We start from the raw sequence: 57,671 nt of genomic DNA on the forward strand, positions 1-57,671 counted from the left end.
ATTTTTTTATTCATTTCTGACATGTATTTATATACTGCTCTGCCTGTAATAGCTTCTATTCTTCTTACCCCAGCAGCTACACCTGACTCACTTATTATTTTAAATAAGCTTATTTCACTTGAATTTCTTACATGTGTACCACCGCAAAGTTCTCTACTAAATTCACCTATGCTAACTACTCTTACAACCTGTCCGTATTTTTCTCCAAATAATGCTGTTGCACCCATCTTCTTTGCATTATCTAAAGAAGTTTCAATAATATCTACTTTTATAGATTCAAATATCTTTTTATTAACAATTTTTTCGATTTCTTCAATTTCTTCGTTTGTAATACCTTGAAAATGAGTGAAATCAAATCTCAATCTATCAGGAGTAACTAATGAACCTGCCTGTTCAACATGTCCTCCAAGTACTTCTTTTAATGCTTTATGAAGTAAATGGGTTGCTGTATGATTTCTAGCAGTATCAATGCGTCTTTCTACATCAATAGAAGCTTTTACATTTTCGTTTATACATACTTTTCCTTCTACTACTTTACCTATATGAAATACTATATTATTCTTTCCTTTTTTGCAGTCATAAATCTCTATTTTGAAATTTTTACCATAGATTTTTCCTCTATCTCCTACCTGTCCTCCACCTTCAGGATAAAATGGAGTTTTATCAAGTATAATAGTAATTTCATCACCTTTTTCGGCATCATCTACTATTTCTTTATCTCTAATAATAGCTAATATCTTACTTTCCGTTTCATATTCATCATATCCAACAAACTTTGAATTTATTCCTTCTGATAAATCAAATAATTCATCAGATTCCCAACCAGCTTCGTTTAATTCTTCTCTGGCACTTCTAGCTCTTTCTCTCTGTTTTTCCATTTCCTCATTAAATGCCTTTTCATCAACTTTCATATTTTCTTCTTCTAAAATTTCCTTAGTTAAATCTAATGGAAAACCATATGTATCATACAACTTAAATGCATTTTCACCAGATAAAGTTTCCTCATTATTTTCTTTTAGTTTCTGGATAAATTCTCTTAATATTTCCATGCCCTGATCTATTGTCTGCTGGAATCTTTCTTCTTCTATAGCTATGACTTTCTTAATATAATCTCTTCTTTCTATAAGCTCTGGATAGGCTTCTCCTGAAACTTCTATAACTCTATCAACTAATTCGTTTAAAAAACTACTTTCAATTCCCAATAATTTACCGTGACGAGCAGCCCTTCTTAATAATCTTCTCAAAACATATCCTCTACCTTCATTGCTTGGAAGGATTCCATCTCCTACCATAAAAGTAACTGCTCTAATATGGTCAGTAATTATTCTAATTGATATGTCATCTTTTTCACTGATACCATATTTTTTATTTGCTATTTTTACAACGCCATTAAGTATATGTTTTATAGTATCTATTTCAAAAATTGAATCTACATTTTGTATTATACAAGCAACTCTTTCAAGTCCCATTCCCGTATCAATATTTGGTTTTGGAAGTGGATGACATATACCATTTTCATCTTTATCAAATTGAGTAAATACATGATTCCAAAATTCTACATATCTGTCACAGTCGCAACCCGGCTTACAATCTTCACTTCCACAGCCATATTCTTCTCCTCTGTCAAAATAAATTTCTGAACAAGGTCCACATGGACCAGTACCTATTTCCCAAAAATTATCTTCTTTCCCCAGCCTAACTATCTTTTCTTCAGGTACTCCTATCTTTTTATTCCAAATTTCAAATGCTTCATCATCTTCTTCATATATAGATACCCATAATTTTTCAACAGGCATCTTTAAATGCTCAGTACAAAATTCCCAACCCCATGTAATAGATTCTTCTTTAAAATAATCACCAAAAGAAAAGTTTCCAAGCATTTCAAAAAAAGTCGCATGTCTTGCAGTTTTACCTACATTCTCTATATCTCCTGTTCGTATACACTTTTGACATGTTGCCATTCTAGTGCTCGGTGGAGTTTCTATTCCCATAAAATACGGTTTTAATGGTGCCATACCTGCATTAATTAATAATAAACTCTTATCGTTTTGAGGTACAAGTGAATAACTAGATTTTACATAATGACCTTTACTCTTAAAAAAATCTAAAAACTTTTTTCTTATCTCATTTAAACTCATTTTTTCCACGAATACTACCTCCCTCATTCTTTTTCAAGTCCAATAAGTCTTAAAGCAATTTTTTATTTTAATTTATATATTAAAGTTCATTAAACATATATTTAAACTCAACTTCCTTAATATTTAAAAATTCTAAATTAATTTTTAAAATTTTATAATTCTAACTAATAATCATATTTGATACTATTATGTCTAAATAGTATAACTTTTTGTAAAAAAATTTTTAAATTCCTAAACAAAAATAAAAACTCCCGTTCCTATACTAAATATATAGGGACGAGAGCTATCCCGCGGTACCACCCTAATTATTACCAAAAGGTAATCGCTCATTTAAAGCACTTTAACGAGTGCCAATCGTTAACTTCTAATCTATTATAAAAATATTTCGAAGTTAAAGCTCTAGAGCTGCTTCAACCACCCTTGATGAGAAGACTTCCAGCCTAAGGTCTTCCTCTCTATGCATCAGGTTTAGTTTACTCCTCTCCTTCATAGCCTGTACATATTCTTTTTTGTCTAGATTATATAGGATATGTTTATATTTGTCAATCCTTATTAGCCATTTTTAGATTTTTATCAACATTTTTACAATATGCTTCATAATAACTTTTATGCTTGCAGCAAATGGCACTGCAAATAACAAACCTATTATACCAAACATTTCTCCCCCTACTAGCAAAACTAAAATTACAAATATAGGATGAAGTCCCACGCTATCTCCAACTATTTTAGGTGATAATACAGCACTTTCTATCTGCTGAATTGTAAAAAAAGCTAAGATAACCCATAGTGCTTTAATAGGCTCATCTAGCAAAGCAACTATCACAGCTGGAACTGTACCAATTATAGGACCAAAGTATGGAACAACATTCGAAATACCAGCTATTGTTCCAATTAAAAATGCAAATCTAACTTTAAGTATTAATAGAGCAAATATGCTTAATATACCAACTATTGCTGCTATTACTAATTGACCTCTTATAAATCTACTTAAAACTTTATTTATATCTTTAAAAATACTTATCATCTCTTCTCTAAATTTTGCTGGAATAGAAATTATAACTTTCTTTTTAAAATAATCTGTATCTTTCAAAAAATAAAACGCATATATAGGCACAAGAACAATTCCTACTAGATTTGAAAAAAAATTCAATCCTTTCTGAGTTATATGCCTAAAAAGGTCTATTATATGTACTTGAATATTGTTTAAATATTCTCTCAGTGCAACATCTATGCCTACAAATTCAGGTGGTAAACTATTCATACTGACCATATATTTATAATATAAATTATTAATAAAATTAAATGTTCTATTTGTATAAGACGGCAAAATTTCCGTAAAATTTTTTATTTCTTTTGTCATTCTAGGAGTTATGGTAAATGAAAATATAGCCATAATTAAAAATATTCCAAAATAGACAATAGTTACACTCCAAAATCTAGATAATCTGTATTCCATCAATTTACAAATCAGCGGATTTAAGAGATACGCAAAAATTACAGCCCATATTATTGGAATTAAATTTGATATAATAACATTTCTATATACATAAAAAATTATCATAAATATTATTGCAATTACTGTCAAAAATATTATTATGTAAATTTTTCTATTAAATTTAATTTTGTATTTATAATTAACATATCTATTTCCAATATGAACTAAATAATACAATGTAAATATTAATAATACAAATAGTAAGCTATTTATTAAAATCTTAATTCCCACATAAATTAAATTAATATTTTTAGTATTTGTCAATAATTGTATAAAAGCACCTTGACTATCCATTTTATCACCTTAAAAAATTCATTAAAAGCAGCTTAAATAAGCTGCTTTTTACTATCTAAATAAATTCAATGAAGAAACTGCACCCATAAACTTTGAAGCATCTCTTATAGCCCTAGTACCTTTCTTCATTATTCTTCTTCTCTGTCTAGGACTAGTTTTATATAAAGCATACATGCTAGCTGTTACTCCAAATAAGCTGCCTGCTATTATTCCCGACATAAATCTGCTTCTCATATTAACACTCCTTTTTTTAAATTAACTCTTTCATTTCATTAAATTATGTGCATAAATTGATTCTCTATAATTAGTTTGTGTATATTACATTACTCTAATTCTAGAAATTTTTTCAAACCGCCAATATTATTTAAAATCGTATTTTTCATCTTTTCAGATAATAATATTTTAGAACTAGATAAATCAATAGATTTATCTACAGGAATAATTTGTATCCCGCTAAATATATCATCTAAAAAACCATTTGTTAATACTAATCCCAATATCATTCCATCATTATTTTTAAATAATATATCTTGTACAAATCCTATCAAAGCTCCTTTTTCAGATACTACTTCTTTCCCAATAATTTCATCAACTTTTTTGTAAAAATCACGGCTACCCATAAATTTCTTTTTTGATATGAGATTTTTCTTATATTTTGCTTTTATAAACTTTTTTTCTATACAAAAAATATCATTAAATTGAATTATCTTTATTTTGTGCAAAATATTTCCACAATCAATTATAAGTGCTGATAGCTTTTTCGAGTTCAAATCTATCAAAACATCCTTAACTTCTCCCTCTTTTTTTCCTGTGTCGCTACATATAACAGGATACCCAATTATTTCACTTATTCTAAGCATAACTATCACCATTTTAATTTTTTATAATATTTATTTTTTCTTTTTTAAACAAAAAAATGCACAAAATAATGTGCATTTTTATTTAACAGCTTTTTCTATTATTCCTCCACCTACTAATATATCTCCATCATAAAATACAACTGCTTGTCCCGGTGTTATAGCCCTTTGAGGATTTTCAAACTCAACAATAACTTTGTCTTTTTCTAAAGGTTTTACTACAGCCTCTGCAGGTTTTGCACTGTATCTTATCTTTGCCTGTACTTTTAATGGTTTAGTTAATTTGTCAACAGATATAAAATTTACATCTTGAGCTATCAATTTAAATGAAAAGACATCTTTATTTTCTCCTATAACTACTTGATTTTTTTCAGGTATAATATTAATTACATAAGCAGGCTTCCCAAGAGATAATCCAAGTCCTTTTCTCTGTCCAATTGTATAATGTATAATACCTTTATGTTTTCCCAATACATTACCTTTTGTATCTACAAAATCACCGGGCTCAATTTTGTTTTCTATATTTTCTTCAATAAAATTTCCATAATCATTATCTGGAACAAAACATATCTCTTGACTATCAGGTTTATTTGCGACATCAAGTCCAATTTCTTCAGCTATTTTCCTTATTTCTTCCTTTGAAGTATACTCTCCTAAAGGCATAAGTATATGCTTTAACTGTTCCTGCTTTAAATTATAAAGAGTATAAGTTTGATCTTTCATTTCAGCTGAAGATTTTTTTATTAAATACCTTTTTTTCTCATCATCATAAATTATCCTTGCATAATGCCCGGTTGCCACATAATATGCCCCTAAAGAATGAGCTTTTTTAAGAAGTTCTTCAAATTTTATATATCTATTACATGCAATACATGGATTTGGAGTTCTTCCTTTAAGATATTCATCAATAAAGTAATTTATAACTTTTTCTTTAAAAACAGATTTAAAATTTACAACGTAAAATGGTATGCCTATCTTATTTGCTACTCTCCTCGCATCGTCTGCTGCTGAAAGCCCACAGCATCCGTCCTCGCTTTCAATATATTCTTCACTAGGCTCTTGCCAAATTTTCATCATTACACCAATTACTTCATATCCCTGCTTTTTTAAAAGATATGCAGCAACAGAACTATCAACTCCACCACTCATACCTACAACTACTTTATTTTTATCTAATGCAGTCATACTTTCACCTACTAACTTTAAATTATTTATCTACTAGCTTTTATAAATTTTAACCCCAAAAAATTAATATCAATTGTTTGTTAAAAATAGTTTATATCTCTATGTAAAAAATATTCAAAACTTCATACAATAAACAAACCCAGGTTAAAACCCGGGTATTTTTTTATTCTTCATCTTCATCATCTTCATCGTGATGTTCATGAACATCTTCAACTGGTTTAAAATCTTCTAGCCCTTTAATAGTTATATTGTTTTTCTGTGCATAATCATATAAAGCTGCTTTTACTGCTTGTTCAGCAAGAACTGAACAGTGTACTTTTTGAGCTGGAAGTCCTTCTAAAGCTTCTACAACAGCCTTATTTGTAAGTTTAACTGCTTCTTCTACAGTTTTTCCCTTTATCATTTCTGTTGCAATACTTGATGTCGCTATAGCCGAACCACATCCAAAAGTCTTAAATTTTACATCGACTATAACCCCATCTTCAATTTTTAGATACATCTTCATTATATCCCCACATTTTACATTCCCTACTTGTCCAACTCCATCTGCATTTTCTATCTCTCCAACATTTCTTGGATTCATAAAATGATCCATAACTTTCTCATTATACATTATTTTGTCCTCCCTTTACTTTCTCATACAATGGAGACATCTGTCTCAATCTATCAACTATCTTAACAAGCTGTTGTATAGTATAATCAATATCTTCTTCTGTTGTAAAATCTCCAACAGTAAGTCTCAAAGAGCCATGAGCAATTTCATGCGAAAGCCCTATTGCCATAAGCACATGAGATGGGTCTAGCGAACCTGATGTACAGGCTGAACCACTCGAACCAGCTATTCCAACCATATCGAGACTGAGAAGTAGTGATTCTCCTTCTATAAATTCAAAACAAAAATTAGCATTTCCCGGATGTCTATTTTCTGGATGTCCATTTAATCTCACATAATCAATATTTTTTAAAACACCATCTATAAGCCTGTCTCTTAATTTTCTCACATGTTCAATATGAGAGTCAAGATTTTCTACTGCTAATTCTACAGCCTTTGCAAATCCAACTATCCCAGGTATATTTTCAGTACCTGCTCTTTTCTTTCTCTCTTGTGCTCCACCATGAATATGAGGATGAATTTTTACGCCCTTTCTTATATAAAGAGCTCCAACACCTTTAGGCCCATAAATTTTATGAGCTGAAAAATTCATAAGGTCTACACCTAAATCATTTACATCAATTGGTACATTCCCTAAAGCTTGTACAGCATCTGTATGAAAATATACTCCTCTTTCTTTTGCTATTTTAGCTATTTCTTTTATAGGCTGAATAGTTCCTATCTCGTTATTTACAAACATTATTGAAATGAGTATCGTCTTATCTGTAATAGAATTTTTCAATTGCTCCAAATCTACTACTCCATATTCATCAACATCTAAATAAGTAACTTCAAATCCATGTTTTTCTAGATATTCGCACACATGAAGTACTGCATGATGTTCAATTTTTGATGTAATAATATGATTGCCCTTATCTCTATTTGCAAAAGCAACACCTTTAATAGCCCAGTTATCTGCTTCAGAACCCCCGCTAGTAAAAAAAATCTCCTTAAAATCCGCACCAATAGCTTTAGCTATTTTATCTCTAGCTATATCTAAAGCTTTTTTCGCTTCTCTACCAAAAGAATGTATGCTTGAAGCATTGCCAAACTTTTCACTAAAATACGGCATCATTTCTTCAAGAACTTCTTTTTTCATTGGAGTCGTAGCTGAGTAGTCAAGATATACTTTTCTATTCATAAAATCATCCCCTCAAGTTAATTCATCTAATTTATTTAAAAATTTATTAATTTAAATATAATACATATAAGAATTTGAATCGTTTATTTTTTTATAATCATCAACCATATTTTGAAGAGTTATACTATCAATTACTTCATCTATGCTGACTTTTATCTTTTCCCATATAATTCTAGTTACACAGTAATCTGCTTTTGAACAATCATTATTATCGTCTTCTATAACACATTCTGCTGGTGCTATAGGTCCTTCTAAAGTTCTTATTACATCTCCTACTGTTATATTTTCAGGTTTATCAGCCAACATATATCCTCCTTGAGCTCCTCTTACACTCTTTACTAATCCTGCCTTCCTCAAAGAAGCTATAAGTTGTTCTAAGTAATGAACTGAAAGATTTTGTCTTTCTGCTATACTATTTAATGCTATAGGACCTTCCCCATAATTAAGAGCAAGTTCCAACATAGCTTTAAGTCCATATCTTCCTTTAGTAGATAACTTCACTTTTTCACTCCCTTCAAATTCCAACTAATTTACTTGGAATTTAATTTTAAGTATATTATACCCAAGTAAATTTGTCAACATTCAGGTAATAACTATTTACTTAGTTTTAATTTATAATCTGCAAATCTAATTTCTTTATAATTCACTACCCTTTAACCTATTTATATAACTTTTTATCTTTTCTTCTAATTTATTTTTTCCAGGAATATAATATTTAACATCTTTAATATTATCTGGCAAATACTGCTGTTTTATATAATTATTGTCATAATCGTGAGGATATTTATATCCTATTCCTCTTCCTAATTTTGAAGCTCCAAAATAATGAGCATCTTTAAGGTATGCTGGTATATCTCCTATATCTTTTGTTTCTATATCATATAGTGCTGCATCTATAGCCTTTATAACTGAATTTGATTTAGGAGCTGTTGAAAGCAAAAGAGTTGCCTCCGCCAAAGGTATCCTAGCTTCTGGAAGTCCTACCTGCAGTGCAGTATCAACACAAGCTTTTACTATACTAATAGCATTTGGATAAGCAAGTCCTATATCTTCTGAAGCTGTAACAAGAAGTCTTCTACATATAGAAATCAAATCTCCAGCTTTAATTAAACGAGCCAAATAATGAATTGCTGCGTCTGGGTCACTACCTCTTATAGATTTTTGAAATGCACTTAAAATATCATAATAATTATCTCCAAATTTATCAAAATTTAGTATCTTTTTTTGAGTACAATCATATGCAGTATTTAAATCAATATGAATTATTCCTCTTTCATCTAAATTTGTAGAAAATATTGCTATTTCCAGTGCATTTAATGCCTTTCTCAAATCTCCATTACTGACATTAGCTATATATTCAAGAGCTTCTTCATCTATTTTTATGTTTTTATCTTTTAATTCACTTTCAACAATTTTAATAGCTCTTTTTAAGCCATCTATAATATTAGATTTATTCAATAATTTAAACTCAAATATTGTCGACCTGCTGAGAATAGCCTTATAAATATAATGATAAGGATTTTCAGTAGTGCTCGCTATTAAAGTTATTTTTCCCGTTTCTATAAACTCTAGTAAAGACTGCTGTTGTTTTTTATTAAAATTTTGTATCTCATCAAGATATAATAAAACTCCATCTACAGAAAACAATGTATCCAGTTCATCAATAATATTTTTTACATCTTTAACTGACGCATTTGTCGCATTAAGTTTATAAAATCTCTTATTCGTCATATTAGCAATTATATTTGCTACAGTAGTCTTACCTACTCCGGGTGGTCCATAAAATATCATGTTAGTTATCCTGCCCGATTTTAAAATTCTATTTAATATTCTGCCTCTACCTAAAATATGTTCTTGTCCAAAAACATCCTCTAATTTTTCAGGTCTTATTCTTTCTGCTAATGGTTTATTATTCATACAGTACCACCAGTCTTTCTAATATTTTAAAATATTCCCTATGATTATATCATTTTGTAAAAATATCTAAAAGCTATTTATTTTAAGTTTTATATCATTTTAAATGGGTATAAGCTAAAAATAGCAAATAGTCATCTTGAATTCTAAGATAGATTATTTGACAATCTTATAAAATTTCTAATATAATTTATTTGAAAAAATATTCTAAAAAATTCAGATGGAGGAGATGAGTTTGTCTTATTTTAATTCGATAAAAAAGAAAATATCTATAATTTTAATAATTACTTTTTTGCCATTTGTAGTAAACATGTTTATCCTATTTGATACTCTGTATAAATTAAACGATGACGGTAAATCTATAAACATATCTGGAAGTCAAAGAATGAGAACTATGCTGCTAGGTCTTTATACTTTTAAATATTTAGAAGAAAACGACAGCAAAGTAAAGTCAGATACAAAAAAAATACTTGAAAAGGAATTAGCAACATATAGAAAGTACATGCACGCTTTGATAAAAGGAGATAAAGATTTAGGTCTTTCAAAAAATACAAATCATCAAATAGTAGCTCAATTAGAAAAAGCAAAAAAAATTGCCTATAAATATGCAGATAGTGTAGAAGCTGTTTTAAATGGCGAAAATATTGATTATAACAAAAAATACATTTTTAATAATGCAATGAATGTAAAAAATGAAATACATAAAGCAGTACAAATGTATCAGGAATCCTATGATAAAAAAATCAAAACTTTAAAAAATATAGAATATATCATATTGGTATTAGGTATCATTGTTTTAATAACAATTATTATGATTAGTTCTAAAAGTATAGCAAAACCAATTGAAAAAATATCGAACAAATTAAAAAATATAGCAAATGGCGAAGGCGATTTAACTGAAAGAATAAATATAAAATCACAAGATGAAATTGGAAAATTAGGTCAATATTTTAATAGATTTGTAGACAAAATAAGAGAGCTCGTAAAACAAATAGATAATACAGGAAACACTCTTCTAAAATCTTCAGAAACTCTTTCTAAATCAATGGAAGAAACTGCTGATTCAAATGAAAAAATGACCCTGACTATTTCAGAAATATCAGAAGGAGCTATGCAACAAGCTCAAGATGTCGAAACTATAGCAAATATGGTAGTCGATTTAGGTGAAAAAATTGAATACATATCTAACAATTCAAAAATCATGAGAGAAACTTCAAAAATAACTCAAGAAAAAAATGATAAAAGTTTAAAAACTATACATCAACTTAACATGAGAAATAAAGAAAGTATCGAAACTACAAAACAAATAGCTTCTGTAATTAATCAATTATATGTAAAAGCTGAAGAAATCAATAATCTCGTAGATGTTATAAATAATATAACTGAACAGACCAATTTACTAGCTTTAAATGCTGCTATAGAAGCTTCAAGAGCAGGCGAACATGGAAAAGGCTTTTCAGTAGTAGCTGAAGAAATAAGAAAATTAGCTGAAGAATCTAGTCAATCTGCTAAAAACATATCTTCCATCATTGAAGGCATTAGAAACCAAATTATTAATACTAAAGACATTATGGAAAAAATCGAAGTTATAATTGAAGAACAAGATTACGCCGTTAAAGAAACCGAAAATGACTTTAATAGTATATCAACAGCTATAAATAAAATGATTGCCCAAATCCAAGAAATAGATAATAAAATTATAGAAATGGACAAAAGTAAAAATAGCATTATAGACTCTATACAAAATATTTCAGCAGTATCTGAAGAAACTGCAGCATCAACACAAGAAATAGCTTCATTTGCCAAATCACAGCATGATTCTATAGAAGAAATTACTACTTCTTCTGTCAATCTAAACGAACTGGCAAAAGAATTAAAACAATTAGTTTCTAAATTTAAATATTAAAAACAAAAAAGCGTCAAAGACGCTTTTTTGTTTTTAAATTTTAAAATTAACCCTTTATCTAGGATTAGCAGGTTCAATATTTATTTTTTTTCCTTTTATTTGATTATTTTTCATACACATTAATACTTCTCTTGCATATTCCCTTGGAACTTCTACAAAAGTATATTTATCATATATATCAATACTTCCTATCAATTTCCCTGAAAGGCTTGTTTCCCCTGCAATAGCCCCCACTATATCTTTTGCTCTTATATTTTGTTTTCTTCCCACATTTATAAATAATCTCACCATTCCCGGCTCTGCACCTGTATTTTCAAAATCATTTTCAAATTCTACTTCTTCTTTATTTTCCTTATCGATTGCCATTTTAAATAAAGCCGCTGCTATATCAATAGAAGTATAATCTTCCTCAAGCAATCTTTCAACTAATCCCACATATTTTCTCAAATGTCCTTCTTCTATAATATTTTTTACTTTTTCTAAAAATATACTCATTTTTATTTCTTCTACATCGCTGATAGTAGGAATATCTTTCCTTAATATTTTTGTCTTTGTATATCTCTGTATTTCTTTTAATCTATATATTTCTTTTCCTACTACAAACGTAAAAGCACGACCTGTTCTTCCTGCACGACCTGTTCTTCCAATCCTATGCACATAATATTCTTCATCTCGTGGTATATCAAAATTAAATACAGCTTCTACATCATCAATATCTATTCCTCTAGCAGCAACATCAGTTGCAACTAAAATTTCTATACTGCCATTTCTAAATTTATCCATAACTCTATCTCTTTGAGATTGCTTCATATCCCCATGAAGCCCATCAGCAAAATATCCTCTAGCTTGAAGTTTTGTAACTAATTCATCTACTTTCTTTTTCGTATTACAAAACACTACTGACAACTTAGGATTATTTATATCAATCAATCGGCATAAAAGTTCTAATTTATTTTTTTCTTTCACTTCAAAATAAACTTGTTCAATATTTGGTACTGTTAATTCTTTATGAACAACTTTTACCAATTTAGGTTTTTTCTGATATTTCTTTGTCAAATCTAAAATAGATTTAGGCATAGTAGCTGAAAATAAAATTGTCTGTCTTTTACCTTCTATTCCTTTTAAAATCGTTTCTATATCATCTCTAAACCCCATATCTAACATCACATCTGCTTCATCTAAAACCACCATTTTTACACAATCCATCTTTAAAGTACCCCTACGCATATGATCCATAACACGTCCGGGAGTACCTATAGCAATTTGTACGCCTTTTTTAAGGGCTTTTATTTGCCTTTCAATTGGCTGTCCACCATATACCGGTAAAATTTTGACACTTTGTTTATACTTTGAAAGTTTTCTCAACTCTTCAGCAACTTGAATGGCTAATTCTCTTGTAGGACATAAAATAAGCACCTGCAGTTTCTTATTCTTCGAATCTATCATTTCTAAAGCAGGTATCCCAAATGCTGCAGTTTTTCCTGTACCTGTCTGTGCCTGTCCTATTACATCTTCTCCTGCTAAAATATATGGAATAGCTTGCATCTGAATTGGAGTAGGCTCCTCAAATCCCATATCTGCAATAGCTTTTTTTATCTCCTGCGATAAATCCAAATCTTCAAATTTCTTTTTCTTCATATTTTTTCACTTTCCTTTCACTTCTTTAAGTTTTCACTTTTATTTTTTACATGTATTTTAAAGGTCATTCCTATTTTATTTTTATAAGTTGCAAATTTCATATTATAAGTTTTGAAATTATCCTATATAAGCTTTAAAAAACAATCTAAATTCAAAATTTTAACTGAAAATAACTTGCGATTTACTCTCTTAATTGAAACAACTTATATATTGAACATTAAAATTTTTTAAAATAGTTAAACTCTTTTTTATTAAAATAAAAAACCTCTAGCAAGAGTAAAAATGCTAGAGGCAAACTTTCATTCTTACATGCTCTGCCTATTATATCAGAAAAAAAGCAATATGTCTAATAATCAAAAGTTATTTTATTCATCTTTCGGCCTATTTTATTTTTTCCATCATATATTTTTATATAAGATAATTAAATTCAAAGTTAAATTTTATTTATATCTTTATGAAAGGAATGATTAAAAATGAAAAAAATTATCATCTATTTTATAATACTCTTAATACTTACAACCAGCCTTTTAATAAAATACAATGAAAACAGCATAATTCAAGTTGTTGCATATTCATTAGTCAGCAGTATTGAACCTACTATTACAAATAAACTATTAAAAAATTATAATTCTAATAATCCAGATGTCAAAAAAAAAGCAGAAAACACAATCAAAGAAATATGTTTAAACAGTCTCAAATATGAAAATTGGAAAAAATATATCGACTACATAGATTTAAATATATACTTTTCAAATATCATTCCCAATGACAAAAAAGAACTCATAATTAATCTCAACTTATCAAAAGATAGAGCTGTTATTTGTATATTTACTGAAAATAACGGTAACTACATATTTTATGATAAAATAGAAAATCTACTTCCAATAGAAAATATCAAATTTATAAAAATTCCAAACAAAAATTACAACTTCTTAATTACGTATCAAATAGCTGATGAACGATTAGGTGCATATTATTATGAAAAATTTATTGAAATTTACATGTATAAAAATAAATATTTCAAAAAACTTTGGAAAGAAACTTTATTTTCTGAAGAAATTTTTAGAAGCAACTTAATTGATAAAAACGCTAAAGCTGATGAATGGACTAAAAACATTATTAAAAACAATATAGACTTTATAAAAAATTCAACACTTGAAATAATCGTTTCTGGAATTAAAAAAACTTTTAAAGCTCAAAACAAAAATTCAATACCACCTGCTAATCAATTTAAATTAGTTGATACTGACACATATAAAAATAAATATTATTGGAATCAAGAATTTGAAAACTTCAGCATCTTTAAAGATGTAGTTTTATTTCATAATAAACCCGTTATTGTTATAAAAGACAGTAACTTCAGAGGGCAAACTGTTCATACTTTCTTCAAAAATAAATATAAAATTCTAACTATTTCTGATAAAATAATATACATAAATAAAAGCGATATACATTTAAACATTGATTAAAGTCAAAATTTAAAATACAAGGAGATGATTTGATATGTCAAAAAAACTTTTCTATAAAAATCCATATATAAAAGAATTTACAGCAAATATTAACCACATAATTGAAAAAAAAGAAGAATTTCATGTCGAATTAAATCAAACTGCGTTTTTCCCAGAAGGTGGCGGTCAACCATCTGATAAAGGATATATAGATGATATTCCAGTTTCCCATGTATATGAAAAAGATAACAAAATCTATCATGTGTTAAATAGATTACCTTCAAAATTAGAAAATGTAAAATGCATAATCGACTGGCAAACTAGATTTGACCATATGCAACAGCATCTAGGTCAGCATATTTTATCTTCAGCGTTTGAAAAACTACATGATGTTCAAACTATAGGATTTCATTTAGGCTCTGAATATGTAACTATAGATATAGATAAACAACTTTCTAAAAATGATATTAAAAAAGTTGAATATTTTGCAAATCAAATAGTTTTTAATGACCTTCCTGTTTCAGCTATTTATCCTTCTAACGATGAATTAAATAAATTACCTTTAAGAAAAAAACCTTCTGTAACAGAAAATATAAGAATTGTAAAAATTGATGACTTTGATTTTTCACCATGTTGTGGTACTCATCCAAATAGAACTGGAGAAGTTGGTTTAATAAAAATTAGAAAATTTGAAAATTATAAAGGTGGTTTAAGAATAGAATTTGTATGTGGAAATCGTGCATTAAAAGATTATTATTTAAAAAATGAAATAACAAATACAATTTCTTCTCTACTTTCCGTAAAAGATATAGAAATTATTGAAGCTGCAAATAAAATTATCGAAGAAAATACTAAACTAAAAAAAGAATTAAAAGATATAAAAGAAAAACTATTAAATTTTGAAGCTGTAGACTTTTATAAAAAATCCAGTATCATTAATGACATAAGAATAATAAAATATATATTTGAAAAAAGAAATTTCAATGAAGTTAAAACTCTATCTAATATACTATCAAATAATCCAAAAACTATTGTCTTATTTGGAATAAGTAATACAGATAAAGCCCAATTAATATATAGTCGTTCAAAAGACTTAGATAAAATAAATATAAGCGAAATATTAAAAAGCTCACTAAATTTAATAGACGGAAAAGGCGGTGGCAGTCAATTTGCTGCTCAAGGTGGCGGTAAACTTTCAAATAATATTAATGCCGCATTAAATCATGGATATAACAAAATAATTGAAATTTTAAAAAGTCTCTAATTTTTTAGAGGCTTTTTTATAATTTTAATAAACTTTTCTAAGGTTAGTTCATATACTGATATAGAAGTATAAAGTTTAAATAAAATTTTTAAAGGAGGATTTTTTATATGTGGAACAATTTTTATGGTTACTATCCACCAATGCCAAGAGGTTGTGGAAGAGATTATGACGATGACCTTTGTTTATACTATGAGCATGAAAAAGTATATTATGATAACAAATATCCTGAATGTTTAAAAGACGCTCTTAAAGATTTAGAATGTCAAAAAGTAGATATTGGCTTATGTGATTGTGAAACTCTTGAAAATGTAATTTTAGATGAAGTAAATAGAGACTATATTGCCATTAGAAAAGCTGACTGCGACAGCGTTTGTTTAATTCCTTTAGACAAGATTGAATACGTATGCTGTTCAGATGAACTTGCTAACGATTTATGGGGTAAAAAAGTAAATATGGAAGGCAAAAAAGGATATTACAATAATAAAGCTAAATAAAATGGAGAGTCCTCAAGACTCTCCATTTTTGCTATACAAATAAAACCTAATTTCTTAATAAATACCTTGAGCTAACATTGCATCTGCAACTTTTTTGAATCCAGCAATATTAGCACCAGCAACAAGGTTATATCCAAATCCGTATTCTTTAGAAGCTTCAGCTGCGCTCTTATGAATATTTTTCATAATTTCTTTTAATTTAGAATCAACTTCTTCAAATGTCCAAGAATATCTCATACTATTTTGAGACATTTCAAGAGCAGAAGTTGCAACTCCTCCTGCATTAGCAGCTTTAGCAGGTGCAACTAAAATACCTTTTTCTAAGAAATAGTTAATTGCTTCATTAGTAGTAGGCATATTAGCACCTTCTCCAACTGCTATAGCACCATTTTCTATTATATTTTTAGCTCTTTCTAAATTAATATCATTTTGAGTTGAACAAGGAAGAGCAATATCATATTTGAATTTACCTTCCCAAACATTACCTTCATGATATTCAGCATTTGGATGCTCTTTAACGTATTCTTTAATTCTCTTTCTTTCAACTTCTTTTAATCTCTTAATAGTATCTAAATTGATACCATTAGCATCATATATGTATCCATTTGAATCAGACATTGCAACAACTTTAGCACCTAATAAAGTAGCTTTTTCACAAGCATATATTGCAACATTACCTGAGCCTGAAATAGCTATAACTTTACCTTCAATTGAATGATTATTTGCTTTTAACATTTCATCTACAAAATAAAGCAATCCATAACCAGTAGCTTCTTTTCTTGCTAAACTACCACCATAAGTTAATCCTTTACCTGTTAATACTCCGTTTTCAAAAGCTCCTCTAATTCTTCTATACTGTCCGTAAAGGTATCCAATTTCTCTAGCTCCAACACCTATATCACCTGCTGGAACATCAACATCTGGTCCTATATGTCTGTAAAGTTCAGTCATGAAGCTTTGACAGAATCTCATTATTTCAGCATCTGACTTGCCTTTTGGATCAAAGTCTGAACCACCTTTACCTCCTCCAATTGGCAAACCTGTTAAAGAGTTTTTAAATATTTGTTCAAAACCCAAGAACTTAATTATTCCAAGATATACTGATGGATGAAATCTTAATCCTCCCTTATAAGGTCCAATTGCTCCATTAAACTGAACTCTAAAACCTCTATTTACTTGAACTTTTCCATTATCATCTACCCAAGGTACTCTAAATATAATTTGTCTTTCTGGCTCAACTATTCTATCAAGAATACCTGCCTCAACATACTCTGGATGTTTTTCAATTACAGGTTCAAGTGAATGTAATACTTCTTCAACAGCTTGAAGAAATTCTGGTTCATTACTATTTCTAGCTTTTACTCTTTCTAAAACTTCTTGAATATAAGACATAAAGCACCTCTCCTTTTGTAAATATTATTTTTTAAAAAATATAATTATTCTCCTTGCTCAACGCCTTACCCTTAAATAACGTTTTCCCTTGAATAGCTCTTTAAATAAATTTGTCCCCTCACTTATTAATTTTACACTAAAATATGTCAATTTAAAAGTATAATATTTTTTTTAACAAAATATTATCTTACTTTTTTGAAAAAAATATTTTTCATTATTCTAACATTTAATAAAATTACCATAAAATCACTTTTTTATGCTTTCTAAGATAAACTTTTTAAATTTAAAACTATACTTTTTACAAAAATAAAAAGCCGTCAATCCTCAAAATTTTCTACTACTAAAGATTGACGACTTTTTTTATAACATTATTTTTAGCTTAAATTATTTCACATACTACCTTTTAGCCCATTTTAAAATTTTTTGAAGAGTTTTTTCTCTCAATAAATCTATTGCTGTAAAATCCATATTGGGAATATAAAAAGTTTCCATTTTATCGTGAAGTTTTTTAGCACATCCTATATTTTCAACTGCCAAATTAATCAATTCTCCAAATTTTTCTTTATCTATTTTAATTTCTTCTTCTCTTTCTTTCAATATTGACTTATTTAAGCAGGAATCTATATAAATCGTTTTATATTTAATACTATCAAATTTTGATGAAACAGTTATTCCTACAGATATATCTTTTATTACTATGTGATCAATTTTTTCTGGAATAAAATGATTGTGAAATATTTCAACATCATATCCCTTATTTAATGCAATTTTACTTAAATTATCCAAAATAGTCGATTGAACTGAATCATATTCCCCTCTTAATACATAAACTGTCTCATTTGGCTTTATTATAGTTTCTAAATAATCTTTTATACCATCTGGTGTAATTGCACTACCAAACAAATGTCTTTCTTTTCCTATTCTATTTCCAAAATCTATTTTACCAAATATCTCTATTATTAACTGTTCTGTAATTTTATTTGCTAAAACATAATCAATAGCCTCTTCTATATTAGCTTGAATATTATCATAAATTCCTTTTGCTGCAGCCAAATAGCCATATGCTCTTTTGAATTTTCTTCCAACTTCGGTGTTGTATTTGATAATATTAAACTTATTTTCTATCATTTTACTTTCATCCCAGAAATCCCCTAAATGAATTATCTCATCTACTCCACCGGGATTTTTGGGGTCTACTACATGCGGTGCAGTTCCATCTATAAGTGCTACCCCAATCTCTTTAAACACTACTCCATCTATAGAATTATTGTCTGAAGAACAGTGATGATACTCTACATCAAAACCTAATTTCTCCATTGAATCACCTAATTTTTTCATAAAAGAAGATTTTCCTACTCCCGGACCTCCTTTTATTACTATTATCCTATTTGCCTCTTCTTGTTCTAAAATATAATCATAATATGAATAAAAGCCTTTATAAGTGTTTCCACCGGGAAAAACCCTTCTTACATTGCCTCTTGTTATCATCATTTCAACTCCTTTATTTCGCAATATATTTATATATATATTCAAATGGGCTTGTATAAGTTATTATATTTTTTTATGTTTACTTTTATCAAAAAAAGAAAAACCTGTATTCTTTTCAAATACAGGTCAAATCATTTCCCATATAATACTGACATTTTAAAAATGTTTTAGTAAAAATATCTTTACAGAAATATTCTCTTTAATGTATTTGCAACGCCATTTTCATCATTTGTTTCAACTACTTCAAAATTCGGCAAAACTTCTTTAAGTTTGTCATGGGCATTTCCCATTATGAAACCTCTTCCTACCAATTTTAACATTTCATAATCATTAAGTCCATCTCCAAAAGCAATTGCTTCTTTAGGGTGTATACCGTATTTTTCTAAAACTTTTTTTATAGCAAATCCTTTTGAAACTCCATAAGGCATTACTTCTAAACAACTTGGCAATGAAAAAACTACATTTAATTTATTAGGAAATAACTTTTCAATCTTTTCCTTAAGAAGTACTAATTTTTCATGATCATTACAAATATAAAATACCTTTGCCGCTTTATAATCTTCTAATTTATTAAAATCCACTATATCATAAAAAAATTGTGATTCTGCATGAAACTGCTTTACCCAATCATTTTCTCTAGATACATACCATTTGTCATTTTGATATATATTCACATGAATATCTTTATCAACTTCTAAATTCAATAATTTCCTTACTATACTCTCATCTATATCATGAGCAAGTAATATTTCTTCATTTGAATCATGAACTCTACACCCATTTGACGTTATAAATGTCGTATTTAATCCTAATTGATTTCGAATATGAGAAACATCTTGATGATGTCTTCCTGTTGCTATAAAAAACTTAACTCCTTTTTTTATAACTTTTTTAATAACTTCTTTTGTATAATCACTTACTTTGTGGTCACTATTTAACAGTGTCCCATCTAAATCGGTTATTACTGCTTTATATTCCATATAATGCACTCCTCAACATTTAAAATTATACTTTTTATATACTTCATAATAAAGTATAATTTTGTTGCTGATTTTATTCAACATTGACAACGTTTTCAATTTTCTCTGAAAAAGAAAAATATTTTTAAATGCACATTAATTATTTATAAAAAGTATCGTTTAATAATACAATGGAAATAATAGATTAGAGGTGATTTTTATGAATAAGATAAAATTGGCTATATCATACATATTGATATTTATTATTTCAATTAGTTTTATATCATGTACAAAAAAACAGCAGACATCAGAATCAAAAAAAGATAATGAACCAAAATTAGTACCACCTATTTTTAGCGAAATAGAACAAGATATTATTTCAATAATGAATATGATTGATTTAATACCATATTATGAAAAGCAGATTGAAGTAAAAAACAAAAAAAAAGAAGAAAGAAAACAAATAGAAATTATAATTGGACAAAAATTAACTGAAGAAATGGATAAAAATAATGAACAAAATAATAACCAGCAAAACCAAAAAAATAGTAAAGATGATAATAAAACTATTGAAAAATTAATTGAGTTCAAACCATCTACTATTACAATGAAAGATGTCCTCTTAAAAAGTATACTTGAAAATGAGATAATAACTAAAGAAAAAAATAAAGAAATAGAAATTCCAGATAATATAGAAGAAAAATGGAATGAAATTAATAAAAAAATTCTAAACCTACATGAAAAATGGAATGACTTTGAACCTATAATAATAAAATCAAATACACCCGAAGAATCAATAAATTCCTTTGAAACTACACTTAATAAATTAACTATCAATGCTTCTGAATATAAGTACATGGAATCTCTCTTATTAGCTAATAAACTAACTTCTTTTCTTCCTGATTTAATTGTTAATTTTAAGAAGAAAGTTCCTGTTTCAATATATCGTATAAAATATCATATTCGCCAAATTGTATTGGACAGCAGCAATGATAATTTTAGCTCAGCATTTGAAAATCTAAAAAAAATAAAAATGTATAGAAATAATCTGCTTCAACAAATTCTTGAAAAGAAAATGACCCAGCAAATAAATAAACTAAATACTTCAATAAGCGATTTAGAAGATGCAGTAAAAATTAAAGATATGACTGTAATAAAAATTAAAACTAGAGTTGTAATGAAAAATATCTTAGATATACAAGATAAATTTCTTAAAGATTAATAGCTAATAATAAAAAATATTAGCTATTTTTTTATTTAAAAAAATATTCTAGTTATATATAATAATAAATGATAAAATAATGTAATATAATCTAAAAAAGGAAGTGATATATTGTTTAAATACGTAATACCTATTATATTAAGCTATCTCATAGGTAGTTTGCCTTTTTCTTTCATAGTGGGAAAATATATAGGTGGAATTGATATTAGAAAACATGGAAGTGGAAATACCGGAGCAACTAATGTCCTTAGAACCGCTGGTAAAAAAGCTTTTATTATTGCTTTTTTAGGAGATTTTCTAAAAGGTTTTATTGTAGCCTTTAGCGCTAAAATCATACTAAATCTTGAAACTGCAGTAATTTGTTCAGTATTTGTTGTACTTGGCCATTGTTATTCAATGTTTTTAGGTTTTAAAGGCGGTAAAGGAGTTGCAACAGCGGCAGGTACAATTTTTGCATTGTATCCTCTTATTGGTCTCATTCTTTTAATTATACAAATATTAATTTTAATGGCTTTTAATATTATGTCTTTAGCTTCAATTATTGTTTCAATATCTTTTCCAATTGTTTCAATATTGTTTAAAACACCTAAATACTATATATATTATTCAATATTTATAGGACTATTTGTCATTTATAAACATAAGTCAAATATTAAAAGACTTATTTCTGGTAATGAATCCAAAATATCTTTTAAATAAATTAAATATCGAATATACAAAAAGAGAATCCTTTTCAAAAGGATTCTCTTAATATTTATTTGAAAATTTCTACCCTTAAAATGCTTGTTTTAATGGCGGGAGTATGTGGGAATCGAACCCACCCAAGAGGCTCCTAACCCCTCATACTGGTTTTGAAGACCAGAGGGCACACCAGCACCCATCTACTCCCACATAATATTTTTTCTCGGCACTACTATATTATAGCAAAATCAAATTTTATGTCAAGAGATATTATTTACATTTTTCGACGTCACAAGACAATATTTTATAGTAAATAAAAATATAAGTCTTAAGTTCTTTCTAAAAATAAATATCGTAACCCAATAAATAATATTTTTACAACTACACTATATTTTAATAGTAATATATAAGTCTGATACCTATCTTTCTCATACAGTAATTTGCTATATGGATTAACGGATTTACCCCCGAACCGAACAGGCACTTTTTTATCAATATTTAAATAAGTTTGTAAATAAATCTGTATTTGGTTTTCGTAATTCCTTTTTCAAAGCATATTAAAATTTAAAAATCTGTCAAGGTTGAAATGCACTGATAAATCAAATCTTGACAGATTTTTAAGTTTTAAAAAAATTAGTCATTAAATAAACTTATAGAAAATTATGGTTAATAGTTAAAGTACAAATTAATTTATACTGCTATTTTTTATAGGCTTAGTTTCTTATACTCCTTTTTCAAAGTTCAAAAAATCTTAATTCTACTCTTGATTTTTATTAGCTAGTCTAACTTTTATTAACTAGTCTAATTTCTGTTTTAGTTTTTCCTCTTATTTTTTTCATATTCTTCTAATATTTCTTTTTCATTAACTTTAATATCTCCATAACCTACTTGAGTCTTAGCACCAATACCCATATTACTATAAGCTTTTTGCGCTATCTTTACAATGCTTAAATATATATTTTCCATAATTTCTTCTATAACATATTTTTCATCAGACTTCTTATCCTTGTTATAATCTTTTAAAACTCGTTGAATTCCTAAAGTATCTAATGCTAATACTACTTGAAACCTTGTATCCTTAACCACATAAAAAGTTATTAAATTGAGATTTTCACTTTTATTTAATTGAGTATTTTCTTTAGCTTGTTCATTATAATAAATTATTGGATGTACATTCATAATATCCTCTTGTATACTATAATCATCTTTAGGATATGCATCAAAAAAATATATATTTGATTTAGCTTGTTTATCTTTTTGCTTTTTTGAATATTTTTCTCCAAATAATATAGCATATAATAAATCTTTATCTTTAATTTTTATATCTTCTCTTTGTAGAATTTTCTCTAAACTATCATCATCCCTCATAACCTCTTGAATGTAATAAGCTTTAAAAATTCCTTTTAAAACTTGTCCCGGTATATAAGGTACTCCATATACTTTATGAATTGTCATAGAAGTTTCTCCAATATTGGTATGACCCAATCCTATAACTAACTTTTTATCCCCTGCAATTTCTATCTCAAATTCTTTACTTATAATATCTAAATTCATGCATTTACAATAATCTACAATATTTTCTTTATATTCTTTTAACTCTTCTGGAATACATACTTTATTAAATTCCATATTAAATGTTATCTTATTTTCTTTCTCCTTTATCTCATATATTCTATTTATTTCATATTTCTGCTCTTCCATAAAAAATAAATTGTTTAATATATAATTAAAATTAATATCTTTTATATTTTTATTTTCAATGTATTTATAATCTAAATTTTGAAGATAAACATAATTTCTTATATCTTCAATTTTTTTATCATACTTATTATATTTCGTTTCTATATATTCATATTGATTTTTCCCTTTTTGTATTATTTCTATCTTTTTAGCCATTTTGACCACCTTCAGTATTTTCATCACTATTTAACATAGCTTCAGAAAATTTGACTACATATTCTAAATAATTAATTAACCTTAAAGATATTTTCCTATAATCACTTGAAGACAAATTTAGTAAATTTTTTAATAATTGCTCCTTCTCCCCTTCTATTTCCTCATAATATTTTAAATAACTCTTTATTATTTCATAAATTTTCAAATAACTCTTTTCTTCTTCTCCTTTTTGTTCTTTCTTATAAATTTTTGCTTTTTTAAATATAAAAGCTAATGTACTGATTAATCCATTTGTATATATATACATAGGAATATTTTTTATATGTGATTTGAATTTTTCTTTAAAATCTTTATTCTTTACCTGTTCTAATTCCTCAAAAGCGTCTATAGCTTTCATTCTATTATCTTTTTTCATTATTCCCATCTTTATCCCCCTCATAAATAAGTGCTTTTACAATCCCTTTCCCTATAGTCTTATTACCTCCAATTTGAAGTAATTTAGGTATACTTTGCTTATATCTTTTTACTAATTCTTTATTCTTCTTTTGTTCTTCTAATATACCATTTACAAGGAGCAATGAATATAAAACTGATTCTGCTGGAAGGTACTCTTCAATAAATAATCCTCCATTTTTTACAATTCCTGTTTCATGATCTATTCTATTTCTTGTAATTACTTCTCTATTCAAAGAAATAATCTCCATAAAGTCCGTATCATTTAATACTGCAATATCTCTTTTAAGTTCTAGTTTTTTATATAACTCTCTTATATCTTCTACACAACATTTTTCATCATTCTCATCACAGTTTTCTTCAAGCTTACATACACAATCAATTTCAAAATCATATACATCTAAAACAATTTTTTTTCCCTTTTTTATATCTTTATTCTTTGTATAGATAATAGCTTGACCTTCTTTTATATCCTCCAGTATACTTTTTATATCACATTTATTCATAAAATTTTTATCTTCTAAAAATCGATTGATCAAATAAGTGCATGTAATATATGTAAATAGATTCTGAACAGATTTTATAGGATAAAATAATAGCTTTGCATCTGAAAAACCAATTAATCCCGCTCCATCATTTCCATCTTCATATCCAAATAAAATATTTTCTTCACTTTTATCTTTATTTTTTAATCTATAAGCTTCTCTCATGCACCCTTTTATACTTGCCCCTTCTATTTTAGGTATTCCAGTATGGCTTTCTTTTTGTATCGGCATATCTATAATTCCCAATTCCCTACCTGTACCTGCATGAACAGGTGTTACTGCTTTAAATAAAATAGGTGTTGCACTACTATACATAAACTATTCCCCCTCACTTTCAAAAACACTTTTTAAATAATCTTCTAAACTATAAATTCCATTTTTAGAATCTCCTGTATTATCTTTATTCCCCATTCTACAAATAATCAATCCTGCCTTGCTCGCTGCATTTTCAGCTTTTCTTATATTTTCAAAACTTTCTTCTTTTATATTTTGCTTTTCTATAATAGGGTCTATAAGTACAGGTGCACCATATACTCCTGATACTTTATAAGTAGAATAATGTGTACTCTTTGCATTGTCTCCACACATATATCCTGATTTACACTCAAATATAACAACCTTCCCCATATTAGTTACCACAACAATATCAAATTCATCAATATGATGTTCACTTATACGTCTCTTTTTATCACTAAAATTAATTTTTACGCCCATATCTATATCTGCAATAACATCCTTAATATCGCTCTCGGTTAAAATCTTAATCATTCTATAAAATGACATTTTCTCTAATATATATCCAAAAACTTTTCTTTTAACTTTTCTTTTTCTATATTCCTTTTCTATAGATTCCTTAAATATATTTTCATTCTTATCATTAAAAAACTCTTTACATTTATCTCTTAATTTATTGATTACCCAGTCTAGCTTATCTTCAACTATTTCACCATCTGGTTTATCTTTATTAACTTCTACTAATATTTTTAATATCTCTATATCATCACAATACTTTTCATAAAACTCATTATAAAATTTATATTCGTCTATATATCGCTTATCTTCATCTGTAATTTCTGACTCATCTTTTCCCTTAAAAAACAAATTATAATAATCTGATACTTTATACTCTTCTCTTTCTTTCACACTCATTCCCATTAATTTAAATGCTAACGGGATATTCATTTCACATTTATAATCATTTTTTATTTCAGTTGAAATATCTTCCTTCGTATTACCATAATATAAAAACTTCTCTGTATCTCCTTCAAAATATACAATCACATCATCTTTTCTATTCTTAAAAACATACTCAGTTATAGCCATTACTATATATCTTTGTCCACCTGTAATATTCCATAATATAGGTTTATCTTTTGAATTGAAAAGCTTCCCCAATTTATCAATCATTTCACTATAATTTCTAGCTTCTTTATTTCCAAAACAAATATCAGGGTCTTCAAATATTATATCGTCTAATACATCCTTCAAGTTTTTATTCCATTCCCCATAGTTAAACTTCTTTAAGTTAGCATGGTTCTCATTTGTTTCTCCAGTAATATTTATAACTTTTTCAATACCGTGTTTTTTAATAGCTATATAATTGACCATCTGATTAAGTGTTGAACATATAACCATAGTATCAAATTTCATTTTACTATTCCCCCTTTTCCCTATAAGGTACTACTTCAAATTGATTAAAACCCGACTTAATAATAGAATCTTCTTCATCATATAGAAATATTTGTTCTTTTATATACTTTTTTATTTCTTTTATAATTTGACCTTCAAAATAATCACTTTCTAATAAATAAATGCTTCCTTCAGGAATAGCCTTATACATTGGCTTATGTCCTGTTCTCATATCATATCCACCGATAAATAAAGGCTCTTTATTTGATATACCTAATACCTTAATAGCCTTATTGCCTTTATCACTATCTTTAAATATTATCTGGTATCCTCCATATTTCGATATAAAAGGAGATGATATATAAAGCTTTACAAGCTTTGATTTGTTTTTATAATCATTTTCATCTTTATACTGCTTTAAAATTTGTTCATCTGTCACATCCCAATATTTACAAGATTTATTCTCTCCTCCAAGCTTTAAGTAACCTCTATCTAATCCAGTATAATCACTTTCATTCCACCATTCATCTTTAATTTCATATTCTACTAAATAGCTCCACTTTGTATCATTAAATTGTGTTAAATCTATCCTGTATAAATGCTCATCCTTTGTCATACCTTTTTCTCTTTGTATCCCAACCTTATAAGCTTGAGTTATAAATCTATGTGCTTCGTAAAAATCTACTTCTTTCCCATAAAAATATCCATTATAAAAGCTACTTCTTTTTATATAAAATTCATCTGCTCGTTTAAAATCCTTTTTATCATTAAACAAAAAATAACTCATATCTTTACTAGATGTACATACATTGCTTTCTATTTTTCTAAAAATTCCATAGCTACATTTATTTTTATATACAAACAAATCTAGTGGAGCTTTCATGTAAACATCTTTATTTTTTTCATCGTATATATATATTTTCCTTATAGTTAAATACTTACGAGGATCATCTTCTGTATTATTTTTATTATTAATATATCTATTACTACATGTTTTATTAAGCTGTAGCATTAGTGAACATATAGCTCCATAAAATACAGATGGATAAGGCATCAATCTGCTCTCAAGCCATATACTTTCTCCTTTGTCGAATCTCTTCCCATTTCCAAAAAATAAATTATCATTAGGCTTTATTTTTAATACCTTCATCCTTCTCATCCTCTCTTAAGATGATGTACAGCTTCTCCATTATATAAAACATATTAAAATAATTTTCTAATACTGATATTCCTACACAATTAGGATTTTGATATAAAATATCCTCTAACAAATTTTTTAAAGCTTTTTCATCTTCTTTAGTTTTATCTCTTTCTCTTTTATTACTTCTACCAATTAATCGCTTTTGCTGTACAAATAACATATCCCTTATAATTCTCTCTTCTTCTAATTCATCACTTTCATCTAATCTCATAAACATTTTAGCCAATTCATTATGAAAAAAGCTGAATTTATCCTCATAAAAATAATTAAATATATTTTCTAAAGTCTTTATAATATATTCATCATTCATATGATTTTTAAAGTAAAATTCTTTATAATAGTATCCATCTGTTAGTACAGCAACAATCAATCCATCTTTTTTTTGCTCTGTATTGCTATTTCCAAATTTCTCTTTTATCCATTCCAATCTTTCTTTACTCACTTTCAAACTTTCCTTTAGTGTATCTTTATAGTGAATTATAAAAATCCCTTGAGAAAAAGTAAGCTTTTTAAATTTATTGTTATTTTTTTTTAATATTTTGTTAAATTCTTCCTCTATTTCTTTAGAAAATTTGAAAGCATCCTTTACATTTAATAGAGCTAAGAGATCATCCCCTCCTGCATATACTAGTGTATTGTTTTCATTTTCATCAAAAAACTTCAGCACCTTTTCAAAAAATTCATTAATTTTATTTGATAACTCTTGCTGATAGTCTTTTAAATTCTCCTTAGAATCCTTATATTTTCCATTCATCCATTTCCCCAAATTATCTATATCAAATCGATAAATACAGTAATATTTTTCTTGTGTTTTAGTCAATTCTTCATAATAATTTAGAACTTCATTCATCTCTTCTTCTTTTATTTCCTTTAACATATTTTCCTTATAAAGAAGCTGATATTTTCCATATTTTGAACTTTTAGATATTTCCTCTGCCTTTTTCTCTAATTTTTCATAAATGCATTTATTATTTTCTATATTTTCTTTTATCCATCTACCTAAAGCTATTTTGGCAGTAGAATTTTGCTTTTCATTTTTATCTTCTTTCAAAGTTCTTTTAATATAGCAAGCAAGACACAAGTAGTCTTTTTCTTTTAATTTATTACTTTCTATTCCATTGATATTCTTTTTGGAGAGTATGTACCTTACATTTCTCTTCCCACATATGGAACACTTTGGACCCTTAATCAAATTTTCATCTTGTTCATTTTTAAATACTCTAGTATGCTTTACTGCTTCTAAAATCTTATGTACTTTTTTATATGCTTTTTCATACTCATCTTCAAATTCCACTTCTGCCCAATAAATTTTTATGATATCTTCTATTACTGCATTTATTTCTTTATCTTTCAGATTTTTTAAATCATTAAGTTGTTTTATAATATACCTAAATTTAGCTTTTGCCCTTTTTTCCAATTTTTCTGCCATACTATCTTTTGATTCATATGTAATCAATAATTGATTAGATGTCTTTACTTTCTCAGACACTTCACTGTTAGGAAGAATTACATTGCCATTTAATTCCTCTATAACAGCCTTCTTTACTTCATTCATTATAATCGATACAATATAACTACTATTTGTTAAGTCTATTACTTTTTTTGATTCCATTATATATTCTTGAACAGACGCCATACTAAATAATAATAATCTACTCATCTATCCCTTCACCTCTTCTGGCAAAACAATTCTTTCAAAACAGTCCTGTTGCAAAAATTTATCTATAAGGCTTTCATCATCTTTCTTCAGTTTTTCTTCTTTTTCCAAAGGAGAATTATGTAATCTAATAACAATACATTCATATTTTTCTTTTTCTATCTCTAACACTTTAAAAATCAAAGGTGATTCCATTCTTTTTATTTTGGTAACTTTATCGCTTTTAACTTTTCCTCCAATTGGCAAGCCAAATACTGCTTTATGTTCAGATTGAAACTTTTCCCCATATATATCTTCATTTTTTACATTTCTAAAAGCTTTATATTTCTTGCCAATTGCATCAAGAACTTTTAACCAATTTTCACCTTGTCCATTTTTAAATCTATATATTGATATTTTATCTTTAAATAAATCATTTTGATACATTTTATTATCTTCAAAATCTAAAATTAATTTGCTTCGGTATTCTTCTGCCAATTCATCATTTCCAGAAATTTTTATTATTTTAAAATTTCCTGCACCTCGTCTACTTCGAGACCCCATACCTCCAAATAACTGTAACCAATTTAGAGCTTCTAAATACTCTTTTACTACACTTTCATCTATATATCTAAATTGAATTTTAAACTCACTATTTTCTTTTACATAAGACTTATTTTTATTTTCTCCTGCATTAAGAAAATAGAATAAATACTTAATCCCTCCATAATTTTCATTGCCACTTTTTTTATTATTTTTTTCTTGTAATATGTTTTTATTTTTTTCAATTTCACATTTGTTTTTATCCCTTTCTACTCTAATTTGTACAGGACTTTTGTTATCAACACTTCCGAAAATGTAATTTTCTCTGTTTTTAAAGCTTTCTTCATCACCATCATAATTGAAAAATCTCCACCAATACCTTAATACCCCCTTAATAGAACTAGCTCTTATTTCGGGTTTATTAGTTGTTCCATACATAAATAAAGGTGTAATCAATCGACATGTCACTTCAACTTTTTTCATAAATTCACCTCTTTTACATTCTGTATATTAGACAAATTAATTAAATAAGTAAAATATTTTTTAATTCATCATAATTAATTTATAAATCCATTTTTATACGAAATACCATATTCTAATATTTTCTTTATTTATCAAAAAAATCCTTCTTTTTGTATAAATTTCTATTTATGTTACATAAAGTCTTAAAAAAACATAAGTGTCGTCGATTTTTAATAGTTTTTGCGCTATTAAAAATCAACGACACAAACAATAATTTTACTGCAATATACCTAATTATATATATAATTCAAAGATTTAAACTACAATTCATTTTCAAAAAACGCCATTACTTGTGCTACAGTTCACCGTATACATTCAACATAATAAAGCACTCTATTTTTTAATGTCTATATTTATCCATTTTTACCAAATCCATTTGTTGTATCAAAATTACTGTTTATAATAAAAGCAGGTAAAAATACCTGCTCCAAATATTAACAGCGTAAAAAATAACATTATTCAGATTGTTTAAGTTTATCTAATATAAAATTCTTAATTCTCTCAGCACTTTCTAATGCTTTTTTCATATCCTGTTCTTCCAACTCAATGTAAAACGGATATCTAACTTGAACTCCATAATCAACCAATTCTATACAATCATCTTCTATTTCTTGAAAATCCTTATCAAACTTCATACAAATTTTATTAAGAAGTGTTAAATCATGTGTTTTTATTATCTTATCACCATTTAAAGCAATATATCCTTTTAAATATTTTTCTGCACTTTGCTGACAATGATAACATACTATCTCTAAAGGAACTGGATGCATTTGGAGAAGAAATTTTGCTGAGTTTAAATCATTATCAGCAAAATCAAACCATTCATATGCAATATCTTTATTGTTCATATAAACTAACTCCTTCATGAGCAATTTTATATTCCAATGTAGATTCCAATGCTGCTCTTTCATCAAATTCATCTTTATAGTAAACTAAAATGTCTACAGGCATAGATGCAACCTTTGATATAGATTTTCTAATAGCTTTAATTAAATCTCTTTTTCTTACATTTCTTACATCTCTTTCATTTATAACAATACATAAATCTAAATCACTTTCATCATTAGGAGTTCCATAGGCAAAAGAACCAAATAAATATATCTTGCTTGTTAAAACAACTTCCTTAATCTGGTTTATTATTTTATTAATTTCATTTCCCATTTGTTGTGGCATAATATCCACCTCACCAAAAATTTGATGTCTATATTATAATTATACTCTAAATGAACTGCCTCAAATACAAGATCTAAGGCTTCAAATATAGCTCTGATCTTTAAAGTTCTCATTGCTACTTTATTAGCCTCATACAAGTTTATGTCTGACATCCTTAAACTAGACTAAATTCATAATAATTAACTAAATACATTACCATAAAATTTCTTTATTGTTCAACCTTAAACATTATATCTATTATAAATTTTCCTAATTTCATTTCATACTTCTCAATTGCCGGTCCAATTAGTTTATAATTTTTTTGCTTAGCAAAATCATATAACTTTGCATAAGCATTCCATTTATTCTTAACTCCATTATGAGTTGTCTTCAAGAATATTCCACCTTCAAATCTCTTTATATAAATTTTATTTATCAGTTTCGTTTTTTCAATAGGTATAAATACCTCTACATCAACATTTTCATTTTCATCTCTATTATGAATAATTACCATGTGATTACTTTTAAATTTTACAGAAAACTTATTTACTATTTCATATAACTTTCCAATTAATTGTCCAATTTCTTCAGATTTTATTTTTTCTCTAACAAAAATTACTTCACTTGCTTTCATCTTAATTATATCAATAAAATAATCTGATTTATCATTGTTTTCAATCCAAAGAACAGGCTCATTTATTTTTTTCTTTATAGATATTTTCATATCTTCTAAATATGCAATTTTTTTATCTATAATTGATAATTGTCTTTCTAGTATATTATTTAAAAATTCTTTGCTATTTGACTTCTTAATTTCACTTATATCCGTCAATGATAAACCATATTTTTTTAATTCTTTTATAAACATAATTTCGCTTATTTGTTCTTTACTATAATACCTATAACTATTCAAATTATCTATCTTAAATGGCTTAAACAAACCAATATTGTCATAATATCTTAACGTTTTAGTTGACACTTCAGCTATTAACGCAAATTCTCCAATAGTATACATTGTTATTTCACACCTTTATTACTTGTTTTTAAAATTGGATTATCATATAAAAAATGATGTTCATATTTTTGATAATTATTTCTTCTAATAAAAGCTCTTATGGCTTTAAATAATATTTTCACCATTCCATCGTTTAATAGTTTTCCAATTTTAGAACTTGCTATTTTAGGATAGCCTATATGACCAAATCCTCGAATTTTTTTCAATACTTTTTCTGGGAATATCATATCTTGAGGATTAACGTCTATATCTGGTTGTTCAATATAATTTGTTTTAACCAAACTTTCTTCAATATCTAACATATTAGAAGTTTCAATCCATCCTGCATGAAAGTCATTTGAATATTGCTTAAATAATTTTTCTATTTCATGATGATGTTTTATATTCAAGCCTAATTCTTTATTAGAAAAAATAGCACCCATAGGCGAAAACGCAACTACTCCATATTTAGTATTAATTTCTTCACAAGCTTCTTCAATTGCTATAAGATGTTTTGGCTCTGCATGGCCAGATATTATTACTATATTTTTTATTCCCCAATTAACTATATTTTCTATTATCTCATAAGCTACTGTTTTAATAGTAGTTTGTTTTAAATAAAGATTCCCAGGAAAATCAGACATATTGCCATATCCAAATGTTACTGGTGGCATAACTAAAAATTCATAGTCATTAAATTCATCTTCTAATAATTTTATTACTTTTTGTTCCCAATACTTTGATTCGAATACATCAACACCTAACGGTAAGTGTTTTCCATGTTGCTCTATTGGTGCAAATATAATGAAAATAACAGCTTTTTCCTTATCAATCGCATCTAACTCTTCCCATGTAATTTCCATAATGCTCTTACTCATAATCACTTTCCTCCTTGAAAAATTTAATTAAGATTTTATTTAAATAATAATCCTTCCTGTAAGGGGAAAGTCAAGAGCATTTATATCATCTAATTTAGTTATTAAATATAACAGCATACTTTAAATTCTCTTTATATGTTATATTAAAATTATAATTGAATGTTTTACCATATTCTACACATAATAAAGTTTATCTTATTTTACTAAAATAATAATATTTACAACAAAATATAATACTTTTATACGTATTATAAAGAAATATATAGATTTTCAAAACAGCTCAACAAAGACTTTATTATTAATTAAGTTTAAACCAATCACTAACTAACTCACTTTCTTTAAACCCTCTTTTTTTATACATATCATAAGCTAAAGTATTTTTTGTAATAACAATCAAAGCTATTTCTTTTACATTCTTCAAATTCAAAAAGTTAATAGCCGTTTCTAAAAGTAGTTTTCCATATCCTTTTCCTCTAGCACTCTTAATTAAACCTAAATCAAATTCACCCACTCCATTTTTAATATTAAACTGTAAAAAACCTATCATTTCATTATTTACTGTAACTATATAATAACTATTATTTTCATCTGCTTTTTTTATATATTCATCAATATCACTCTCTGTCAGCGTTGCTGCATTTGGAACTTCTTTAAAGGCATCATTATAAATCGTTAAATATTCCTTCTTATTTTTACTCGACAACTTAACTAGACTTAATGGTGAATATTTAACTCTTATATTATCTAAGGTCATTTTTATTGCCGAATATTGTTTCTTTATATTTAAAGCATTTAAACTTCTAATTATTGTGTCATCCTTTGTACCCAAAAATATTTCCTTTGCTCCATATTTTTTTGCTATCTTCTTAGATTCTTCTATTAACTCACATAAAACTGTCCTCTTATCCTCTATGCTTTCATTTATATCTAACTTAATTATATATGCTATTCCTTTCTTATTACATTCTTTTAATATTATTGATGCCATTCCAATAATATCTTGTCCCTTAATCTTTAAAATAACTCCTCTACCAAAATCAAATTCTTTAGATTTGATTTCCTTATCCATATCTTCAAAAGATAATTTATTTATTTTATTTCTATTTATAAACTGAATAAATTTCTCTACTTCAAATTTATTTAATTCTAAATAATTTTTAATCATACTCCCGACTCCTTTTAATATTTACCTAATAACTAAACTATCACGAATTAAATCACATATATCGAATATTATATAATATAAAATCTATTTATTTTTTAATAAAAAGAAAGGAGAATTAACTATGCCTTTATTAGCTGGATACCAAATAGATTTTATAAATGCTGTTTGTAATCCAGACAACACTCAAACTTGGACATATTCAGTAACTAAAATTGATACTCCTAAACCTGAAATAAGCAATTGGGCTCTTATACTGTGTTCTGACCCAATGCATATCGTTTTAGATTCTTCTGGACCTCTTGGAAGTACTGTGGTTGTAGGTCAAGGACAGCCTTGCCTTGTAACTTTCTCTAATACAATTAAATGGGAAAATCTTAGTAATGATAATGTAGATGGAATTTATACTTTTAAACTTCAAGGCTGTTTTCAACCAGAAACTCTTCAAAATTCAGTTGCTGTTAAAGCTGGTCCAGAATGTTATTTTGGTGAGTTAACAGTTCCAAGCTGTAAACCATTAAACCCTCCTATAACTCCTATAAGAGGTATAGCTTTTAAATAAACTAATACTTTAATACCCTAAACATTAAAATAATACGGAGAGTATCTACTACATTTACGATTTAAAAGGGTGATATTTTAGTGAAACATATAAAAAACTGGACAATACTCATTTATGCTAATGGCAACAATGATTTAGAACCTGAAATGTATCAATCTAAACTTGACATAAAAAAAATAGGTTCAAATGAAGATATAAATATTATAATAGAAATTGGCAGAACAGAAAATCAGATAATAAATCTAATACGCCCTTCACTTATACATTTTTATAAAAATAAATGGTCCGGAGTAAAAATGTATTATATAAAAAGTAATAAATCTATTTTGATAAAAGATTTAGGAAATATTAATATGTCAAAATCTGAAAATCTATATAATTTTATTAAATGGGGAATCGAAAATTTTCCTGCAAAACATTATATCGTAATTTTCGGAGGACATGGCTATGAATTTGTTGGAACTATGACTGATTATAATCATGATGCTCCATATATAATGGGAATACCTGAAATGATTAATGACTTAAATAAAATAAATAAAAATATAGATTTACTAATAGCAGATACATGTTTTTTTAACACAATTGAAATTATTTATGAACTCGGAAAACATAAAAATCATACTGTTCAAAATATGTTAACATATATTCGTGAAGGTCCTATTGAAGGACTACCTTATAGTAAAATAATTGAATTAATTAAACAAAATCCTAATATAGACATCAATAATTTAATAAAGAAATTAATTGATTATTTAAAACTAGACTTAGTAGCCTTTAGAATAGATAATCAAATATTGAAAAAAATTAAAAAAGCTATTAATGATTTATCTCTTTCTTATTTATCTAATACAAATAATGAAAATTTATCTCCTTCTCAATTGCTTTATAGTTTTGATAAAAGAAAACCATGGACTAAATATTTAGATGAGTACTATAAAAACTTAGCTTATATAGTTATCTACTATAAAAGATTTACAAATAAAAACAATCCATTAATCAATATTGCACGTATGAATTTAGAAAACATCAATAAACTATCGAAGTATTTTAAATTTGAATTTGCAAAAAATAATTACTGGACACACATTCTAAGTAAAAAAAGTATTAATGATAAAATCTATTTATATACAAAAGAAAATTCCATTCCGATAAGATTAACATTAAATGAAGTTTATTTATATACTCACATGGTTAATCAACATCTAAGCAATAAAGAAGTATTAAAGATTGTCAAAGATTTATATAAATATAAAAATTGGAAATTAGTATAAATTTAGTCGATAACTACTATTTTCCACATACCATTTTCTCTCACTAATTTCCAATCTTCTTCAATTTTTTTATTATAATCAAATCCATCCGCTTCTAAAAAAACATATATTACTGTTACCTTTACATAATTAGAAAACTTTTGTGTATGATATGTAAATATGTCATAATTTTCTAAATCGTTGTTATAGTCAGAAAAAATATCTTTGAAATCTTCAAAACTAATACTTTTTCTACTTTCATCAGAAAGCATAGTATAAGCTTTGTCATATCTTGATGTTAGTATATTATTCAAAAATTCTTTTATCACTCCAAATGGAGTATTTTTATCTTCTCTTATAAAATCTTCACTAAACATAAATGGAGATTCTAAAGAATATTTTTCAAAATCAAATGTCATTTTTTCTCCTTCTATAAGAAATTGAACTCCTTTAATATAATTCAATTCAGTTACAGAATTTACTATTGACCATATTATTAATCGCCTATCTATAGTATTCCATAAATTATTATCAATAAATTCTCTTGATAAATTCAAATAATATATGCCTTCTATTGTTTCAGCAGATATAATTTTCACATTTTTAGGCATAGGAGAAATTAGCGTTTTATTTCTCGGCCCTTTAATTAACTCCTTTATAATTTGATTTTCTATATGACTATCTTTCGATATAATTGTTCTCTTTTCTTCTACAAGCTCATTACCTTGAATAAAATACAATTTCACTGTCGTTTTTATTTCATTTGCTATAGGTGGTATTGCATTTTCTTCACTGCTATATTTTATATCTTCTCGAATATTAATTAATATTAACATCACAATCATAACTATAATTATAAATATCATAAATTTATATATGGATTTCAAATTCATACCCCCTAAATATTTACAGCAGCTTTTTTAGGTAAAAAAATATAAAAAGTAGTTCCTTCATTAATTCTACTTTCAACTTCTATTCTTCCTTGATGAAGAGCAATAATCTGCTGAGTAATAGATAAACCTAAACCTGTTCCCCCCGTCTTCCTTGCCCTAGCTTTATCTACTCTATAAAATCTATCAAAAATAAATGGTATGTCTTCTTCTGGTATTCCTATTCCCGTATCCCTCACCTTTATAATAATTTCATCTGAATTTGAATATAATTCTACAAATATTTCTCCATTTTCCGGTGTATATTTTATGGCATTTCCTATGACATTTATTAAACTCTGCTGTATTTTAAATTGGTCTAGCATTATTTGTATTTTTTCTCTTTCTATATAATATATCTTTATATTTTTCTTATCCGCAAGAGGTTTTAAGCTGTTTATTACTTTTTCAATAAGATAATTTACATATGTTATTTGATAATCTAAATTCAGATTTTCTTTTTCAAGGTCAACTAAACTCAATAAACTATCAATTATTCTATTTAATCTATCTACTTCAGAATCAATATCTTTTAAAAATTCTTTGTAAATTTTTTCTTCTACTTTTTCTTGATGTATAAGCGACTCTGCAAGTATTTTTATTGAACTTAAAGGTGTCCTCAATTCATGAGAAACATTTGCAACAAATTCTCTTCTTTGCTTATCAACCTGTTCAAGTTTAGTTGTCATTAAATTAAAAGCTTTTCCTAAATTGCTTATTTCGTCATTTCCACTAATTTCTACTTTCTGATTAAATTTACCTTGAGCCATTCTTTTTACTGCCTCTGTCAATCTTTCTATAGGGGTTGATATTATATCTGCAAACACAAAACTGATAAAACCTGTTATAACCATACTTAGTAATGATAAAATCATAAACTTTTTCATAATTTCCTTTATATTTTTATATATGTCTTCTAAAGATGAAGATATAAAAACTGCTCCTATAATTCTTCCTTTATTTGTTATAGGTACTGCTACATACATCACTCTTCCATATTTAGGAATTATATATTGCTCTGCTGTACTTTTTCCAATTAACGCCAGAGCTAATTCTTCATTATTAAGTCTTTGTCCTTCTAAAATATTAAAAGAATCCACTATTACCTTGCCATTAATATCTGTTATCATTATTCTCGAATTTAAATCTTCACTTAAATCTTTTACAATATTGTGAACCATATTATTTGCATATTTAATATTAACCTGAGGTATATAATAAGATAATCTACTTGAAATGATACTGCTCTGTGCCAATAAACTCATCTTTTTTTCATTAATATAATTTACTTTCATTGATTCACTAATAAAAGAATTTATAAGTAAAAGCGTTAATAATACTAGTAATAAATAGGTGGAAACAAGTTTCCACCTTAAACTAATAAATTTATTTCTTATTTCTAAAATAATAACCAACTCCCCATTTTGTAAGTATATACTCTGGCTGACTAGAATTCTGTTCTATTTTTTCTCTCAATCTTCTTATATGAACATCAACAGTTCTTACATCTCCAAAATATTCATATCCCCAAATAATTTCCAAAAGTTCTTCTCTAGAATAAATTTTTCCCGGATTAGTTGCTAAAAGAAGCAGTAAATCAAATTCTTTTGCAGTTAAATTAATTTCCTTACCATTTAAACTCACTTTTCTGCCAAGTGTATTAATAGTAAAATCATCAATTTTTAAAATACTGCTTTGGATTTTACTTTCATTGATATTTACTCTTCTAAAAATTGCTTTAATTCTTGCTTTAAGTTCAAGTATATTAAAAGGTTTTGTTAAATAATCATCAGCTCCATATTCTAATCCTAAAACTTTACTCGTATCTTCTCCTTTAGCAGTTAAAATTATAATAGGAACCATTGATTTTTCTCTTATCTTTCTACAGACTTCTAAACCGTCCATTTGAGGAAGCATTAAATCTAATATAATTAAATCATAATCATTCTGCATGGCTTTTTCATAAGCCTGTATTCCATCCATAGCAGTATCTATTTCATAACCTTCTTGATTTAAACTGTATCTTAAACCTTTTAATATAATATCTTCATCATCGACTATCAATAATTTCTTCGTCATCTTTAATCACCTCAATTTTTTCATTTGTTCAAACTTGAAATAAATAATTTCTATTTAATTTTATTATGTATTACAATTTAATAATAATTCTTTTAGTATTTTTTCAATAAAAATGCCACCAATTTAGAGGTAGCATTATTGAAGCATTCTCTTATCTTCAACACGTTTAGTAAACTTAATATAATCAAAATATTCTAAAAGTGGTATAGCATACTTTCTAGATGTATTCAGCAAGTCTCTAAATTGTCCAAGTGTAATTTCTTTATTTTTAACTAAAAACTCCTTTAAAGTATTTTTAGCATAATTATAATTATCTACATGTAAAATTATATTATCACTTATTTTTATTAAAAATCCCATATTAATAAGTAAATCTATAATATCTCTATCTTTTCCCTGTATATTTAACATTTTAAATATTTCATCTATCGTTGGAGTTTTAAATTTATTTTCTAAATAAATTTTTAATATTTTATCTTTTAAAGCTTTCTGACTTTCAGACAGTTCTATATTAAATTCTTTAAGCGAAATATATTTGTTTACTACTTTTACTGTGCCAAGATTACTATAATAGTTTATTATTTCATCAAATAATTTGCCTTTTATATTTGAAAATAATCTACTTCTGACTTCTTCTTTAGATAAACCGGGTTTTAAAGGATTTTTTGAGTGATAATCATTTAATAATTTTATCAGTTTTTCTTCCAAATTATTTATATAATCTCTATGTACAAATGTATTTTCAGAAAATTTTATCACTAATTCGTCTTTTACTAATTTATCTATAATATTTTCAATTTCATTTTTGGAAATTCCAGATTGAATAGATATAAAATCTATATCTGGGTATTTATCACTAAACTTAAGTATTATTTTTTCAATTATATTTTCTTTATTTCCTTTACTTTTAGATTCAAGTTCACTAATAATTTCTTCTCTAAATCTCTTATGTTTAGGAGGATTTGGGTCTAATATAACTCCACCGCCAATAGTTTCAAGAGGTGAATAGTACCTAACTACAAACTTATCTCCATATTTTGAGCTTATTTCCTCTTCAAGTCTTAATTGAGCAAAACAGCTTTCTCCCGGATACAATTCATCTCTATCTAATAAAACTACTCTACACAATACTTCTTTAGTTCCATGATATAATCTCAATCTATTCCAGTTTTCTACTTTTCTGTTTGAAGTCTTTAATAAATTAAGTTTTACATCTATTATCATACTGCTTTTCATTGAATTTGGAGCTGCTAACACATCTCCCCTATCTATATCTTCTTTTTTTATACCGGTTAGATTAACAGCTACCCTTTGACCAGCATAAGCCTTATTTACACTTTCTCCATGTACTTGAATACTTCTAACTTTAGCTTCTAAGCCCTTTGGATATATATGCACTATCTGTTTTTCTTCTATCACGCCCTCAATTAAGGTTCCTGTTACAACTGTTCCAAAACCAGATAATGTGAAAATCCTATCTATTGGAAGTCTACACGGTACATTACATTTTTTTTCTTCAACTTCTTCAGTCATCTCCATTATAATACTTTTAAGTTTATCTAAACCTTTGCCATTTATAGATGAAACTTCTACAATAGGTGCATCCTCTAAAAAAGTACCTTTAACTCTTTCTTTTATATCTTCAGCAACTAATTTTATCCATTCTTCATCAACTAAATCACATTTAGTAAGTACTATTATGCCTTTTTTTACATCTAAATACGATAATATATCAAGATGTTCCTGTGTTTGAGGCATTACACCTTCATCAGCAGCTATAACAAATAATACTAAATCTATTCCACTTGCTCCAGCTAGCATATTTTTAATAAATCTCTCATGCCCGGGTACATCAACTATCCCAGCTCGTCTTCCATTTGGAAGCTTAAAAAAAGCAAAACCTAAATCTATAGTAATTCCTCTCTTTTTTTCTTCTTTTAGTCTATCAGTTTCTATTCCAGTTAAAGCCTTAATCAAAGTAGTTTTTCCGTGGTCGATATGACCTGCTGTTCCAATTATTATATTTTTCACTGCTCATCCCTACTTTCAATTGACTTTATAGCTTCAGCTATTATTTCAAATTCCTCTTCTTTTATAGTTCTTACATCTAAAATTACTTTTTCATCACTTATTCTAGTTATAATAGGAATTTTATAATTCCTCAAACTTACTTCTATTTTATTAGCTGTAAAATATTTACTGCTTACTGCAATAAGTACTGAAGGCAGCTTTTCAAGTGGAAGGGCTCCACCACCAACTTGAGAATATCCATCTATTAAATCTATTTCTATATTTTTAACCCTTTCTCTTATAATTTGATAAAGTTTATTTGCCTTTTCCCTTAATTCCTCTATACTCATAGTTAACATTCTTAAAGTAGGAATTTCCCTCATAGCTTTTTCTTCATTAAGATATAATCTCAAAGTAGCTTCAAGTGCTGTTAAAGTCATTTTGTCAACTCTCAAAGCTCTCGTAAGTTGATTTTTTTTCATCTTTTCTATATATTCTTTTCTACCAACGATAATACCAGCTTGAGGTCCACCTAAAAGCTTATCTCCACTAAATGTAACTATGTCAACACCTTTTTCTAAACTCTCCTTAACTGTAGGTTCTTTTTTAAGTCCATATTTTGAAAAATCAATAAGAGTTCCACTTCCTATATCTTCTATAACTGGTATATCATATCTTTTTCCTAAAGATACTAAATCTTCTGCTTCTACTTCTTTAGTAAAACCAAGTATTCTATAATTACTCGTATGTACTTTTAAAATAGCAGCTGTTTCTTCATTAATTTTATCTTCATAATCAAACAGATGAGTTTTATTAGTAGTACCTACTTCTACCAGCTTTGCTCCACTTTGCTTCATTACATCTGGTACTCTAAAAGAACCTCCTATTTCAACTAACTGTCCTCTTGATACTATTACTTCTCTATCTTTTGCCATAGTATTTAATACCAATAAAACAGCTGCTGCATTATTATTAACTACAAGCGCTGCTTCTGCACCAGTTACTTTACACAATATTTCTTCTACATGTGTATATCTCAAACCTCTTTTACCACTTGACAAATCAAATTCTAAAGTCGAATAATTACATACAACATCTAAAAGAGCCTCTTTAATACTTTCACTAATTAAAGCTCGTCCTAAATTTGTATGCAAAACAACTCCAGTAGCATTTACAACTCTTCTTAAACTCATTTGATTAGCTTCTTTCACTTCTAAAAAAACGTTTTTTATCAAATCATTTATGTCTATTTTAAAATTTATAAGCTCACTATCTTCAGTTTTTAAAATTTTTTTTCGCAATTTATCAACTTGATTTCTAATAGACTCTACTACGGTAATTCTAGGAAATTCATTTAAAATATTTTGAATTTCTTTTTTATTTAATAATTCATCTATTTTAGGCAAATTTGATAGTAATTCTTTCTTCTTCATTAAATATTCACTCCTGATATAAACTTTTATCTTTATTGTTTTTTTCCATTAAATTATAACATAAATATTCAAATTTCAACTATATATACTTGTAAATTTTTTAACATTAGTAAATTTTCTTATATAAAATCAATTAAAATCTTTTTTTAAGTATATAAAAAATGGCATAAGTCTAAATATTTGTGTAAAATCCTTTACAATTTACACAATCAGAACATAAACTTATGCCTTTATAATAAAACAAATATCAATATGTATTAACAAATAAATTCAAATATTTCCATTTTTAATCTAATTGACTTTTATAAATTTATCTTCTCTTTTTACTACTTTTCCTACAACAGCAAAATCCGTTTTAAGATTTTCTTTATAGAATTTTAAAAGTTCATCTGCTTTTTTTTCTTCAACAGCTATTAAAAGTCCTCCTGATGTTTGAGGGTCAAATAAAATATCTTCCATATATGTTGGTACATCTTTGCTTATTTCGACATTATTTCCTATATATCCTTTATTTCTATATGCTCCAGCTGGTATTAATCCCATATTTGCATTATCTATGGCTTCTTCAATAATAGGTATACTTTTAGAATCTATAATTAAAGTAACCTCACTTCCTTTTGCCATTTCAAAAGCATGACCTAAAAATCCAAATCCTGTTATATCTGTGCATGAATTTACTCCTACTTTTATCATTCCTTCTGCTGCTATATTATTCAAGCATGCCATTACATCCATAGCTCTCTTTATTGTATCTTTTGAAACCATATCTGCCTTTATTGCAGTATTTATTATTCCAAGCCCCAATGGTTTTGTAAGTATTAATACATCTCCCGGTTTAGCATTAGAATTAGCAATTACTCTATCTGGAGAAACTATCCCTGTAACTGAAAGCCCATATTTCGGCTCTTTATCATCAACCGTATGTCCTCCAACTAATAATGCTCCTGCCTCTTTTACTTTTTCAAATCCACCTTTTAATATTTCCGTTAAAATATCTAAAGGTAAACAGCTTGGAAAACATACTATATTTAAAGCTAATATAGGTTTTCCACCCATAGCATAAACATCACTTAATGAGTTAGCTGCAGCTATTTGACCAAACATATATGGGTCATCTACTACAGGTGTAAAAAAGTCTAAAGTTTGTATAATAGCTGTATTATCATCTAATTTATATACAGCAGCATCATCAGAAGTATCTAATCCTACTAATATTTTTTCACTTTCTATTTTAGGTAAATGACACAAAACTTGTGCCAAGGTCTCTGGACCAATCTTAGCTGCTCAGCCTGAACTGCTACTTAATTCTGTAAGTCTTTTGCTCTTTATATTGTCCATAATTTCACCTCCAAAAATATACTACCACATTTTATCTAAGTTTTATATATTCTTTTATCGCTTTAAATCTTTTCTCACCTATGCCTTTGATATTTTTAAGCTCTTCAATATTTTTAAAAGGACCGTTTTTTTGCCTATATTCTATTATTCTTTCAGCATAAGCTTCTCCTATTCCTTTAATTGACATCAGCTCTAATTTTGAAGCAGTATTTATATTTATTTTATAATCATTTAAAATATCATGTCCAATATCATTTCCTGCAGCTTTTATTTTTTGAAATTCTTCACCTTTTTCTGGAATTATTATTTTTTGCTCATCATATACTCTTTTTGCTAAATTAATTCTTTTCCTATCTGCTTTTTCAGTTAATCCTCCTGCCTTTAAAACTGCATCATTTATCCTATCACCTTCTCTTAAAACAACTAAACCTGGATTTTTAACAGCTCCCCAAATATCGACTATTATCTCTTTTGCTTCTATTTCATCTAATGTTTTCTCTTTTATGCTTTCAACTTCTGTTTTTTCTACGATTATTGGTTCCTCCTGTGACTTTACTTTAAATCCTATAATTACAGATGTCATAATAAAAATAATAGTTAGTAAAAAAATCTCCCTTTTACTAAACTTATCCATTTTTTCACTTCCATATACAATAAATTTTATATTTTTAAATCTATATTCACATTTAAATATTCTACTTATTTCGCAAACTTACCTTCTTTTTTCTACATTTCCTTAAATTTTTTTTAATTTTTTGTTATACTAATAAAGTATGACTAAATAATAAATCCAGAGGTGAAATCATGAAGCAAATAATTTCAGTAATATTAGCAATTTGTTTCCTGCTAAATTCTCCTTTAACTGCTAACGCCACCACTTCTAGCAACAGTTTAAACATTTCAGCTGAAAGTGCCATCTTAATTGATGCCGATACAGGTGAAATTCTATATGAAAAAAATAGCAATAAACCTATGTATCCAGCTAGTACAACTAAAATCATGACTGCCTTACTTACTCTGGAAAATGCAAATTTAAATGACAAAATAATTATTGATAAAGAAACTCCTTTTACTGATGGAAGCCGTATATATGTTTTAGAAGGTGAACAGTTTACAGTAGATCAACTGCTCCATGCTCTGCTCATTGAATCTGCAAATGACGCTGCTGTAGCTCTTGCAAAACATATATCTGGAAATATTGAAGATTTTGTTAAGTTAATGAACAAGAGAGCTAAAGAATTAGGAGCTAAAAATACTCATTTTGCTAATCCAAACGGCCTTCCAAACCATGAACATGTAACAACTGCATATGATTTAGCTATGATTGCAAAGTATGCAATGACCATTCCTAAATTTAGAGAAATTGTCAAAACTGTAAGATATAAAATACCTCCTACAAACAAACAATCTGAAACTAGATACCTTAAAAATACAAATAGACTTTTATGGGGAACTGGTAGCCGCAATAAAATACTCTATAAAGGCAAATGGATTGACATTAAATATGACATAGTAGACGGTATAAAGACGGGATATACAACTGAAGCTCAACAATGTCTTGTAGCAACAGCATTTAAAAATAACAGAAGACTTATAAGTGTTGTTTTAAAAGCCATAGGAACTAATGTTTATACAGATACCAGAACTCTTTTAGATTTTGGATTTGATAATTTTAAAAATATGAATATAGTCAAAACCGGCGAAATCATTACAAATGTTAAAATTCCTAATGGAACTGAAAAAAATCTCAACTTAATTACTCAAACAAAACTAACCAAAACTTTTCCTATTAATAAAAAAATCGATAAAATTGATAAAAAAATAGAGCTTAATCAAAAAATTAAAGCACCTATAACAAAAGGAGAAGTTCTTGGAAAAGTAATTTATATTTTAAACGGAAATAAAATTGGACAGGTTAATCTCATTGCAGAAAAATCTATAGATGAAAAAGCAATTTATAAATTTATAAAAAAAATTAAAGACCCTAAAAGCTATTCATTTTTAAAATATATATTATATATTTTCATTATTTACATTATTTGGAGAACTATCGTTACAATAAAAAGATTAAAAAGGAGAAGACTCCGCAGAAAAAGATATTAAAATATAAAAAAGGAGCAAATGCTCCTTTTTTTCATTAATCAACTACGGCTATCATTTCTATTTCTACATTTACATCTTTAGGCAGTCTTGCAACTTCTATACATGCTCTAGCAGGTTTATGTTCAGCAAAATACTGTCCATAAACTTCATTTATTCTTCCAAACTGATTCATATCTTTAATAAATACTGTAGCTTTAACTACTTTGTTTAAAGATGAACCCGCCTCTTCTAAAATCGCTTTAGCATTTTCTAAGCATTGTCTAGTTTCATCTTCTATACTTCCTTTTACTAATTCACCTGTTGCAGGATTTATTGGAATTTGTCCTGATACAAACAGTAAATTTCCAGCTTTAATAGCTTGAGAATAAGGTCCTACAGCCGCAGGTGCTTTGTCAGTATGTACTACTTTAAGTTCCATCTAAAATGCCCTCCTCTTTTGTTTATGTATATATTTAAGTACTAATAATAGAATTCTCTATTATTAGTACTTATTAACTTATTTATTATCAACTCTTATTTCGTCAAGATAATTGTAAATTGTATATCTTGAAACACATAAAACTTTAGCAACATAATCTATAGCACCTTTTATAAGAAAAGCTCCTTGCTGATCTAATTTTTTTACAATATTGACCTTTTCTTCTTTACTCATATAAGCCACTGGCTTACCCATCTGTTTTAATGTATTCTTTACAATATCCGTTAATACATCATTTACCTTATTTCCAATAACTTCTTCAGCTATCTTTTCACTTTCATTTATATCTGTCTGCATTATATCATCAAAAACTCTTCTTGCTATGAAAAGTTCTGAAATATCAAAATTAATACACAAACAGCCTATTACTTCATCATTCTCATCTTTAATAAACATAGTTGATGATTTTAACAACCTTCCATCAGCAGTTTTACCAGTATAATTTATTATATTATCAATATTCTTCTTTCTTACAGCTCTTAGACCTTCTTCTGTCATTGGACTTCCTATACTTCTCCCTGTTACATGACCATTTTCTATAGCAATAATAGAACTATTCATTTTACTAAAATCATGTAGTACTACTTCGCAATTTCTACCAAAAGTCCTTGCTATACCTTCAACTATAGGAATATAACTTTTTAAAATAGGATTTAGAGAATCTGCCATGCTACACCCCCTTCTCTTATAACTTTTTTATTTTATTTTACCACAATATTTACTAACTTTGATGGTACACAAATAACTTTTACTACCTTCTTACCCTCTAAATATGATTTAATTTTTTCACTATTAAGTGCTACTTCTTCAAGTTCTTCCTTAGTTATATTTTTATTAACTTTTACTTTATCTCTCACTTTACCGTTTACTTGCAATACTATTTCTATTTCTTCTTTTACTAAAGCACTGCTATCGTGCTCTGGCCATCTTTCATTGTGAATACTAGATTCATTTCCAAGTAAGTGCCATAATTCTTCTGTCATATGAGGAGCAAATGGTGCTAAAAGAACAAGTATAGTCTTTATTGATTTTCCTATTAATGCATAATTTATTTTTTCCTTTTCTTTATACTTATATGTTTCATTGACTAATTCCATTATAGCACTTATCGCTGTATTAAAATTAAATCTTTCTCTAATATCATCAGAAACTTTCTTTATTGTATTATTTATTACATAATTTAATTCTTTATCTTCACTGCTATTTATATCAATATTTTCAGCATCAATAATTATTTTATCCTTAAGTTCTCCAACTAATCTCCAAACTCTATTTAAAAATCTATATGAACCCTCTACTCCTGTATCACTCCATTCTAAGTCTCTTTCCGGTGGAGCAGCAAATAATATGAACAATCTAGCAGTATCAGCTCCATACTTGCTAATAATTTCTTCTGGACTAACTACATTTCCTTTTGACTTAGACATCTTAGCTCCATCTTTCAATACCATACCCTGTGTTAGTAAATTCTTAAAAGGTTCTTTTACTGGAGAAAGTCCCATATCGTATAATACCTTTGTAAAAAATCTTGCATACAAAAGATGAAGTATTGCATGTTCTACTCCACCAATATACTGGTCTACATCCATCCAATAACTTGCCTTTTCCTTATCAAAAGGCTCTTGTGTATTATTTACATCTGTATATCTTAAGAAATACCAAGATGAATCGACAAATGTATCCATTGTATCCGTTTCTCTCTTCGCCTTTCCTCCACATATAGGACAAGTTGTATTTACAAAACTTTCACTAGTTGTTAAAGGTGACTGTCCTTTTCCTGTAAATACTACATCAGTTGGAAGTAATACCGGCAAATCTTTTTCAGGTACTGGAACTGTTCCACATTTTTCACAATAGATAATAGGTATTGGTGTTCCCCAATATCTTTGACGTGATATAAGCCAGTCACGAAGTCTGAAATTTGTAGTGCGTTTGCCAATATTTTTTTCTTCTATATATTCTATTATTTTCTCACTGCCTTCTTTATTGTTAAGTCCATTAAATTTATCTGAATTAATCATTATTCCACTACTAGTATATGCTGCATCTAAATTTTCAACATCTATACTTTCATCTTCAGGCTTAATTACAGGAATTATATCTATATTATATTTTTTAGCAAATTCAAAATCTCTTTCATCATGAGCAGGTACTGCCATAACTGCACCTGTACCATAATCCATTAATACATAATTTGCAATATACAAAGGTATTTTTTTGTTGTTTAAAGGATTAATAGCATACTTTCCTATAAATAATCCTTCTTTTTCTACATTACTTGCAGTTCTTTCTATTTCTGACATATGAGCTAATTTTTCAATAAAACGCTTTACCTTTTCTTCATATTCTGTACCTTCTACAAGTTCTTCTACTAAAGGATGTTCTGGAGCTAATACCATAAATGTTACACCGTATATAGTATCAGGTCTAGTTGTAAATACATTTAACTCCTTATCGCTTTCATCAATTTTAAATTTAATTTCAGCTCCATAACTTTTTCCAATCCAATTTTTTTGCATTATTTTAACTTTCTCAGGCCATCCCTTTAAAAGTTCTATATCTTCAAGTAATCTATCTGCATAATCTGTTATTTTAAAATACCACTGCTCTAAATTTTTCTTTGTAACTAATGTATCACATCTTTCACACCTGTCATTAACTACTTGTTCATTAGCCAATACCGTTTCACATGAAGGACACCAGTTTACAGGTGATTTTTTCTTATAAACAAGTCCTTTTTCATAAAATTTTAAAAACAGCCATTGTGTCCATTTATAATAATCCGGAAGACATGTAGCTACTTCTCTATCCCAATCGTAGCTTATACCTAACTGCATTAACTGCTTTTTCATTTCAGCAATATTTTTTCTTGTCCATATATCCGGATGTATGTTATGTTTAATAGCTGCATTTTCAGCTGGTAATCCAAATGCATCCCATCCAATTGGATGTAATACATTATAGCCATTCATCTTTTTATATCTTGCAATTACATCTCCTATTGAATAATTTCTAACATGCCCCATATGAAGTTTACCTGAAGGATATGGAAACATTTCTAAAGCATAATATTTTTTCTTTGTAGTATTTTCACAAACTTTAAAAGCTTTTTCTCTTTCCCATATTTCCTGCCATTTCTTTTCAATTTCTTGAAAATTATATCTATCCATTATCTACTCCTCCTTATTATCATTATCTATAATCATGATAAATAAAAAAGGTACCTGAAAATTCTCCCCCATATAATATATAGGGACGAGAAATTTCCCGCGGTACCACCCTATTTAGCATAATAATGCTCTCTTTTATGGTTTTTTAAAGGTAACCAACCTCTACAACACAAAATCTAGGCAAGTTCAAAAGCTATCTATGTCGATTCACACCAACCATCGACTCTCTGAAATAGAATCACTTTCTACTACTCCTAGAATATGCTGTATTCTATTTTCAATTAGTCATATTGTTATCATTTATTGTAATAAGTTTCTTACATTGTGTCAATATCAAATTCAACATATTTAGCATCTTTCCATATTCTTTCCAAATCATAAAATTCTCTTTCTTCTTTTGTAAATATATGTACTACTACATCTATATAATCTAATAATATCCATTTTCCTTCTTTATATCCTTCTTTATGATTAATAAAAATTTCTTCTTCATTTAATTTCTTTTCTACTTCATCAGCAAGTGCAATTGTATGTCTAGTAGAATTACCTGTTGCAATGACAAAATAATCTGCTATTGACGATAAATTTTTTACATCTAATATTTTTATATCATTCCCCTTTTTATCATCAATAATTCTACTTATCTTAAAAGCCAGTTTATCAGAACTAATTTGCATTGACTTTCCTCCCTACAAACTTTTATTTCTATTTACTATTATACTATTTCTAGCCAATATACTGTTTAAATGTAATAACTTTCCCTTTTTAACAACATATGTAATAGTTTTATCTAATGCCAATAAAATCCCTTCATCTAAATTAGAAAAAGCAGCTTGTCTTAATTCATCTACTCCCGGAAAATCTCTACTTGGTTCAATGTAATCGGCAATATATACTATTTTTTCTAATATAGACATATTTTCTCTCCCGGTCGTATGGTATTTTATAGCATTTAAAATATCACTATCACTAATATTTAGCTCTCTTTTTATTAATTCTGCTCCTATCTGCCCATGTGCCAAATTTATATCAAATTTTAAAACATCATCTAACTTTAAACCAAACTGTACTATATATTCTCTAGCCTCATCATCTTGTAAATCTTTAGCATAATCATGAAGCAGCCCTGCAATTTTTGCCTTTTCTATCGGAGCATTATATAATTTTGCAAGTTTTTCAGCTGTTTCAGAAACTCCTAAAGAGTGAATAAACCTTTTGCTGCTCACTCTTTTTTTTAATTGACTAGTCAAATATTCCATATCGTACAATTTTTACACCCCTATTATTTATAAATATAATTTATTTTTATAAATATAATGTTCAACAGCCTCTGGCAATAAATATTTTACACTTCTTCCTTCTTTTATTCTATCTCTTATATCAGTAGAAGATATTGCAAGAGCAGGAACAGAAGTTATAAAAATATTTGCACTGTATTCTCTTTTATAAAAATCTATTTTTTTCTTAAGTTTTTCTTCATCAAATCCGGGTCTTGTAGCTCCAATAAAACTACACAGTTTTAAAAGCTCCTCTGGTGATTTCCATGTATCTATCTCATATAATGCATCTGCACCCGTAATAAAGAAAAGCTCCGTATCGCTTCCAAAAATATTTTTTAACTTTTTTATAGTTTTTATTGTGTATGATATTTCTTTATCCTTTATTTCAATTTCTGATACTTCAAAATAAGGATTTGTAACTGTAGCTAATAAAGTCATAATATATCTGTCTTTTGCACTAGAAAGAGTTAAACTATCTTTATGTGGGGGAATACCTGAAGGAATAAATATTATTTTTTCCAGCTGAAATTGAGTTCTTACTTGTTCTGCTAAAACTAAATGTCCATAATGTATTGGATCAAATGTTCCTCCCATTAAGCCTATTCTTTTCATGCTATCCTCCAATTTCCAACATTTTAATATTTTACTTATACATTTTATCAAATGATTGTCAGTTAAGCACCTGTTTTTTAAAAAAATAGTGGTCAGAGGACCACCATTTTCTACTTAGGCAAATCTATTTTAGGTTTCTTTTTAGATTTTCTATATATAACAAATTTTCTTCCTATAGCTTGAACAAATTCTGAATTAGTTAATTTAGCTACTTTGTTAGCAGTTTCTTTAGTATCTAATAAGCTATTTTTCTGTATACTTACTTTAACAAGTTCACGTGCTTCTAATGCATCATTTAACTGATTTATAAATGCCTCACTTATACCATCTTTTCCTATTTGAGTAATAGGTTCTATTTTATTAGCTAATCCCTTTAAAAAAGCTCTCTGCTTACTTGTAATCAACTCTTTCACCTCTTAATCATAATACTCAAATTCTATATCTAATATTTTAACTGTGTCTCCATCTTTAATTCCTATTTCTTTCAACTGTTCAAATATACCTCTGTTTTTTAATATATTTTGAAAACGTCTAATTGAATCAATATCATTAAAATCAGTTGAGTATACTAATTTTTCAATAGGTTTTCCTTCAACAATATAAAAGTTATTTTCCTTTCTTACAATTACTTCTTTTCTATCATCTTCTAAACTATCCAATGTATAAATTTTATGAGTTTCCTGATCATTTATAATTTCAACATTATCTTCGATTTTATCTAATAATTCAATTACATACAGTAAAAGTTCTCTTAAACCTTTTTTAGTAGCTGCTGAAATTGGAAATACTTTATATCCTCTTTCATTCATTATCTTTTCAAATTCTTTATATTTACTCATATCTTCGAGTAAATCTATTTTGTTAGCAGCTATTACCTGCTGCTTTTCAGCTAATTTGGGATTATAAAGTTTCAGCTCTTCATTTATTTTTTCAAAATCATCAATAGGGTCTCTTCCTTCAATTCCTGAAATGTCTACTACATGTATAAGAAGTTTTGTTCTCTCTACATGTCGTAAAAATTCATGTCCAAGTCCTATTCCTTCATGAGCTCCTTCTATTAATCCGGGTATATCCGCTAGTACAAAACTTTTTCCCCTAATTTCTTCAACTACACCTAAATTTGGAGTAATAGTAGTAAAATGATAATTTGCAACTTTAGGAGTTGCCTTTGTAACAACGGATAAAATTGTTGATTTTCCAACATTAGGAAATCCTATCAACCCTACATCAGCCAATAATTTTAATTCTAATATAATCCATCTCTCTTCTCCATAATCTCCTGCCTCTGCAAAACCGGGTGCCTGTCTAGTAGAAGTTTTAAAGTGAATATTTCCCTTACCGCCTTTTCCTCCTCTTGCAACAACTGCTCTCTGTTTATTTCTAACAAGGTCTGCTATAACAAGTCCGGTTTTTTCATCTCTTACAATCGTTCCCGGAGGAACTTTAAGGATTAAATCTTCTCCGTCTTTTCCAAACATTTTTTTGCCTTTTCCATTTTCTCCAGATTCAGCAATATACTTTTTCTTATATCTAAAATCCATTAAAGTCCTAAGCCCTTCATCAACTTCAATGATTACATTACCACCACGACCGCCATCTCCACCATCTGGTCCTCCTGCCGGTACATACTTTTCTCTCCTAAAGGAAACTGCTCCGTTTCCACCTTTTCCACCTTTTACAAAAATTCTTGCTTTATCTACAAACATCTATATCACCCTATAACTTTTTAAATAGTACTAATTACCAAATTAATTATATCAGTAATTAATTTTTAGTCAATAATTTATATTGTCATCATATTTATTTTTTCCTTTTATTTAGTATGCAATTCATCAATAAAAAAGAAAAGCAGGTATTAAAAAAATACCTACCTTGCTTTAATATAAAACGATAAAACCCATACTTTGCAGTATGGGCAATTAACTATTGAGCTACTTTAGTTTCGATAGGATAAACACTTACTTGTTTTCTCTTTTTATCTTTTCTTTCGAATCTAACTACACCATCTATTTTCGCAAATAGTGTATCATCTCCACCTCTACCAACGTTTTTACCTGGATGTATTTTTGTTCCTCTTTGTCTTACTATTATACTTCCAGCTGAAACGATTTGACCATCTGCTCTCTTTACACCAAGTCTTTTAGCTTCACTATCACGACCGTTTTTAGAACTACCTACTCCTTTTTTACTTGCAAAAAGCTGTAAATTTATTTTGAATAGCATCTTTACACCTCCTCATCCTGAAATGATATATAATCAGGATACATCTCCTTAGTTCCCTTCATTCCTATTAACATAGTAGCTATGATAACATCAGCCTTTTCCCTTTTAGCTTCTGTAATCTCTTCTGGAAGCTCACAGTAAAGGTACCCATCCTCAATCTCATATACGACATCAATATCAGCTACTTCATACAGAGCTAATACAGCAGTCTGGGCTAATATAGATATGCTTGCACATACTATATCTCTACCCTTTTCATCTGCATATGCATGTCCTTTAACTGTAAAAGACTTTACACATCCATTTGAATTTCTTTTAATTTTTATATTAATCATTATTTAAAACCTTATGCATTTATTTTTTCTATTTTAACTTTTGTATATGGCTGACGATGTCCTTGCTTCTTTCTATAATCTTTTTTAGGCTTGTATTTGAAAACTATAATTTTTCTTGCTTTTCCCTGCTCTACTACTGTAGCAGTAACTTTAGCTCCATCAACATACGGAGCTCCAACTGAAAGCTCTCCATTGTTTGATACAGCTAAAACTTTATCAAACTCAATAGAATCTCCTGCAGCTGCTTCAATTTTTTCAACAAATAATACATCGCCTTCTTGAACTCTGTATTGTTTTCCGCCAGTTTCAATTATTGCGTACATTCTTACACCTCCTCCAACCCAGTCTCGCCAGATACAGGTAACATAAAGTTTTAAACCTTATCTGAGCGGCTACACAACAAATATATATTAACATAGTAAAAAATGAAAGTCAACATAATAATTTTAATTATGTACTGTTTAATATTTCTTTAATCCTCGATAATTTCCCCATAAACTTCACTTTAAAATCGTTTACATGTATCTCTTTGTTTCCAAGAATTACTATTTTTAAATTTAATATCTTTTCTAATTCTTTCAAATAACTTTTTCTCTCTACATTTAAAACATTCTCTATTTCTGGATTTACTTCTATTATTACCCCTTCAGAATTTGTATGTAGAGATATCCTCTTTAGTTCATGTTCTATATAATTTATAATCGTATCCTGTGCAAATACTCTCCCTGTACCATTACAATATGGACAGCTTCTTTCAAGAATAGAACTAATCCTGTTTCTCACTTTTTTTCTAGTCATTTCAAGTAAGCCTAGTTGAGTCATACCAAGTATATTGGTTCTCACTCTATCTTTTGACAATTCTTTATTTAAAATATCTATTATCTGTTTTTCTCTACTACTATCTTTCATATCAATAAAATCTATAATTATTATACCGCCTATATCTCTTAATCGTAGCTGCTTTGCTATCTCTTTTGCAGCTTCCATATTGACTTTAAAAATAGTTTCTTCTAAATCATTCATTCCTACATACTTACCCGTATTAACATCTATAATTGTCATAGCTTCCGTTTCATCTATAATTATATATCCACCACTTTTTAACCATACTTTAGAACTTAAAGCATTTTTTATTTTCTTTTCTATTCCTAAATAACTAAATATATTTATACCCGGGTCAAAATATTTTACCCTATTTTTAAGATGAGGTGAAATCAATTCAAGAAAATCTAAAATTTTCTCATAGTACACCTTGTCATTAATTTTTAATTCATCAATATCATCTGTAAACATATCTCTCACAGTTCTATGAATTAAATCTAAATCTTTATATATAAGTTTTGGAGCAAATGTAAATTTCTTTTCTCTTTCTATTTTTTCCCAAAGTCTTAATAAATATTTTAAATCTTCTCTTAAATCTTCTTCATTTTTGCCTTCTGATTCTGTTCTTATTATTATTCCAATTTTATCTGGTCTTATATTTTCAATAATTTCTTTTAATCTCCCTCTTTCTTCTTCACTTTCTATTTTTCTGGATATACCGACATAATCTACATAAGGCATCAAAACCAAATATCTTCCGGGAAAAGTCAAATGAGTCGTAACCCTCGCCCCTTTACTATCAATTGGTTCTTTTATAACCTGTACTACTATTTCCTGTCCATTTTTAACTACATCTCTTATAGAAACATCTTTGTAAGAAACATTTTTATCGTTTAATAATTCAGGTGGCATAGCATCTTTAACATATAAAAAAGCATTTTTTTCAAGTCCTATATCTATAAAGGCTGCCTGCATTCCCGGCAATACATTTTTGACTCTTCCTTTGTAAATATTTCCAACAATCCTCTTTGAATTTTTAGTTTCAATATAATACTCTACTAAATCATTATTTTCTAATATAGCCACTCTACTTTGAGCTAGCCCTGAATCTATAACAATTTCATTCATTAAATACCACCCTGTCAATTATTTTATAATATTATCAAGCGAAATTAATCTTCCATCTTCACTGAGTGCAAAAAGTTGTAATCTATGCACTCTTGTTTTTTCCAAATCAATTTGCATTTTTTCCATCTCTACAAGTTTTTCTACTACTACTTCAGGTTTTAAATTCCCCCTACTCCCCGTAGCTAAAGTCATTTTTAAATAAACATTTTTATCTTCTACTGCAAGTACTATTATTTCTCTTATCTGCTCTCTTATATTAACTTTTTTTACTTTTTTTCTTTTTCCTATTCTGTTATATAAAATCTCTTTTTTCAATAAAAAATTATTTAATATATTTTCAACTTCTTGCACAGTATAAGCTTTTAAAGTTTTACACTTTACAGCATAAAGTCCATATTCAACTAAACTCATAAGAGATTTGCTCTTAACATCTATATATTTAGCTTTTATAAATTCAATTCCATGAGGCAACTGTTCATTTAATTCAATAATAAACTTTTTTAAGTTAATTTCTTCTGTTACTTCTAATGTCAAGTACTCTCCCTCACTTGAAACTCCTACTGGCAGAGGAGAAGCAAAAGAAATTATAGGATGAGGATTAAAACCCTGTGTAAATTTAAGAGGTATATTCGCTCTTCTTAAAGCTCTTTCAATTACTTTCATAAGTTCAAGGTGAGAAATAAATTTTAATCTATCCTTTTTCGTAAATTTTACAAGTATTTTATACATCAGCAGACACCACCTATTAAATCAGTATTAATACCACATCCAGTACAACCTAATCTACAATCTCTTGTAAGCTCACCTTTTTTTGCTTTTTCATTTTCCTTAATAAGATACCTTTTTGAAATTCCCGCTTCAATATGATCCCATGGTAAAATTTCATCATATTCACGTTTTCTATTGGCATAAAAAGCTGGGTCTATTCCACATTCACTTAATGCCTTCATCCATTTATCATATTTAAAATGTTCTTGCCAACCATCAAATTTACAGCCCTTTTTCCATGCTTTTATAAGAACATTAGAAAGTCTTCTATCTCCTCTTGCAAAAACAGCTTCTAAAAAACTAGTTTTTGCATCATGATAATTATATGTAATATTTCTGTGCTTTAATTTTTTTACTAAATACTTCTGT

General features: G+C 27.5%; 55 protein-coding genes, 1 tRNA gene and 2 other annotated features (2 of these 58 only partly in view). Of the genes, 9 read left to right on the forward strand and 47 right to left on the reverse strand.

Going from position 1 to position 57,671, the window contains the following annotated elements:
• The 9 genes from alaS to BUA90_RS01570 form a co-directional block, all read right to left on the reverse strand.
• Nucleotides 1-2,147, reverse strand: partial view of an alanine--tRNA ligase gene (alaS, locus tag BUA90_RS01530; protein WP_072965616.1) — the 5' portion only. 493 nt of this gene lie to the left of the window's left edge; the window shows 2,147 of its 2,640 coding nt (coding positions 1-2,147); it begins with the start codon at nucleotides 2,145-2,147; its stop codon lies off the left edge, out of view.
• 260 nt (nucleotides 2,148-2,407) lie between these two features.
• Nucleotides 2,408-2,637 (reverse strand) — a binding site (T-box leader).
• Nucleotides 2,638-2,700: 63 nt separating this feature from the next.
• Nucleotides 2,701-3,927, reverse strand: coding sequence for an AI-2E family transporter (locus BUA90_RS01535; protein ID WP_094756662.1), 1,227 nt, complete (start codon nucleotides 3,925-3,927; stop codon nucleotides 2,701-2,703).
• Between the two features lie 51 nt (nucleotides 3,928-3,978).
• Nucleotides 3,979-4,161, reverse strand: a complete 183-nt coding sequence (locus BUA90_RS01540; RefSeq protein WP_072965617.1) for a hypothetical protein — start codon at nucleotides 4,159-4,161, stop codon at nucleotides 3,979-3,981.
• An 89-nt stretch (nucleotides 4,162-4,250) separates the two neighbouring features.
• On the reverse strand, nucleotides 4,251-4,787 hold the full coding sequence (locus tag BUA90_RS01545) for a PRC-barrel domain-containing protein (RefSeq protein WP_072965618.1): 537 nt from the start codon (nucleotides 4,785-4,787) through the stop codon (nucleotides 4,251-4,253).
• A 78-nt stretch (nucleotides 4,788-4,865) separates the two neighbouring features.
• Complete coding sequence (gene mnmA, locus BUA90_RS01550; protein WP_072965619.1) at nucleotides 4,866-5,969, reverse strand: tRNA 2-thiouridine(34) synthase MnmA; 1,104 nt, start codon at nucleotides 5,967-5,969, stop codon at nucleotides 4,866-4,868.
• Between the two features lie 163 nt (nucleotides 5,970-6,132).
• Nucleotides 6,133-6,585 carry a Fe-S cluster assembly scaffold protein NifU gene (gene nifU / locus BUA90_RS01555; protein WP_408608424.1) on the reverse strand — a complete coding sequence of 151 codons (453 nt, stop codon included), beginning with the start codon at nucleotides 6,583-6,585 and terminating at the stop codon, nucleotides 6,133-6,135.
• Nucleotides 6,575-7,762 carry a cysteine desulfurase NifS gene (gene nifS / locus BUA90_RS01560; protein WP_072965621.1) on the reverse strand — a complete coding sequence of 396 codons (1,188 nt, stop codon included), beginning with the start codon at nucleotides 7,760-7,762 and terminating at the stop codon, nucleotides 6,575-6,577. Before nifS ends, nifU begins: the two co-directional genes overlap by 11 nt.
• Before the next feature lie 51 nt (nucleotides 7,763-7,813).
• Nucleotides 7,814-8,263 (reverse strand): RrF2 family transcriptional regulator, encoded by a 450-nt coding sequence (locus BUA90_RS01565; protein WP_072965622.1) that lies wholly within the window; start codon nucleotides 8,261-8,263, stop codon nucleotides 7,814-7,816.
• A gap of 135 nt (nucleotides 8,264-8,398) precedes the next feature.
• On the reverse strand, nucleotides 8,399-9,679 hold the full coding sequence (locus tag BUA90_RS01570) for a replication-associated recombination protein A (RefSeq protein ID WP_072965623.1): 1,281 nt from the start codon (nucleotides 9,677-9,679) through the stop codon (nucleotides 8,399-8,401).
• 232 nt (nucleotides 9,680-9,911) lie between these two features.
• Between BUA90_RS01570 and BUA90_RS01575 the strand changes: the two genes are divergently transcribed.
• On the forward strand, nucleotides 9,912-11,582 hold the full coding sequence (locus tag BUA90_RS01575) for a methyl-accepting chemotaxis protein (RefSeq protein ID WP_072965624.1): 1,671 nt from the start codon (nucleotides 9,912-9,914) through the stop codon (nucleotides 11,580-11,582).
• Nucleotides 11,583-11,636: 54 nt separating this feature from the next.
• Here the strand turns inward: BUA90_RS01575 and BUA90_RS01580 are convergent, their stop codons facing one another.
• Nucleotides 11,637-13,220, reverse strand: coding sequence for a DEAD/DEAH box helicase (locus BUA90_RS01580; protein WP_072965625.1), 1,584 nt, complete (start codon nucleotides 13,218-13,220; stop codon nucleotides 11,637-11,639).
• A gap of 473 nt (nucleotides 13,221-13,693) precedes the next feature.
• Here BUA90_RS01580 and BUA90_RS01585 point away from each other — a divergent pair, with 473 nt between their 5' ends.
• From BUA90_RS01585 to BUA90_RS01595, 3 genes are all read left to right on the forward strand, one after another.
• Nucleotides 13,694-14,689, forward strand: a complete 996-nt coding sequence (locus BUA90_RS01585) for a hypothetical protein (protein ID WP_072965626.1) — start codon at nucleotides 13,694-13,696, stop codon at nucleotides 14,687-14,689.
• Nucleotides 14,690-14,723: 34 nt separating this feature from the next.
• Nucleotides 14,724-15,932: an alanyl-tRNA editing protein gene (locus BUA90_RS01590; RefSeq protein ID WP_072965627.1), complete on the forward strand. Its 1,209-nt coding sequence runs from the start codon at nucleotides 14,724-14,726 to the stop codon at nucleotides 15,930-15,932.
• A 107-nt stretch (nucleotides 15,933-16,039) separates the two neighbouring features.
• Nucleotides 16,040-16,426 carry a hypothetical protein gene (locus tag BUA90_RS01595; protein WP_072965628.1) on the forward strand — a complete coding sequence of 129 codons (387 nt, stop codon included), beginning with the start codon at nucleotides 16,040-16,042 and terminating at the stop codon, nucleotides 16,424-16,426.
• Between the two features lie 54 nt (nucleotides 16,427-16,480).
• On the opposite strand, the gene gdhA is transcribed toward BUA90_RS01595, so the two are convergent.
• The 3 genes from gdhA to BUA90_RS01610 all read right to left on the reverse strand — a co-directional run bounded on the left by gdhA (nucleotide 16,481) and on the right by BUA90_RS01610 (nucleotide 20,286).
• Nucleotides 16,481-17,818 carry an NADP-specific glutamate dehydrogenase gene (gdhA, locus tag BUA90_RS01600; protein ID WP_072965629.1) on the reverse strand — a complete coding sequence of 446 codons (1,338 nt, stop codon included), beginning with the start codon at nucleotides 17,816-17,818 and terminating at the stop codon, nucleotides 16,481-16,483.
• 396 nt (nucleotides 17,819-18,214) lie between these two features.
• Nucleotides 18,215-19,306, reverse strand: a complete 1,092-nt coding sequence (locus BUA90_RS01605) for a PRK06851 family protein (protein WP_094756665.1) — start codon at nucleotides 19,304-19,306, stop codon at nucleotides 18,215-18,217.
• A gap of 182 nt (nucleotides 19,307-19,488) precedes the next feature.
• Nucleotides 19,489-20,286 carry a Cof-type HAD-IIB family hydrolase gene (locus BUA90_RS01610; RefSeq protein WP_072965630.1) on the reverse strand — a complete coding sequence of 266 codons (798 nt, stop codon included), beginning with the start codon at nucleotides 20,284-20,286 and terminating at the stop codon, nucleotides 19,489-19,491.
• Between the two features lie 199 nt (nucleotides 20,287-20,485).
• Here BUA90_RS01610 and BUA90_RS01615 point away from each other — a divergent pair, with 199 nt between their 5' ends.
• On the forward strand, nucleotides 20,486-21,487 hold the full coding sequence (locus BUA90_RS01615; RefSeq protein WP_072965631.1) for a hypothetical protein: 1,002 nt from the start codon (nucleotides 20,486-20,488) through the stop codon (nucleotides 21,485-21,487).
• Nucleotides 21,488-21,598: 111 nt separating this feature from the next.
• Nucleotides 21,599-22,186, forward strand: coding sequence for a glycerol-3-phosphate 1-O-acyltransferase PlsY (plsY, locus tag BUA90_RS01620; protein WP_072965632.1), 588 nt, complete (start codon nucleotides 21,599-21,601; stop codon nucleotides 22,184-22,186).
• 93 nt (nucleotides 22,187-22,279) lie between these two features.
• Here the strand turns inward: plsY and BUA90_RS01625 are convergent.
• The 13 genes from BUA90_RS01625 to BUA90_RS01685 form a co-directional block, all read right to left on the reverse strand.
• Nucleotides 22,280-22,376 (reverse strand) — tRNA-Sec (locus tag BUA90_RS01625).
• Nucleotides 22,377-22,981: 605 nt separating this feature from the next.
• On the reverse strand, nucleotides 22,982-24,064 hold the full coding sequence (gene cmr6 / locus BUA90_RS01630; protein ID WP_072965633.1) for a type III-B CRISPR module RAMP protein Cmr6: 1,083 nt from the start codon (nucleotides 24,062-24,064) through the stop codon (nucleotides 22,982-22,984).
• Nucleotides 24,057-24,488: a type III-B CRISPR module-associated protein Cmr5 gene (cmr5, locus tag BUA90_RS01635; RefSeq protein ID WP_072965634.1), complete on the reverse strand. Its 432-nt coding sequence runs from the start codon at nucleotides 24,486-24,488 to the stop codon at nucleotides 24,057-24,059. Before cmr5 ends, cmr6 begins: the two co-directional genes overlap by 8 nt.
• Nucleotides 24,466-25,377, reverse strand: coding sequence for a type III-B CRISPR module RAMP protein Cmr4 (cmr4, locus tag BUA90_RS01640; RefSeq protein WP_072965635.1), 912 nt, complete (start codon nucleotides 25,375-25,377; stop codon nucleotides 24,466-24,468). Before cmr4 ends, cmr5 begins: the two co-directional genes overlap by 23 nt.
• Before the next feature lie 3 nt (nucleotides 25,378-25,380).
• Nucleotides 25,381-26,712: a hypothetical protein gene (locus BUA90_RS01645; RefSeq protein ID WP_072965636.1), complete on the reverse strand. Its 1,332-nt coding sequence runs from the start codon at nucleotides 26,710-26,712 to the stop codon at nucleotides 25,381-25,383.
• A 4-nt stretch (nucleotides 26,713-26,716) separates the two neighbouring features.
• A complete protein-coding gene (locus BUA90_RS01650) occupies nucleotides 26,717-27,841 on the reverse strand; it encodes a type III-B CRISPR module-associated Cmr3 family protein (protein ID WP_159429983.1) in 1,125 nt (374 codons plus the stop codon).
• The gene (cas10, locus tag BUA90_RS01655) at nucleotides 27,816-29,552 is read right to left on the reverse strand and encodes a type III-B CRISPR-associated protein Cas10/Cmr2 (RefSeq protein ID WP_072965638.1); all 1,737 of its coding nucleotides are present in this window, start codon (nucleotides 29,550-29,552) and stop codon (nucleotides 27,816-27,818) included. The genes BUA90_RS01650 and cas10 overlap by 26 nt, the downstream gene beginning before the upstream one ends.
• Nucleotides 29,553-30,554, reverse strand: coding sequence for a type III-B CRISPR module RAMP protein Cmr1 (cmr1, locus tag BUA90_RS01660; RefSeq protein WP_072965639.1), 1,002 nt, complete (start codon nucleotides 30,552-30,554; stop codon nucleotides 29,553-29,555).
• Nucleotides 30,555-31,048: 494 nt separating this feature from the next.
• Nucleotides 31,049-31,441, reverse strand: coding sequence for a HEPN domain-containing protein (locus BUA90_RS01665; RefSeq protein ID WP_072965640.1), 393 nt, complete (start codon nucleotides 31,439-31,441; stop codon nucleotides 31,049-31,051).
• Nucleotides 31,431-31,766, reverse strand: coding sequence for a nucleotidyltransferase domain-containing protein (locus tag BUA90_RS01670; protein WP_072965641.1), 336 nt, complete (start codon nucleotides 31,764-31,766; stop codon nucleotides 31,431-31,433). The genes BUA90_RS01665 and BUA90_RS01670 overlap by 11 nt, the downstream gene beginning before the upstream one ends.
• A 208-nt stretch (nucleotides 31,767-31,974) precedes the next feature.
• Nucleotides 31,975-32,760: a MerR family transcriptional regulator gene (locus BUA90_RS01675; protein WP_072965642.1), complete on the reverse strand. Its 786-nt coding sequence runs from the start codon at nucleotides 32,758-32,760 to the stop codon at nucleotides 31,975-31,977.
• A 2-nt stretch (nucleotides 32,761-32,762) separates the two neighbouring features.
• Entirely contained in the window at nucleotides 32,763-33,617 is an 855-nt protein-coding gene (locus tag BUA90_RS01680; protein ID WP_072965643.1) for a creatininase family protein, read from the reverse strand.
• A gap of 298 nt (nucleotides 33,618-33,915) precedes the next feature.
• Nucleotides 33,916-34,782, reverse strand: a complete 867-nt coding sequence (locus BUA90_RS01685; protein WP_072965644.1) for a GNAT family N-acetyltransferase — start codon at nucleotides 34,780-34,782, stop codon at nucleotides 33,916-33,918.
• A gap of 121 nt (nucleotides 34,783-34,903) precedes the next feature.
• Between BUA90_RS01685 and BUA90_RS01690 the strand changes: the two genes are divergently transcribed.
• Together BUA90_RS01690 and BUA90_RS01695 are read left to right on the forward strand one after the other, a co-directional pair.
• Nucleotides 34,904-35,341 carry a hypothetical protein gene (locus BUA90_RS01690; protein ID WP_072965645.1) on the forward strand — a complete coding sequence of 146 codons (438 nt, stop codon included), beginning with the start codon at nucleotides 34,904-34,906 and terminating at the stop codon, nucleotides 35,339-35,341.
• 80 nt (nucleotides 35,342-35,421) lie between these two features.
• Nucleotides 35,422-36,615: a clostripain-related cysteine peptidase gene (locus BUA90_RS01695; protein WP_072965646.1), complete on the forward strand. Its 1,194-nt coding sequence runs from the start codon at nucleotides 35,422-35,424 to the stop codon at nucleotides 36,613-36,615.
• Between the two features lie 2 nt (nucleotides 36,616-36,617).
• Here BUA90_RS01695 and BUA90_RS01700 read toward each other — a convergent pair whose 3' ends face one another.
• From BUA90_RS01700 to BUA90_RS01730, 7 genes are all read right to left on the reverse strand, one after another.
• The gene (locus BUA90_RS01700; protein WP_072965647.1) at nucleotides 36,618-37,481 is read right to left on the reverse strand and encodes a GerMN domain-containing protein; all 864 of its coding nucleotides are present in this window, start codon (nucleotides 37,479-37,481) and stop codon (nucleotides 36,618-36,620) included.
• Nucleotides 37,482-37,492: 11 nt separating this feature from the next.
• Entirely contained in the window at nucleotides 37,493-38,938 is a 1,446-nt protein-coding gene (locus tag BUA90_RS01705; protein WP_242945014.1) for a sensor histidine kinase, read from the reverse strand.
• On the reverse strand, nucleotides 38,910-39,602 hold the full coding sequence (locus BUA90_RS01710; RefSeq protein ID WP_072965648.1) for a response regulator transcription factor: 693 nt from the start codon (nucleotides 39,600-39,602) through the stop codon (nucleotides 38,910-38,912). The genes BUA90_RS01705 and BUA90_RS01710 overlap by 29 nt, the downstream gene beginning before the upstream one ends.
• A gap of 135 nt (nucleotides 39,603-39,737) precedes the next feature.
• The gene (gene selB / locus BUA90_RS01715; RefSeq protein WP_072965649.1) at nucleotides 39,738-41,633 is read right to left on the reverse strand and encodes a selenocysteine-specific translation elongation factor; all 1,896 of its coding nucleotides are present in this window, start codon (nucleotides 41,631-41,633) and stop codon (nucleotides 39,738-39,740) included.
• Nucleotides 41,630-43,045: an L-seryl-tRNA(Sec) selenium transferase gene (gene selA / locus BUA90_RS01720; RefSeq protein ID WP_072965650.1), complete on the reverse strand. Its 1,416-nt coding sequence runs from the start codon at nucleotides 43,043-43,045 to the stop codon at nucleotides 41,630-41,632. Before selA ends, selB begins: the two co-directional genes overlap by 4 nt.
• Before the next feature lie 291 nt (nucleotides 43,046-43,336).
• Nucleotides 43,337-44,383, reverse strand: a complete 1,047-nt coding sequence (gene selD / locus BUA90_RS01725; protein ID WP_094756671.1) for a selenide, water dikinase SelD — start codon at nucleotides 44,381-44,383, stop codon at nucleotides 43,337-43,339.
• 31 nt (nucleotides 44,384-44,414) lie between these two features.
• Complete coding sequence (locus BUA90_RS01730; RefSeq protein ID WP_072965652.1) at nucleotides 44,415-45,017, reverse strand: helix-hairpin-helix domain-containing protein; 603 nt, start codon at nucleotides 45,015-45,017, stop codon at nucleotides 44,415-44,417.
• Nucleotides 45,018-45,187: 170 nt separating this feature from the next.
• Here BUA90_RS01730 and BUA90_RS01735 point away from each other — a divergent pair, with 170 nt between their 5' ends.
• Nucleotides 45,188-46,486, forward strand: coding sequence for a D-alanyl-D-alanine carboxypeptidase family protein (locus tag BUA90_RS01735; protein ID WP_072965653.1), 1,299 nt, complete (start codon nucleotides 45,188-45,190; stop codon nucleotides 46,484-46,486).
• A gap of 34 nt (nucleotides 46,487-46,520) precedes the next feature.
• On the opposite strand, the gene BUA90_RS01740 is transcribed toward BUA90_RS01735, so the two are convergent.
• The 14 genes from BUA90_RS01740 to BUA90_RS01805 form a co-directional block, all read right to left on the reverse strand.
• Nucleotides 46,521-46,904 (reverse strand): RidA family protein, encoded by a 384-nt coding sequence (locus BUA90_RS01740; protein WP_072965654.1) that lies wholly within the window; start codon nucleotides 46,902-46,904, stop codon nucleotides 46,521-46,523.
• A gap of 78 nt (nucleotides 46,905-46,982) precedes the next feature.
• Nucleotides 46,983-47,633, reverse strand: coding sequence for a helix-turn-helix transcriptional regulator (locus BUA90_RS01745; RefSeq protein ID WP_072965655.1), 651 nt, complete (start codon nucleotides 47,631-47,633; stop codon nucleotides 46,983-46,985).
• Nucleotides 47,634-47,665: 32 nt separating this feature from the next.
• Nucleotides 47,666-50,134, reverse strand: a complete 2,469-nt coding sequence (gene leuS, locus BUA90_RS01750) for a leucine--tRNA ligase (RefSeq protein WP_072965656.1) — start codon at nucleotides 50,132-50,134, stop codon at nucleotides 47,666-47,668.
• Between the two features lie 78 nt (nucleotides 50,135-50,212).
• Nucleotides 50,213-50,399 (reverse strand) — a binding site (T-box leader).
• A 52-nt stretch (nucleotides 50,400-50,451) separates the two neighbouring features.
• Nucleotides 50,452-50,811: a ribosome silencing factor gene (rsfS, locus tag BUA90_RS01755; RefSeq protein ID WP_072965657.1), complete on the reverse strand. Its 360-nt coding sequence runs from the start codon at nucleotides 50,809-50,811 to the stop codon at nucleotides 50,452-50,454.
• Between the two features lie 12 nt (nucleotides 50,812-50,823).
• Nucleotides 50,824-51,393 carry a bis(5'-nucleosyl)-tetraphosphatase (symmetrical) YqeK gene (gene yqeK, locus BUA90_RS01760; RefSeq protein ID WP_072965758.1) on the reverse strand — a complete coding sequence of 190 codons (570 nt, stop codon included), beginning with the start codon at nucleotides 51,391-51,393 and terminating at the stop codon, nucleotides 50,824-50,826.
• A gap of 27 nt (nucleotides 51,394-51,420) precedes the next feature.
• Complete coding sequence (nadD, locus tag BUA90_RS01765; RefSeq protein ID WP_072965658.1) at nucleotides 51,421-52,026, reverse strand: nicotinate-nucleotide adenylyltransferase; 606 nt, start codon at nucleotides 52,024-52,026, stop codon at nucleotides 51,421-51,423.
• A gap of 110 nt (nucleotides 52,027-52,136) precedes the next feature.
• Nucleotides 52,137-52,439: a ribosome assembly RNA-binding protein YhbY gene (yhbY, locus tag BUA90_RS01770; protein ID WP_334292686.1), complete on the reverse strand. Its 303-nt coding sequence runs from the start codon at nucleotides 52,437-52,439 to the stop codon at nucleotides 52,137-52,139.
• A gap of 3 nt (nucleotides 52,440-52,442) precedes the next feature.
• Nucleotides 52,443-53,732 carry a GTPase ObgE gene (gene obgE, locus BUA90_RS01775; RefSeq protein ID WP_072965660.1) on the reverse strand — a complete coding sequence of 430 codons (1,290 nt, stop codon included), beginning with the start codon at nucleotides 53,730-53,732 and terminating at the stop codon, nucleotides 52,443-52,445.
• Between the two features lie 217 nt (nucleotides 53,733-53,949).
• On the reverse strand, nucleotides 53,950-54,249 hold the full coding sequence (rpmA, locus tag BUA90_RS01780) for a 50S ribosomal protein L27 (protein WP_072965661.1): 300 nt from the start codon (nucleotides 54,247-54,249) through the stop codon (nucleotides 53,950-53,952).
• A 2-nt stretch (nucleotides 54,250-54,251) separates the two neighbouring features.
• Nucleotides 54,252-54,584: a ribosomal-processing cysteine protease Prp gene (locus tag BUA90_RS01785; RefSeq protein WP_072965662.1), complete on the reverse strand. Its 333-nt coding sequence runs from the start codon at nucleotides 54,582-54,584 to the stop codon at nucleotides 54,252-54,254.
• Nucleotides 54,585-54,595: 11 nt separating this feature from the next.
• Nucleotides 54,596-54,907, reverse strand: coding sequence for a 50S ribosomal protein L21 (rplU, locus tag BUA90_RS01790; RefSeq protein WP_072965663.1), 312 nt, complete (start codon nucleotides 54,905-54,907; stop codon nucleotides 54,596-54,598).
• Between the two features lie 127 nt (nucleotides 54,908-55,034).
• The gene (locus tag BUA90_RS01795) at nucleotides 55,035-56,534 is read right to left on the reverse strand and encodes an Rne/Rng family ribonuclease (protein WP_072965664.1); all 1,500 of its coding nucleotides are present in this window, start codon (nucleotides 56,532-56,534) and stop codon (nucleotides 55,035-55,037) included.
• An 18-nt stretch (nucleotides 56,535-56,552) separates the two neighbouring features.
• Nucleotides 56,553-57,263 carry a TIGR03936 family radical SAM-associated protein gene (locus BUA90_RS01800; protein WP_072965665.1) on the reverse strand — a complete coding sequence of 237 codons (711 nt, stop codon included), beginning with the start codon at nucleotides 57,261-57,263 and terminating at the stop codon, nucleotides 56,553-56,555.
• Nucleotides 57,263-57,671: the end of a TIGR03960 family B12-binding radical SAM protein gene (locus tag BUA90_RS01805; RefSeq protein WP_072965666.1), read on the reverse strand. 1,427 nt of this gene lie beyond the right edge of the window; 409 of the gene's 1,836 nt are visible here — the last part of the coding sequence; the start codon falls outside the window, past its right edge; its stop codon occupies nucleotides 57,263-57,265. The genes BUA90_RS01800 and BUA90_RS01805 overlap by 1 nt, the downstream gene beginning before the upstream one ends.

Origin of the sequence: Caminicella sporogenes DSM 14501 (assembly GCF_900142285.1) — a bacterium.
In the GTDB taxonomy this organism is placed as follows: Bacteria; Bacillota; Clostridia; order Peptostreptococcales; family Caminicellaceae; genus Caminicella; species Caminicella sporogenes.

Bases quoted from the DNA above. Each gene is read 5' to 3' on its own strand.
- BUA90_RS01535 (WP_094756662.1), bottom strand. From the start codon at position 3,927: ATGGATAGTCAAGGTGCTTTTATACAATTATTGACAAATACTAAAAAT.
- BUA90_RS01540 (WP_072965617.1), bottom strand. From the start codon at position 4,161: ATGAGAAGCAGATTTATGTCGGGAATAATAGCAGGCAGCTTATTTGGA.
- BUA90_RS01545 (WP_072965618.1), bottom strand. From the start codon at position 4,787: ATGCTTAGAATAAGTGAAATAATTGGGTATCCTGTTATATGTAGCGAC.
- mnmA (WP_072965619.1), bottom strand. From the start codon at position 5,969: ATGACTGCATTAGATAAAAATAAAGTAGTTGTAGGTATGAGTGGTGGA.
- nifS (WP_072965621.1), bottom strand. From the start codon at position 7,762: ATGAATAGAAAAGTATATCTTGACTACTCAGCTACGACTCCAATGAAA.
- BUA90_RS01570 (WP_072965623.1), bottom strand. From the start codon at position 9,679: ATGAATAATAAACCATTAGCAGAAAGAATAAGACCTGAAAAATTAGAG.
- BUA90_RS01580 (WP_072965625.1), bottom strand. From the start codon at position 13,220: ATGAAGAAAAAGAAATTTGAAGATTTGGATTTATCGCAGGAGATAAAA.
- BUA90_RS01585 (WP_072965626.1), top strand. From the start codon at position 13,694: ATGAAAAAAATTATCATCTATTTTATAATACTCTTAATACTTACAACC.
- BUA90_RS01590 (WP_072965627.1), top strand. From the start codon at position 14,724: ATGTCAAAAAAACTTTTCTATAAAAATCCATATATAAAAGAATTTACA.
- BUA90_RS01595 (WP_072965628.1), top strand. From the start codon at position 16,040: ATGTGGAACAATTTTTATGGTTACTATCCACCAATGCCAAGAGGTTGT.
- gdhA (WP_072965629.1), bottom strand. From the start codon at position 17,818: ATGTCTTATATTCAAGAAGTTTTAGAAAGAGTAAAAGCTAGAAATAGT.
- BUA90_RS01605 (WP_094756665.1), bottom strand. From the start codon at position 19,306: ATGATAACAAGAGGCAATGTAAGAAGGGTTTTTCCCGGTGGAAACACT.
- BUA90_RS01610 (WP_072965630.1), bottom strand. From the start codon at position 20,286: ATGGAATATAAAGCAGTAATAACCGATTTAGATGGGACACTGTTAAAT.
- BUA90_RS01615 (WP_072965631.1), top strand. From the start codon at position 20,486: ATGAATAAGATAAAATTGGCTATATCATACATATTGATATTTATTATT.
- cmr6 (WP_072965633.1), bottom strand. From the start codon at position 24,064: ATGGCTAAAAAGATAGAAATAATACAAAAAGGGAAAAATCAATATGAA.
- cmr5 (WP_072965634.1), bottom strand. From the start codon at position 24,488: ATGGGAATAATGAAAAAAGATAATAGAATGAAAGCTATAGACGCTTTT.
- cmr4 (WP_072965635.1), bottom strand. From the start codon at position 25,377: ATGTATAGTAGTGCAACACCTATTTTATTTAAAGCAGTAACACCTGTT.
- BUA90_RS01645 (WP_072965636.1), bottom strand. From the start codon at position 26,712: ATGAAATTTGATACTATGGTTATATGTTCAACACTTAATCAGATGGTC.
- BUA90_RS01650 (WP_159429983.1), bottom strand. From the start codon at position 27,841: ATGAAGGTATTAAAAATAAAGCCTAATGATAATTTATTTTTTGGAAAT.
- cas10 (WP_072965638.1), bottom strand. From the start codon at position 29,552: ATGAGTAGATTATTATTATTTAGTATGGCGTCTGTTCAAGAATATATA.
- cmr1 (WP_072965639.1), bottom strand. From the start codon at position 30,554: ATGAAAAAAGTTGAAGTGACATGTCGATTGATTACACCTTTATTTATG.
- BUA90_RS01665 (WP_072965640.1), bottom strand. From the start codon at position 31,441: ATGAACAATAAAGATATTGCATATGAATGGTTTGATTTTGCTGATAAT.
- BUA90_RS01670 (WP_072965641.1), bottom strand. From the start codon at position 31,766: ATGCCACAACAAATGGGAAATGAAATTAATAAAATAATAAACCAGATT.
- BUA90_RS01675 (WP_072965642.1), bottom strand. From the start codon at position 32,760: ATGTATACTATTGGAGAATTTGCGTTAATAGCTGAAGTGTCAACTAAA.
- BUA90_RS01680 (WP_072965643.1), bottom strand. From the start codon at position 33,617: ATGAGTAAGAGCATTATGGAAATTACATGGGAAGAGTTAGATGCGATT.
- BUA90_RS01685 (WP_072965644.1), bottom strand. From the start codon at position 34,782: ATGATTAAAAATTATTTAGAATTAAATAAATTTGAAGTAGAGAAATTT.
- BUA90_RS01690 (WP_072965645.1), top strand. From the start codon at position 34,904: ATGCCTTTATTAGCTGGATACCAAATAGATTTTATAAATGCTGTTTGT.
- BUA90_RS01710 (WP_072965648.1), bottom strand. From the start codon at position 39,602: ATGACGAAGAAATTATTGATAGTCGATGATGAAGATATTATATTAAAA.
- selA (WP_072965650.1), bottom strand. From the start codon at position 43,045: ATGAAGAAGAAAGAATTACTATCAAATTTGCCTAAAATAGATGAATTA.
- BUA90_RS01730 (WP_072965652.1), bottom strand. From the start codon at position 45,017: ATGGATAAGTTTAGTAAAAGGGAGATTTTTTTACTAACTATTATTTTT.
- BUA90_RS01735 (WP_072965653.1), top strand. From the start codon at position 45,188: ATGAAGCAAATAATTTCAGTAATATTAGCAATTTGTTTCCTGCTAAAT.
- BUA90_RS01740 (WP_072965654.1), bottom strand. From the start codon at position 46,904: ATGGAACTTAAAGTAGTACATACTGACAAAGCACCTGCGGCTGTAGGA.
- BUA90_RS01745 (WP_072965655.1), bottom strand. From the start codon at position 47,633: ATGGCAGATTCTCTAAATCCTATTTTAAAAAGTTATATTCCTATAGTT.
- leuS (WP_072965656.1), bottom strand. From the start codon at position 50,134: ATGGATAGATATAATTTTCAAGAAATTGAAAAGAAATGGCAGGAAATA.
- rsfS (WP_072965657.1), bottom strand. From the start codon at position 50,811: ATGCAAATTAGTTCTGATAAACTGGCTTTTAAGATAAGTAGAATTATT.
- yqeK (WP_072965758.1), bottom strand. From the start codon at position 51,393: ATGGAATATTTGACTAGTCAATTAAAAAAAAGAGTGAGCAGCAAAAGG.
- nadD (WP_072965658.1), bottom strand. From the start codon at position 52,026: ATGAAAAGAATAGGCTTAATGGGAGGAACATTTGATCCAATACATTAT.
- obgE (WP_072965660.1), bottom strand. From the start codon at position 53,732: ATGTTTGTAGATAAAGCAAGAATTTTTGTAAAAGGTGGAAAAGGTGGA.
- rpmA (WP_072965661.1), bottom strand. From the start codon at position 54,249: ATGCTATTCAAAATAAATTTACAGCTTTTTGCAAGTAAAAAAGGAGTA.
- BUA90_RS01785 (WP_072965662.1), bottom strand. From the start codon at position 54,584: ATGATTAATATAAAAATTAAAAGAAATTCAAATGGATGTGTAAAGTCT.
- rplU (WP_072965663.1), bottom strand. From the start codon at position 54,907: ATGTACGCAATAATTGAAACTGGCGGAAAACAATACAGAGTTCAAGAA.
- BUA90_RS01795 (WP_072965664.1), bottom strand. From the start codon at position 56,534: ATGAATGAAATTGTTATAGATTCAGGGCTAGCTCAAAGTAGAGTGGCT.
- BUA90_RS01800 (WP_072965665.1), bottom strand. From the start codon at position 57,263: ATGTATAAAATACTTGTAAAATTTACGAAAAAGGATAGATTAAAATTT.